This window comes from Actinomadura sp. DC4 (genome assembly GCF_030406325.1).
In the GTDB taxonomy this organism is placed as follows: domain Bacteria; phylum Actinomycetota; class Actinomycetes; order Streptosporangiales; family Streptosporangiaceae; genus Actinoallomurus.
Window position 1 is genome coordinate 229,478 of the sequence record NZ_JAUEQY010000011.1, and the last position, 57,381, is coordinate 286,858.

The 57,381-nt window shown below is 72.6% G+C and carries 50 protein-coding genes (2 of these 50 only partly in view); 29 read left to right on the plus strand and 21 right to left on the minus strand.

From position 1 onward, the window contains the following. The 5 genes in view from QWU11_RS20040 to QWU11_RS20060 are tightly spaced (at most 34 nt apart) and all read left to right on the plus strand, a layout consistent with a single transcriptional unit that may run on beyond the window. Positions 1-250 carry the 3' end of a hypothetical protein gene (locus tag QWU11_RS20040; protein ID WP_290115504.1) on the plus strand. The gene continues 1,067 nt to the left of window position 1, outside the view, so 250 of the gene's 1,317 nt are visible here — the last part of the coding sequence; the start codon falls outside the window, past its left edge; the stop codon is at positions 248-250. Then, a complete protein-coding gene (locus tag QWU11_RS20045) occupies positions 247-1,041 on the plus strand; it encodes a hypothetical protein (RefSeq protein ID WP_290115506.1) in 795 nt (264 codons plus the stop codon). The genes QWU11_RS20040 and QWU11_RS20045 overlap by 4 nt, the downstream gene beginning before the upstream one ends. Positions 1,042-1,075: 34 nt before the next feature. Beyond that, positions 1,076-2,710, plus strand: coding sequence for a tail fiber domain-containing protein (locus QWU11_RS20050; protein WP_290115508.1), 1,635 nt, complete (start codon positions 1,076-1,078; stop codon positions 2,708-2,710). Further along, entirely contained in the window at positions 2,707-2,922 is a 216-nt protein-coding gene (locus QWU11_RS20055; protein WP_290115510.1) for a hypothetical protein, read from the plus strand. Before QWU11_RS20050 ends, QWU11_RS20055 begins: the two co-directional genes overlap by 4 nt. A gap of 25 nt (positions 2,923-2,947) precedes the next feature. Continuing rightward, positions 2,948-4,447, plus strand: a complete 1,500-nt coding sequence (locus tag QWU11_RS20060) for a DUF4157 domain-containing protein (RefSeq protein ID WP_290115512.1) — start codon at positions 2,948-2,950, stop codon at positions 4,445-4,447. A 212-nt stretch (positions 4,448-4,659) separates the two neighbouring features. On the opposite strand, the gene QWU11_RS20065 is transcribed toward QWU11_RS20060, so the two are convergent. Further along, positions 4,660-4,830 carry a hypothetical protein gene (locus tag QWU11_RS20065; protein WP_290115514.1) on the minus strand — a complete coding sequence of 57 codons (171 nt, stop codon included), beginning with the start codon at positions 4,828-4,830 and terminating at the stop codon, positions 4,660-4,662. Positions 4,831-4,863: 33 nt separating this feature from the next. After that, a complete protein-coding gene (locus tag QWU11_RS20070; RefSeq protein ID WP_290115520.1) occupies positions 4,864-5,217 on the minus strand; it encodes a PRC-barrel domain-containing protein in 354 nt (117 codons plus the stop codon). A gap of 146 nt (positions 5,218-5,363) precedes the next feature. On the opposite strand from QWU11_RS20070, the gene QWU11_RS20075 reads away from it, so the two are divergent. Further along, positions 5,364-5,567: a hypothetical protein gene (locus QWU11_RS20075; protein WP_290115521.1), complete on the plus strand. Its 204-nt coding sequence runs from the start codon at positions 5,364-5,366 to the stop codon at positions 5,565-5,567. Next, complete coding sequence (locus tag QWU11_RS20080; protein ID WP_290115524.1) at positions 5,564-6,250, plus strand: DUF2064 domain-containing protein; 687 nt, start codon at positions 5,564-5,566, stop codon at positions 6,248-6,250. The genes QWU11_RS20075 and QWU11_RS20080 overlap by 4 nt, the downstream gene beginning before the upstream one ends. Before the next feature lie 12 nt (positions 6,251-6,262). Here QWU11_RS20080 and QWU11_RS20085 read toward each other — a convergent pair whose 3' ends face one another. After that, complete coding sequence (locus QWU11_RS20085) at positions 6,263-6,802, minus strand: sigma factor-like helix-turn-helix DNA-binding protein (RefSeq protein WP_290115525.1); 540 nt, start codon at positions 6,800-6,802, stop codon at positions 6,263-6,265. Positions 6,803-6,859: 57 nt separating this feature from the next. Then, positions 6,860-7,897, minus strand: coding sequence for a sulfotransferase (locus QWU11_RS20090; RefSeq protein ID WP_290115526.1), 1,038 nt, complete (start codon positions 7,895-7,897; stop codon positions 6,860-6,862). A gap of 148 nt (positions 7,898-8,045) precedes the next feature. Between QWU11_RS20090 and QWU11_RS20095 the strand changes: the two genes are divergently transcribed. From QWU11_RS20095 to QWU11_RS20135, 9 genes are all read left to right on the plus strand, one after another. Continuing rightward, positions 8,046-8,381 (plus strand): DUF5713 family protein, encoded by a 336-nt coding sequence (locus tag QWU11_RS20095; RefSeq protein ID WP_354670870.1) that lies wholly within the window; start codon positions 8,046-8,048, stop codon positions 8,379-8,381. Positions 8,382-8,444: 63 nt separating this feature from the next. After that, positions 8,445-8,897: a hypothetical protein gene (locus QWU11_RS20100; RefSeq protein ID WP_290115528.1), complete on the plus strand. Its 453-nt coding sequence runs from the start codon at positions 8,445-8,447 to the stop codon at positions 8,895-8,897. 66 nt (positions 8,898-8,963) lie between these two features. Further along, on the plus strand, positions 8,964-10,607 hold the full coding sequence (gene mdcA / locus QWU11_RS20105) for a malonate decarboxylase subunit alpha (protein WP_290115529.1): 1,644 nt from the start codon (positions 8,964-8,966) through the stop codon (positions 10,605-10,607). Then, entirely contained in the window at positions 10,607-11,491 is an 885-nt protein-coding gene (locus QWU11_RS20110; protein WP_290115530.1) for a triphosphoribosyl-dephospho-CoA synthase, read from the plus strand. Before mdcA ends, QWU11_RS20110 begins: the two co-directional genes overlap by 1 nt. After that, positions 11,479-11,772 carry a malonate decarboxylase subunit delta gene (locus QWU11_RS20115; protein WP_290115531.1) on the plus strand — a complete coding sequence of 98 codons (294 nt, stop codon included), beginning with the start codon at positions 11,479-11,481 and terminating at the stop codon, positions 11,770-11,772. The genes QWU11_RS20110 and QWU11_RS20115 overlap by 13 nt, the downstream gene beginning before the upstream one ends. Next, positions 11,769-12,626, plus strand: coding sequence for a biotin-independent malonate decarboxylase subunit beta (locus QWU11_RS20120; RefSeq protein WP_290115532.1), 858 nt, complete (start codon positions 11,769-11,771; stop codon positions 12,624-12,626). The genes QWU11_RS20115 and QWU11_RS20120 overlap by 4 nt, the downstream gene beginning before the upstream one ends. Beyond that, positions 12,623-13,411, plus strand: a complete 789-nt coding sequence (gene mdcE / locus QWU11_RS20125; RefSeq protein WP_290115533.1) for a biotin-independent malonate decarboxylase subunit gamma — start codon at positions 12,623-12,625, stop codon at positions 13,409-13,411. The genes QWU11_RS20120 and mdcE overlap by 4 nt, the downstream gene beginning before the upstream one ends. Further along, a complete protein-coding gene (locus QWU11_RS20130; RefSeq protein WP_290115534.1) occupies positions 13,408-13,998 on the plus strand; it encodes a malonate decarboxylase holo-ACP synthase in 591 nt (196 codons plus the stop codon). Before mdcE ends, QWU11_RS20130 begins: the two co-directional genes overlap by 4 nt. Then, positions 13,995-14,948 carry an acyltransferase domain-containing protein gene (locus QWU11_RS20135; RefSeq protein ID WP_290115535.1) on the plus strand — a complete coding sequence of 318 codons (954 nt, stop codon included), beginning with the start codon at positions 13,995-13,997 and terminating at the stop codon, positions 14,946-14,948. The genes QWU11_RS20130 and QWU11_RS20135 overlap by 4 nt, the downstream gene beginning before the upstream one ends. Here QWU11_RS20135 and QWU11_RS20140 read toward each other — a convergent pair. Beyond that, on the minus strand, positions 14,896-16,140 hold the full coding sequence (locus tag QWU11_RS20140) for a GAF domain-containing protein (RefSeq protein WP_290115536.1): 1,245 nt from the start codon (positions 16,138-16,140) through the stop codon (positions 14,896-14,898). The two genes, QWU11_RS20135 and QWU11_RS20140, sit on opposite strands and share 53 nt — an antisense overlap. Positions 16,141-16,324: 184 nt before the next feature. Between QWU11_RS20140 and QWU11_RS20145 the strand changes: the two genes are divergently transcribed. Then, a complete protein-coding gene (locus tag QWU11_RS20145) occupies positions 16,325-18,550 on the plus strand; it encodes a LuxR C-terminal-related transcriptional regulator (RefSeq protein ID WP_290115537.1) in 2,226 nt (741 codons plus the stop codon). A gap of 86 nt (positions 18,551-18,636) precedes the next feature. Here the strand turns inward: QWU11_RS20145 and ispG are convergent, their stop codons facing one another. Genes ispG through QWU11_RS20160 form a run of 3 tightly spaced genes read right to left on the minus strand, consistent with a single transcriptional unit; the run spans position 18,637 to position 22,698 of the window. After that, positions 18,637-19,794, minus strand: coding sequence for a flavodoxin-dependent (E)-4-hydroxy-3-methylbut-2-enyl-diphosphate synthase (gene ispG / locus QWU11_RS20150; protein ID WP_290115538.1), 1,158 nt, complete (start codon positions 19,792-19,794; stop codon positions 18,637-18,639). A gap of 46 nt (positions 19,795-19,840) precedes the next feature. After that, a complete protein-coding gene (gene ispH, locus QWU11_RS20155) occupies positions 19,841-21,898 on the minus strand; it encodes a 4-hydroxy-3-methylbut-2-enyl diphosphate reductase (protein ID WP_354670867.1) in 2,058 nt (685 codons plus the stop codon). 44 nt (positions 21,899-21,942) lie between these two features. Further along, entirely contained in the window at positions 21,943-22,698 is a 756-nt protein-coding gene (locus QWU11_RS20160) for an AfsR/SARP family transcriptional regulator (protein ID WP_290115570.1), read from the minus strand. A gap of 485 nt (positions 22,699-23,183) precedes the next feature. Between QWU11_RS20160 and dxs the strand changes: the two genes are divergently transcribed. Beyond that, positions 23,184-25,091, plus strand: a complete 1,908-nt coding sequence (dxs, locus tag QWU11_RS20165) for a 1-deoxy-D-xylulose-5-phosphate synthase (RefSeq protein WP_290115540.1) — start codon at positions 23,184-23,186, stop codon at positions 25,089-25,091. Positions 25,092-25,098: 7 nt separating this feature from the next. On the opposite strand, the gene QWU11_RS20170 is transcribed toward dxs, so the two are convergent. From QWU11_RS20170 to QWU11_RS20195, 6 genes are all read right to left on the minus strand, one after another. Further along, positions 25,099-25,980, minus strand: a complete 882-nt coding sequence (locus QWU11_RS20170) for a phosphorothioated DNA-binding restriction endonuclease (RefSeq protein ID WP_290115541.1) — start codon at positions 25,978-25,980, stop codon at positions 25,099-25,101. A gap of 28 nt (positions 25,981-26,008) precedes the next feature. Next, on the minus strand, positions 26,009-27,259 hold the full coding sequence (locus QWU11_RS20175) for an MFS transporter (protein WP_290115542.1): 1,251 nt from the start codon (positions 27,257-27,259) through the stop codon (positions 26,009-26,011). A 20-nt stretch (positions 27,260-27,279) separates the two neighbouring features. Beyond that, on the minus strand, positions 27,280-28,599 hold the full coding sequence (locus QWU11_RS20180; protein ID WP_290115543.1) for a pyridoxal phosphate-dependent aminotransferase: 1,320 nt from the start codon (positions 28,597-28,599) through the stop codon (positions 27,280-27,282). Between the two features lie 15 nt (positions 28,600-28,614). After that, entirely contained in the window at positions 28,615-34,275 is a 5,661-nt protein-coding gene (locus tag QWU11_RS20185) for a non-ribosomal peptide synthetase (protein ID WP_290115544.1), read from the minus strand. Then, positions 34,272-34,484 (minus strand): MbtH family protein, encoded by a 213-nt coding sequence (locus QWU11_RS20190; protein ID WP_290115545.1) that lies wholly within the window; start codon positions 34,482-34,484, stop codon positions 34,272-34,274. Before QWU11_RS20190 ends, QWU11_RS20185 begins: the two co-directional genes overlap by 4 nt. A gap of 103 nt (positions 34,485-34,587) precedes the next feature. Continuing rightward, complete coding sequence (locus QWU11_RS20195) at positions 34,588-35,490, minus strand: RNA polymerase sigma-70 factor (RefSeq protein ID WP_290115546.1); 903 nt, start codon at positions 35,488-35,490, stop codon at positions 34,588-34,590. Between the two features lie 134 nt (positions 35,491-35,624). Between QWU11_RS20195 and QWU11_RS20200 the strand changes: the two genes are divergently transcribed. The 3 genes from QWU11_RS20200 to QWU11_RS20210 are packed head-to-tail and all read left to right on the plus strand — an operon-like array spanning position 35,625 to position 37,013. After that, on the plus strand, positions 35,625-36,380 hold the full coding sequence (locus tag QWU11_RS20200; protein WP_290115547.1) for an SDR family oxidoreductase: 756 nt from the start codon (positions 35,625-35,627) through the stop codon (positions 36,378-36,380). Between the two features lie 19 nt (positions 36,381-36,399). Then, positions 36,400-36,819, plus strand: a complete 420-nt coding sequence (locus tag QWU11_RS20205; RefSeq protein ID WP_290115548.1) for a cupin domain-containing protein — start codon at positions 36,400-36,402, stop codon at positions 36,817-36,819. Beyond that, positions 36,816-37,013 carry a hypothetical protein gene (locus QWU11_RS20210; RefSeq protein WP_290115549.1) on the plus strand — a complete coding sequence of 66 codons (198 nt, stop codon included), beginning with the start codon at positions 36,816-36,818 and terminating at the stop codon, positions 37,011-37,013. The genes QWU11_RS20205 and QWU11_RS20210 overlap by 4 nt, the downstream gene beginning before the upstream one ends. Before the next feature lie 17 nt (positions 37,014-37,030). Here QWU11_RS20210 and QWU11_RS20215 read toward each other — a convergent pair whose 3' ends face one another. Further along, positions 37,031-38,446: an aldehyde dehydrogenase family protein gene (locus QWU11_RS20215; protein ID WP_290115550.1), complete on the minus strand. Its 1,416-nt coding sequence runs from the start codon at positions 38,444-38,446 to the stop codon at positions 37,031-37,033. Between the two features lie 123 nt (positions 38,447-38,569). Between QWU11_RS20215 and QWU11_RS20220 the strand changes: the two genes are divergently transcribed. Both QWU11_RS20220 and QWU11_RS20225 read left to right on the plus strand, forming a co-directional pair. Beyond that, on the plus strand, positions 38,570-39,403 hold the full coding sequence (locus QWU11_RS20220) for a helix-turn-helix transcriptional regulator (RefSeq protein ID WP_290115551.1): 834 nt from the start codon (positions 38,570-38,572) through the stop codon (positions 39,401-39,403). A gap of 51 nt (positions 39,404-39,454) precedes the next feature. After that, complete coding sequence (locus tag QWU11_RS20225) at positions 39,455-41,227, plus strand: hypothetical protein (RefSeq protein ID WP_290115552.1); 1,773 nt, start codon at positions 39,455-39,457, stop codon at positions 41,225-41,227. A gap of 3 nt (positions 41,228-41,230) precedes the next feature. On the opposite strand, the gene QWU11_RS20230 is transcribed toward QWU11_RS20225, so the two are convergent. Beyond that, on the minus strand, positions 41,231-44,551 hold the full coding sequence (locus QWU11_RS20230) for a hypothetical protein (RefSeq protein WP_290115553.1): 3,321 nt from the start codon (positions 44,549-44,551) through the stop codon (positions 41,231-41,233). Between the two features lie 139 nt (positions 44,552-44,690). Here QWU11_RS20230 and QWU11_RS20235 point away from each other — a divergent pair, with 139 nt between their 5' ends. Further along, positions 44,691-44,930, plus strand: coding sequence for a hypothetical protein (locus QWU11_RS20235; RefSeq protein ID WP_290115554.1), 240 nt, complete (start codon positions 44,691-44,693; stop codon positions 44,928-44,930). 1 nt (position 44,931) lies between these two features. Here QWU11_RS20235 and QWU11_RS20240 read toward each other — a convergent pair whose 3' ends face one another. Then, on the minus strand, positions 44,932-45,885 hold the full coding sequence (locus tag QWU11_RS20240; protein WP_290115555.1) for an NADP-dependent oxidoreductase: 954 nt from the start codon (positions 45,883-45,885) through the stop codon (positions 44,932-44,934). Between the two features lie 49 nt (positions 45,886-45,934). On the opposite strand from QWU11_RS20240, the gene QWU11_RS20245 reads away from it, so the two are divergent. Next, positions 45,935-46,597: a TetR/AcrR family transcriptional regulator gene (locus QWU11_RS20245; RefSeq protein ID WP_290115556.1), complete on the plus strand. Its 663-nt coding sequence runs from the start codon at positions 45,935-45,937 to the stop codon at positions 46,595-46,597. On the opposite strand, the gene QWU11_RS20250 is transcribed toward QWU11_RS20245, so the two are convergent. The 3 genes from QWU11_RS20250 to QWU11_RS20260 form a co-directional block, all read right to left on the minus strand. Then, positions 46,579-47,547: a DUF5954 family protein gene (locus tag QWU11_RS20250; protein ID WP_290115557.1), complete on the minus strand. Its 969-nt coding sequence runs from the start codon at positions 47,545-47,547 to the stop codon at positions 46,579-46,581. The two genes, QWU11_RS20245 and QWU11_RS20250, sit on opposite strands and share 19 nt — an antisense overlap. A gap of 90 nt (positions 47,548-47,637) precedes the next feature. Further along, a complete protein-coding gene (locus QWU11_RS20255) occupies positions 47,638-49,167 on the minus strand; it encodes an alpha/beta hydrolase (protein WP_290115558.1) in 1,530 nt (509 codons plus the stop codon). A 117-nt stretch (positions 49,168-49,284) separates the two neighbouring features. Beyond that, positions 49,285-52,056, minus strand: a complete 2,772-nt coding sequence (locus QWU11_RS20260; protein WP_290115559.1) for a LuxR family transcriptional regulator — start codon at positions 52,054-52,056, stop codon at positions 49,285-49,287. 446 nt (positions 52,057-52,502) lie between these two features. Between QWU11_RS20260 and QWU11_RS20265 the strand changes: the two genes are divergently transcribed. Genes QWU11_RS20265 through QWU11_RS20280 form a run of 4 tightly spaced genes read left to right on the plus strand, consistent with a single transcriptional unit; the run spans position 52,503 to position 57,268 of the window. Beyond that, the gene (locus QWU11_RS20265) at positions 52,503-52,856 is read left to right on the plus strand and encodes a WXG100 family type VII secretion target (RefSeq protein ID WP_290115560.1); all 354 of its coding nucleotides are present in this window, start codon (positions 52,503-52,505) and stop codon (positions 52,854-52,856) included. A 22-nt stretch (positions 52,857-52,878) separates the two neighbouring features. Then, positions 52,879-53,193, plus strand: a complete 315-nt coding sequence (locus QWU11_RS20270; protein WP_290115561.1) for a WXG100 family type VII secretion target — start codon at positions 52,879-52,881, stop codon at positions 53,191-53,193. A 36-nt stretch (positions 53,194-53,229) separates the two neighbouring features. Beyond that, entirely contained in the window at positions 53,230-54,570 is a 1,341-nt protein-coding gene (gene eccD, locus QWU11_RS20275) for a type VII secretion integral membrane protein EccD (protein WP_290115562.1), read from the plus strand. Positions 54,571-54,574: 4 nt separating this feature from the next. Further along, positions 54,575-57,268: a right-handed parallel beta-helix repeat-containing protein gene (locus QWU11_RS20280; protein WP_290115563.1), complete on the plus strand. Its 2,694-nt coding sequence runs from the start codon at positions 54,575-54,577 to the stop codon at positions 57,266-57,268. Between the two features lies 1 nt (position 57,269). On the opposite strand, the gene QWU11_RS20285 is transcribed toward QWU11_RS20280, so the two are convergent. Then, positions 57,270-57,381 carry the end of a hypothetical protein gene (locus QWU11_RS20285; protein WP_290115564.1) on the minus strand. It continues 515 nt past the right edge of the window, so 112 of the gene's 627 nt are visible here — the last part of the coding sequence; the start codon falls outside the window, past its right edge — the gene reads right to left on this strand; the stop codon is at positions 57,270-57,272.

The window sequence follows — 57,381 nt, forward strand, 5'->3', positions numbered from 1 at the left end:
TCTCAGCCCGCTGCGCGGCGGCGCGGCCGGGCAGGGCTGGGAGTTCGGCCGCGCCGTCTACCGCTCCGAGCTGTACGCGCTGCTCGAAGACGTCAGAGGAGTCGACCACGTCGTGACCCTGCTGCTCGACGGCGACGAGTCCCTGGCCGCGCTGCCGCTGGCCGCCGATCCGGCGGCGGCCGCGGAGACGCTGGCCGACCTCGACGACCTGACCGTGACCGTCCTTGACCCGGGCGCGGAGGCGTGGTGACCGAACCGTGGATCCTCCGCTACCTGCCGGAGGCGTACCGGACCGACGAGCTGCTCGGCGCGTTCCTCGGGCCGGTCCAGGCGGTCTTCGACGAGCTGCGCGCCTCGATCAGCGGCCCGGGCGACGGCACCGGAGGGCTGCCCGAGCTGTTCGACCCGGCCACGACGCCGCCGGCTGAGCTGCTGCATCACGGGGGAGACGACTTCGCCTTCCTCGACTACCTGGCCTCCTGGCAGGCGATCCCGCTGCGCCCGGAGAAACCGGTCGAGTGGAACCGCCGTTACCTCGCGCGCGCGATCGCGCTGGCCGGCGTACGCGGCACCCTCGCCGGCGTCGACGGGTTGCTCCGCGCGTGGCTGGAGGGCGACCTTCTCTCCTCGCCGGGCTCCGAGCCGCTCGTCATCACCGACCTCGCCTCGCCGGTGAACGGCGTCGACAGCCCCTTCCAGCTCGGCGTGCAGAGCCTGCTCGGAGTGCACACCGTGCTCGGGGAGCCGCCCGCGCACTTCTTCGTCGCGGACCTGATCGTCGCGCCCGACGTACGCGACCTGCGCGACCCGGTCGGGCTCGACGCGCTGCAGCGCTCGGCGCGGACCCTCCTCGACGCGGAGAAACCCGCGCACAGCCACTACGAGCTGCGCGTACGCGGCTCGTCGATGCAGCTCGCCCCCGCCGACCCGGCAGGGGACCGGCCCGGCGAGATCTACGCCCAGCTCGAGGACCGCGCCGCGGACCCGCCCGTCACCGGCACGGCCCTGCTGTGGGACGAGCCCTGGGTGTTCGGCGGATGAGTTCGGACAGTGATGGAATCTAGGAGGACACTGGATGGTCAGCAGGAACCGGAACCTGGACAAACGGGCGAACTGGTTCGACCGCCAGTTCATCCGCGCCCAGGATCTCGTGGACGCCGACGACTACGCGATCGACCGGCATCGCCGCCACGTCCGTACGATGCACACGCCGGGTGTGGCCGAGGGCCTGACGGTCGGCGGTGAGGTCGGCGCGAAGTCGGTGACGGTGGACGCGGGAACGGCCGTCGACGCGATCGGCCGGGAGATCGTCGCGCTGACGTCGATGCCCGCGGTCACGCTCCCCGAGGACGTGAGCAACGCGGAGATCTACCTGCTCTACGAGGAGGCCTTCGACGACCCCAGCACCGACCCCGGCGTGAGCGGGTTCACCCGGATCCGTGAGATCCCCTCGCTGGCGGTGCGCCGCCTCGGCGACGACGGGGACCCGGTGCCGGCCTCCGCCGGAGACCGCCCGGTCCCCGGCATCCTGCTGGCCGCCGTCAGCCTCGACGGCGGCGCGCTCACGGTCGTACCCGACAACAGCGTGCGGACCGCCGCCGGCTCGGTGATCGGCGTCGCGGCGTTCGACAAGGTCCTGCTGCGGAGGTCCGGCCATCCGGAGAGCGGCTACCCGGGGATCGGCGCCGATCCCGGCACGGGCGACATCCTGTTCACGGCGGGGTCGCCGCCGGCCGAACGCATGCGGATCTCCGCCACGGGCCGCGTCGGCATCGGCACCTCCGGCCCGCTGCCCGGAGCCCTCACCGTGGAGCACCCGCAGGTGCCGCTGGTGCTGCGCCAGACCGGCGCGCCGGCGTCGGGCGGCGTCTGGCGGGCCTCGGTGCAGAACTCCACCCTGAAGTGGGAGGCCAACACCGCCGCGGCGGGCGACTTCTCGACGGCCAAGACGATGGTCACGATGTCCCCGGGCGAGGACACGGTGACGCTGGGCAGCGGTTACAACGTCGCCCTGCGGACCCGGCACGTCAACGGCAAGTCCGCCGGCGACGACAGCCCGGACGTGCTCATCCTGAACTGGAACAACGACAAGATGGTGCAGATCGGGAGCGACGGGCACGAGACGTTGGTGAAGACGCACGGCGAGGTGATGGCCAGGAACTTCCCCGCCGACGACCAGACCCAGGCGCTCGCCGCGCTGAGCCTGGCGTCCCGAGGGCGCAACGGCATCGAGTTCACCTGGAAGACCTACACCGCTCCGATCGGTGGCGGGCACGGCGTGCAGCCCAACGCCTACGAGATCTGGAGTTACGACCAGCGAGGCGGCCTGCCGCGCGCGGCCATCCACGCGGACGGCAACACCTATGTTTGCATGAGCGGCGGCCAGCTGTACGTCGGCAACGCCTTGGTCACGACGTCGGATGTACGGCTCAAGTCCGACGTGACGACGGTGGCCGGAGCGATGGACCGCCTGGCCGGCCTGCGGGGCGTGTCGTACCTGCCCCGTACCGACCCTGACCGCCGGCGGCTGGGCGTCGTGGCGCAGGAGGTCCAGGAGACCTGCCCGGAGCTGGTGTTCACCTCTGGACGCGACGACTATCTGGGGGTGGACTACCAGGGGATCACCGCGGTGCTCGTCGAGGCGGTCAAGGAACTCGCGGCCGAGGTCGAGGACCTCCGCGGCCGGCTCTCCGAAGGACGGAACGCATGACGCAGACCGGCGAGACCCTCGACGACCGTACGAAGGCGGTCCTCGAACAGCGGCTCGAGGCGCTGCACGCTGAGTACGAGACGGCCCAGACGCGGCTGGTCGAGGTCGAGCGACAGGAGACCTACCTGCGCGAACGCCTCCTCATGCTCCGCGGCGCGATCCAGGCGATCGACGACCTCCGCTCCGAACTGACCCCCGTCGAACCGGACTGACCTCCTCGGAGAAAGGAGGACGCTCATGCTGAGAACCGCCGTGCGGTCCGCCACGGAGGTACGCCGTTCGCCGGGCGAGCGAGCGCCGTCACCGACGCCGCGGCCCCTCGGGCTCCTCCGCCAGGTCGCGAGCGGGCGCGGAGCGGTGGACCGTACGGCGGCGGCCCGCGCGCCGCGGCTCGTCGGCAACCGCGGCATGGGCCAGTTGCTCGCGCAGGAGGGCTTGCCGTCGGCCGTGGGCGGCGCCGGCGACCGCCGTGAGCAGGAGGCCGACCGTACGGCGGAGCGGGTGGCCGCCAAGATCGGCACCGTCGGCCCCGGCCCGGCGGTGCCCGGCCGGCTTCCCGACGACGTGCGGGCGCCGCTGGAGCAGGCCTTCGGCGCGGACTTCGGCGACGTGCGGATCCACCTCGGCGACCGGGCCGACCGGCTCGGCGGTGCTCTCCAGGCGAGCGCGTTCACCGCCGGGACGGACGTCCACTTCGCCCGGGACGCGTACGACCCGGGCAGCCCAGAGGGGCTGCGGACCCTTGCCCACGAACTGACCCACGTGACGCAGCAACGCACGTCGAGCCCTGTGATCCAGCGTCAGCTCGTCCGGGTCACGACCACCGATTCGGGGAACCGGGAGCTCTACCAGGACACCAGGACGACTTACTGGTGGTTCGAGCCGGTCAGCCAGGACTGGTATCGCCTGGAGGACGGGACCCTGGTGACGTACTATCCCCAGACGGCGCAGTACTCCCTGGCCGACTACCGCTGGTGGGACCCTGTCGCCGGCCGCACTTTCACCGTCGACAACGGCGCGTACCTCGCCGACGACGGCAGCGGCCACTATCTCTACGACGGAACCTTCTACCAGCGCACGGCTCCGCCCGTCACAGTCGAACACCAGGCCGCGGCCGCCTGGCTGGAGGCGAATTTCGCCACGTCGCGGAGCACCGCGTTCCGACTGATCCAAGCTGCCAGATACGTCAGCAAGGAGCACGGCTGGACGATGCTCGACAACTGGAACCTCGTGTATCCGGAGGAACGGATCGAACCCGTCGAGGCGGGGTTCGACCCGGCCAACAGAGAACGCGATCTCGCCGAGCAGGAACGCCCGTCATCGCCGATAAGGACTCAGACGAGGGTCACGAGCAGGTCGTACAAGCTAGGGAAGGCTCCGGCGCCGGGCACGAACATCGTGTTGCCGAGCGACCGGGAGATCAGGGCCAACGTCGACTTCTACTGGCGCGGCAAGGGTGACGAGATGGGCGGCGGCGCGGCCGACCGCAAGGCCGAGAAGCACGACATCGCGCCGGAGGAGGCGTACAAGTTCGCGCGGGCCAACAGCCGCCGGTGGTTCGTCGAGAAGCGGCAGCCGAACCACGTCATCTTCCACGACTACACGGGCGACCCTGAGAGGACCGTCACGATGGCCGTGTGGGACTGGACGAACGGGCAGATGGTGACCTTCTACTCGATCGACTCGAGCCGGGCCGGCAAGGTCGGGAAGTATCTCAGGGACAAAGGCATGCCCTAGACCGAGGCGCCGACGTCGGCGGCGGTGGGGTGCCGCGCGGGCCGGCGGCGTATCAGGAGGCGCGAGACGGCGCCGACCGCGCGCGCCGCGCCGGACCACCCCGGGAGCCGTCGCCGGCCGAGACCTGCAGCTCGAAGCCCAGCGCCTGGAAGAACTTCGCGGACCTGCCCAGTTTCAGGCCTCGGGAAACACGGCTTCGCCGCCGCGCCCGGTCAGCGGGCCGGGCGGGTGCCCTTGCGGCGGCCCATCCGGATTCCGCCGAGGACCAGGTCGGCGAGGAACAGGATGATGCCGATGATCAGCAGAAAGAACAACCCCTTCACCGCGACGCCGGTGATTCCCAGCGCGATCGCCACGATGATGAGGAACAGGAACAGTGCCATGGCGAGGACTCCTTGTCGGACCGGACGGCGTGATCAGCGGCGCGCGAGCCGTCGCTGGTTCGTGGTGGCCTGGTAGGGCAGCTCGTAGTGGGCGAAGACGGCCTCTTCGTCGCGCGCGATCAGCTCTCCGTCCGTCTCGATCGAGGGAGAATCCTTCACCTGCTTCTTCGGGTAGGCGACCCGTACGTGGCCGGGGCCGACCGTCGCGTCGGTCAGTGGTGTGAAGACCAGCCGGTAGCGGGTCGGCAGGCCGACCTTGACGGTGGCGAAGGACGGCTGGTCGGTCTCGGTGTCGACGTAGATGGCCTCCAGCTCGCCGATCTTGTTTCCGTCGACGTCGATCACGTCGTGGCCGCGCCACTCGCGGATGTCCTCGATCTTGAACATGCATTCTCCCCAGGGCGCTGCTTTCTCTCCTCAGCTCTACCCCCTGCCAGGGAACTACGCGTCGGCGGACACGGCGGGGTCATTGGAACGCGCCATTTCTTTCGGAGCGGGGCAATCCGCAGGTGGGGCGGCTTCGAACCACCTGCATGAGCATGTGCATTGACGTGGTCCTGCCGTGTCTGAACGAGGCCGACGCACTGCCCACGGCGATAGGTGCGCTTCCGGCCGGTTTCACCGCCCTGATGGCCGACAACGGCATCGCCCGGATCGCCATCCTGGACGCGGACGCCAATGCCGACGCGGCCGCGCTGCGCGCCGTACGCGACATGGCACGGGTGATCTGCCGGTGACGCAGGAAACCGCCCCCGCACTGGAACTGGTCGTCCTGATCCTGGCAAGGGCGCCGGTCGCCGGCCGGGTGAAGACCCGGCTGTGCCCACCGGCGACTCCGGCGCAGGCCGCCGACATCGCGGCGGCCGCGCTGCTGGACACCCTGGAGGTCGTCCGCCTGCTGCCCGGCGGCCGGCCCGTGGTCGCGCTGACCGGGGGCCTGGCGCACGCCGAGCGTGCGGCCGAGCTGGCGTCGGCACTCCGGGACGTACCGGTGATCGAACAGCGCGGCGAGAAGCTGGGTGAGCGGATCGCCGCGGCGTACGAGGACACGGCGGCGTTAGTCCCCGGCCTGCCGATTCTGCTGATGGGCATGGACACACCGCAGCTCAACCACTATCTGCTGGACATCTGCCGAAGCCGGCTGTGGCAGCCGGAGGTGGACGTCGTGCTGGGGCCGGCCAGCGACGGCGGCTGCTGGGCACTCGGGCTCCGCGACCCGTCGGCGGCGTACGCGATCGCCGCCGTGGAGACGTCACGGCCCGACACCTGCGTGCGCGTCGTCCAGGCGCTGCGCCACAAGGGGTTCCGGATCGCCACCCTGCCGGTGCTGTCCGACGTGGACACGATGGAGGACGCGATCCGCGTCGCGGCCCTCGCGCCCCGTACGAGGTTCGCCTCCGTGGTCAGCCGGCTGCTGTGACCGCCGGACGGCTCACGGCGCGGCCGAACGGAGGGAGTCCAGCGCGTCCGCCATGAGCGTCGCGACCTGCTCGGCCGGGAGGTTCAGCACCGCCGCGATCTGGCGGTAGGTGAACCCGTCCCAGTAGGCGAGGTCCATTGTGCGGCGCTGCGTCTCGCTCAGGCCGCCGGGCGCCTCGGCGGGCGGCCGTGGCCGCTCGGCGGGCGTACGGGTGGCGCGGACCATCCCCACGGCGTGGCGGTGTGCCCGTGCCACGATCCAGCAGAGCGGGTCGGTGCCCGGCGGGTAGTCGCCGGCGTCGTGCCAGAGCTGTGTGAAGACCTCGCCCGTCATCGCGTCGGCGAGCGCGGGGTCTCCGGCGATGCGGAGGACCAGTCCGTAGACGGGTGCGCTCACCCGCGTGTAGATCTGCTCGAACGCCCGCAGGTCTCTTCGCCGCGTACGGGCCAGCAGCTCTTCCAGCCCTGGGCCGTCCGCGCGGCGTGCGGCCTCGATCTCGGATGTGGGTTCGATGGCGAGCTCCGGAATCTCGGTTGCCGGGTGGGAGGACATCCGTTTCCCCGAGGGAAGGAAATCACACCCGGCCGAGATGACGCGGTGGCTTGCCGGTCAATAGTGGTTTTCCAGTGCGACAATGCCCGGCTTGCACGATTCGCGCAGTTCGGCCAGCTCATCCGGGGCCAGTTGCAGCGCGGCGCCCTGTTTGCTGTCGTCCAGCAGTGCGGCGCCGGCCCGGAGCCATTCCGGATCGGGATGAACGCCGATGAATTCCGCGAGGCGCGTGAGTTCGGAATGCCGCGAGGAAAGCAGCTCTTCGTACTTGACGGACATCTGGTATTCCGTCGGAATCCTGGCGAGATGCTCGACCCCTTCGACGATCATCTCCGACCACAGCGCGCCGAACCGCGCGACCGGGACGGCGCGGTCGCGTACCGCGTCGAAGTTGAAGCCGCCCAAGAGGGCCGCCAGGTCCGGCGGCAGGTTCTGGAGACGCTCGGGGGTCAGTTCGAGCACCGACTCGACTCCGGCGCTCTCCAGGATCTCGCGGACGAGCGCCGAGCTGCGAAAGCCGAGATGACGGCTCATGGACAGCGCGCAGTCGGGACCGTCGCGGAACATGTGCAAGAACCTGGCCTGCGGGAACGTCTCCCGTAGCTGCGGAACCCACTCGAGGGAGTGTCCCGAGCGTTCGACGGCCACCCGCCCGCCGAACCGGGCGGCGAGAAGGTCGAACAGCGCCTCGTAGTGCCGCGCGACCGGGCGCGCCGGCCACGAGGTGACCTCGGGTTCGAGGGCGTCGAGCAGTTCGTCCGGATCGTCGGTGAGATGGGGCAGCACCATGAGGCTGAGCGCCGGGATGCCGGTGCCGTCCGCCGTGAACCGCCGGCTGGGAACCCGTGGGTAGAGGAACTCGGGCAACGGGGTCCCGTTGGCGGTCATCGCATCGAAGATGACGTTGGGCGTGGCGAGGACGCGCCAGAAGCCGCCGCCGTCCAGTGGCTCTTTCGGAAGAGCGTTCGCCCCATCAACGGAGACGAAAAGTTCGTTGATGCTGAGAATATCCGGATGTAGGGAGAATATTCTCGACAGCGCGGTGGATCCGGTTCGTCCAGTGCCGACGACAAAGACCAGAGGCCGGGGGGACATCGCTCCTCCTGCGGTGCAAGGGTTCTGTCAAGTCGAGGTCGGCCCCGACCCCTGTGCCAGGTTCCCCCGCATATCCGGCATTTGCAATCTGCACGAGTGATAACACTTTTCCGGTAGGCTCGGTGGGAAAAGGGAGATTGTCTTGACTGTGACGAATCAGCAGGTCGTCGACCATGTGTTCTTGGAGGGGATGTACCAAGACGGGTACTTCCCGGATCGCGTCGTGGACAAGGGGAAGGCGATCCTGTTGAGACTGTGCGAGCGGATCGAGGCCGAGCGGCCGGGCGACCTGCCCGCGCTGTACGCGCTCACCGAGGCCGCGACGGAGGAGTTCAACGCGCTCCAAGCGGACTTCGAGGAGGCCGACAGCGAGATCGAGACCGTCGCCCGTGAGGTGATCGCGGAGGACTTCTCGTTCGTCGCCTCGGCGTACGGCTTCCCGGAGGCGGACCACGAGGACCTGGTCGGGACCCGGGACTGGTAGCGGAGCCGGCGCCCCGAGCGGGTCGATCGGACAGCCGCGCGGGGCGTGCTCGATGATATGCGCATGCGTCTCGTCACGATCATCTCTATCGCCGCGCTCGCGGCCACATCGGCCTGCGGTTCGTCAGGCGACCACTCGACGGGCTCGTCCGGCGCCGCCAAGTCGAAGGCTCCGGCAGCGACCGCGAGCACGCCGGCGGCGGCCAAGGCCGACATCCCGGGCTTCTCCGGCCCGGTCGCGCACCTGTACGGCCGGTGCCTGCACTCCTGGTACACCAAGTCGAGCTCGGGCACGAACGTGCACATCGAGTATCCGGGCCCGGCGGCCGTCAGCGTCGACCTGACCATCACCGACGAGTCGGAGCCGCCGCCGGAGGCGCACAAGCAGTTCACCCTGGCCCAGGGCCAGCGGGTCCGCAGCCTGCACTTCCCTGCGATCCCGCACGCCGGCTACCCGCAGATCACCGCGACCTCGGGGCAGCAGGCGAAGACCTGCGAGGCGGTGGCCAAACACTGACGCGATGCTGCGGCGCCGTTGAGTTAACCGTCGGGCTCTTCGGAGCATGAGTGTCGGGTGACGGCAATGCCGCCTGCGAAGGCCGCCTGGAACCGGCGGCGGACCGCGAAGCTCGAGCGGCTCGACGCGGTCCGGTCCTTCACCTCGGGCCGGGTGCTCGATGCCGGCCGGACGCGCGAGGCGCTGGAGGCCCTGCTGCGTCCGGGCGACCGGGTGGCGCTCGAAGGCGACAACCAGAAGCAGGCGGACTTCCTCGCCGAGGCACTGGCCGGCTGCGACCCGGACGTCGTGCACGACCTGCACCTGCTGATCTCCTCGATCAGCCTGCCCGAGCATCTGGACGTGTTCGAGCGCGGCGTGGCCCGCCGCCTCGACTTCGCCTACGCCGGTCCGCAGAGCGTGCGCATGGCGCAGCTGCTCGCCGACGGCAAGGTCGAGGTCGGGGCGATCCACACCTACGTCGAGCTGTACGCGCGGATGTTCGTCGACCTCACGCCCGACGTCGTCCTGCTGTGCGCCGAGCAGGCCGACCGCGACGGCAACCTGTACACCGGTCCCGGCACCGAGGACACCCCGACCATCGCCGAGGCGGCGGCGTTCCGCAGCGGGCTGGTGCTGGTCCAGGTCAACGAACTGGTGGACACGGTCCGCCGCGTGGACATCCCCGGCGACTGGGTGGACCTCGTCGTGGAGAGCCCCCGCCCGTTCCTGCTGGAGCCGCTGTTCACCCGGGACCCCCGCCACATCGGCCGGGTGGAGATCGCGATGGCCATGCTGGCGCTGCGCGGGGTCTACGAGCGGCACGGGGTGACGACGCTGAACCACGGGATCGGCTTCGACACCGCGGCGATCGAGCTCATCCTGCCCACGTACGGCGAGGAACTCGGCCTGCGCGGGAAGATCTGCAGGCACTGGACGCTCAACCCGCATCCGACCCTCATCCCGGCCATCGAGAGCGGCTGGGTCGAGTCGGTGCACTGCTTCGGGGGCGAACCCGGCACGGAGCGGTACGTCGCCGCCCGCCCGGACGTCTTCTTCACCGGCCACGACGGGTCGCTGCGGTCGAACCGGGTGCTGTGCCAGCTCGCCGGTCAGTACGCCGTCGACCTGTTCATCGGGTCGTCGCTGCAGATCGACGCCTGCGCGAACTCCTCGACGGTCACCGAGGGCCGGCTGACCGGTTTCGGCGGAGCGCCCAACATGGGACACGACCCCCACGGCCGGCGGCACGCCTCCCCGGCCTGGCTGAGCCTGCTGACCGGCGAGGCTCCCGCACTGCGGGGACGCAAGCTCGTCGTGCAGATCACGCAGACGTTCCGTACGGGGGGCACGCCCGCCTTCGTCGAGTCGCTCGACGCGATCCAGGTGGGCGAGGACGCCGGCATGCCCATCCCGCCGATCATGATCTACGGCGACGACGTCAGCCATGTGGTCACCGAGGAGGGCGTGGCCTACCTCTACAAGGCGACCGGCCTGGCCGACCGCCGCGAGGCGCTGGCCGCGGTCGCGGGGGCCACCCCGGTCGGCCGTGACATGGACGAGCGGCGTGTCGAAGGGCTGCGCCGCGACGGTCTGGTCGCGCTGCCCGAAGACCTCGGCGTGGACGTCCGCCGGGCGGAACGCTCCCTGCTGGCGGCGCGTTGCATCGAGGACCTCATCGCCTGGTCCGGAGGCCTGTACGACCCGCCGGCCCGGTTCCGGACGTGGTGATGGCCGGCGGCGGACCTCGGACGGGGCGGTGCACGTCGGCGTCGCTCGCCGACCTGGCCGTACGGGCGCTGCGCGAGGAGGCGCTCCTGGGACCCAAACCGGGCCTGGTCGACCCGCGGGGGAGCGGCGCGCACGACGACATGGACCTGCCGCTGCTCCTGGCCTCGGCCGAGGCGCTGCGCCCCGCCTTCTGTTCCATCGCCGACGCGGCGCGGCACACGGCCGTCGGGCTCGGCCTCCGGGAGGAGCTCGGCCGGCTCGGCCGCGCGGGCGATCACGCCATGCTGCGGGCGACGCGAGGGGTGAACACCCATCGCGGGGCACTGTGGGCGCTCGGGCTGCTGGTCGCCGGCGCGTCCGGCGCCGGAGACGAACGGCGGGCCGTCCGCCGCGCGGCCCGGCTGGCCGCCCTTCCCGACCGGCACGCCCCTGCGGGGGCGGCCTCCCACGGCGAGCGCGTACGGCGGAGGTACGGGGTGCGCGGCGCCCGGGGGGAGGCCGAGGCGGGCTTCCCCCACGCCGTCGAGATCGCCCTGCCGCGGCTGCGCCGGGCCCGGGCGGCCGGGCTCACCGAGGAGATCGCCCGCCTCGACGCGCTCATGGGGATCATGAGCCTCCTCGAGGACACCTGCGTACTGCACCGGGGCGGCACCGAGGGCCTGCGCACCGTACGGCTCGGCGCCACGCGGGTCCTGGCCGAGGGAGGGCCGGGCACGGAGCCCGGCCATGCCGCACTCCTCGACCTGGACGACCGGCTCCGCGTACGGCGGCTGTCGCCGGGCGGGAGCGGTGACCTGCTGGCCGCCGCGCTCTTCCTCGACATGGTCCGGTGGCGGGCGTCCGGTGCCGGGTCCGTACGGGAGGCCGTCGCGTGCGGACGCTGAACTATGAGTTCCCCGCCGGCGAGCCGCCGGCCCGGCGGGTCCATGTCGGGGTGGTCGGCTCGGGGGACCTGGAGATCCTGATGACCCCCGAGCCGGCCGGCGTCGCGCGGGTACGGGTGCGGACCAGCGTCGACGGGTTCGACACGGTGTGGCGCGTCGTGCTCGAACGCTTCTTCGCCCGCCACCGCGTGGCCGCGCGCTTCGAGCTGAACGACTTCGGCGCGACGCCCGGCGTGGTCACCCTGCGCCTGCGGCAGGCCATCGAGGAGAGTGCGTCGTGACTCCGGAAGAAGAGCACACCGACTGGGCCGCGCTGCTCGCCCGCAGGAGTTTCATCGAGCTGGACGCGCGGGCGCGTGCCGCCGGTCTGCTCGACGACGGCACCGGTCGTGAGCTGTGCGGGCCCTTCGACCGCATCGAGTCGCCCTGGCTGGAGCCGCAGGGCGTCGTCCCCGGGTCCGACGACGGCGTGGTCGTGGTCAAGGGGAGGCTCGGCGGACGGCCCACGGTCGTGATCGCCATCGAGCAGGCCTTCCAGGGCGGCGGCGTCGGCGAGGTCTCCGGCGTGAAGATCGCCACTGCCCTTTCCTTGGCCGCCCGTGACAGGGTCCCCGCCGCCGCGGTCCTGCTGCTGGAGACCGGAGGCGTACGCCTGCAGGAGGCCAACCTGGGCCTGGCGACGGTCGCCGAGGTGTGTTCCGCGCTGCTCGAACTGCGCGCCATCCAGCCCGTCGTCGGCGTCATCGCCGGGGCGCTGGGCTGTTTCGGCGGCATGAGCATCGCCGCGGGGCTCTGCACGACGTTGATCATGACCAGGGAGGGCCGTCTCGGCCTCGACGGGCCGCAGGTGATCGAGTCCGAGGCCGGGGCGGCGGAGTTCGACGCCTCCGACCACACGCTGATCTGGTCGATCAACGGGGGCACGCAACGTACGAGCACCGGTCTCGCGGACGCGTTGGTCCTGGACGACGTCACCGCCGTACGCTCCGCGGTGATCGAGGCGGTGGGACGCGGCGTGCCCCGCGAACACCGTTCCGGGCGGCTCGCCGAGCTGCGAGCCCGCCTGGAGGCCGTCGACCCGGCCGACCCGCCGGACCCGGCCGATCTCGCGGCCGTGTGGGCGCCGCCGCGATGAGCCGCGGCCTGGCCTGGACGCGGGCACTCGCCGACGGCGAGGTGGAACACGTGGTCCCGTCCGTGATCACGGCCGACGCCACCCTGGGCGACGACGTCGCCCGCCTGGTCGCCGTCGTACCGGACCCCCACAGCCCCTACCACCGGGCCCGCCGGGGCGAGGTCGGCCTCCTTGAGGGACTCGGTCTCGCGGAGGCGGTGACCGCGGTCGTCTCCGAGGACGCGATGCGGCCGATCGTCGCGGTCGTCGACGTCCCCAGCCAGGCGTACGGGCGCGTCGAGGAGCTGCTCGGCCTCCACCACGCCCTGGCCGCCGCCGTCGACGCCTACGCCTCCGCCCGTACGGCCGGGCATCCGGTGATCACGCTCATCGTCGGTACCGCGCTGTCCGGCGGTTTCCTCGCCCACGGCTGCCAGGCGAACCAGATCCTGGCGCTCGACGATCCCGGCGTGGTGGTGCACGCCATGCACAAGGCGGCCGCGGCGCGGGTGACCCGCCGGACCGTCGACGAGCTCGACGAACTGGCCCGGCGCGTTCCTCCGCTCTCGTACGACGTCGGCGACTGGGCGGAGCTCGGCCTGTGCGACGAGCTCCTGGCGGTCGAGAACGCCGGTGACCCGACCGCCGAGGACGTACGGAAGGTGAAGGGCGCGCTGACCGCCGCCGTCGAACGGGCCCGCCGCGGTCCCCGCGACCTGAGCAACCGCCTCACCTCACCCGGTGCCCGGCGGACGCGGGCCGCCTCCCGCCGGGTCCACGAGGCGCTGGCGGCCCAGTGGGAGTGACGGCGCGCCCCCACGACCTGTTGCGGATCGACGCGAGCGCCGCGCTCGGGACCGTGCCGCCCGGCTGGGCCTCCGCGTCGCTCGCCGCCTGCCCGTGGGGTGTCGTACGGCGGGCGCCCCACACGCCCGGGCTCATCTTGATCGGCGTACGGGGCCCGGAGCGGTGGCAGCGCCACGCGACCGTCGTCCACGCCGGCGCGGTCGGCCGTCCGGTGCCGCCCGAAGAGCTGCGGGAACTCCGGCCCGGCCGTTCACGCCTGGCCGTGACCCTGACGGCCGTCGCCGCCGAGCTGAGGGGCGTCGCCTGGGGGCCGACCGGGAGCGTCGGCTTCGAACTGGCCAGCGCGCACCCGGTCACCCATCCCGAAAGCGACCTGGACCTGCTGATACGGACTCCGCGCCGGCTGGAACGCGCGCGAGCGGCGCGGCTGGCGGCGGCCTTCGCCGGTCTTCCCGCCCGGGTCGACTGCCAGCTGGAGACGCCTCGCGGCGGGGTCGGCCTCACCGACTGGGCCGGCGGCGGCCCGGTCCTGGCCCGTACCGACCACGGCCCGGAACTCGTGGACGATCCGTGGGCCCCCGCGTGAGAGTCGCGTTCCTGTACCCCGGTCAGGGCGCCCAGCGTCCCCGGATGCTCCACGACCTGCCCGACCACCCCGCCGTCGCCGCGACGCTGGCCGAGGCCGAGCGGATCCTGCCCGGCTTGTCCCGGCAGGACGGCGCGGAGGAGCTGAGATCGACCGTCACCGCGCAGGTCGCGCTGTGCGTCGCCGGGGTCGCCGCCACCCGGGCCCTCGCCGCCGAGGGCGCGGCTCCCGACGCCGTCGCCGGGCAGTCCGCGGGAGCGTTCCCCGCCGCCGTCGCGGCCGGGGCACTGACCTTCGCCGAAGCGCTCGTGGCCGTACGCCGTCGAGGCGAGCTCATGCGCGACGCGTTCCCCTCGGGGTACGGCATGGCCGCCGTCCTCGGGCTGAGCGTCCCGCAGGTCCGGCGCGCGGTCGAGTCGATCACCACCGGCGAGGATCCGGCGTACCTGGCCGTCGTCGACGCCGACCAGCAGACCGTCGTCGCCGGCAGTGTCCGCGCCCTGGACCGCCTGACCCCGGCCGCCGCGCGTGCCGGGGCCCGCCGCGTACGGCGCCTGGACGTCGCCGTCCCCTCGCACTGCCCGCTGCTCGACGGCGTCGCCGGCGCGATGGCGGACCACCTCGCCGCGATCCCGCGACGGCGCCTCGGAGTCCCCTGCGTCGGCGGCACGGGCCGTCTCCTCCGGGACGCCGGCGCCGTCCTCGACGACCTCGCCCGGAGCGTCGCGACCACGCTGCGGTGGCGCGACTCCCTCGCCCTCCTGGCCGAGCTCGGCACGTCGGTGTTCGTCCAGACGCCGCCCGGCCATGTCCTCACCCACCTCGCCCGGGGCGCCTATCCGCACGCCCGCGTCATCACGCTGGCCGACGCCGGCGTCGCGGACACCGCGTTCCGGGTCACGGGTTTTCGGGAGCCGGGATGTCGACCGTCAGCGTCGTACCGCCGCTGACCGGGCTGGCCACCTCGATCGTGCCCCCGACGGCCTCCACGCGGTCCTTCAGACCGATCAGGCCCGAGCCGCGCCGCAGGTCGGCGCCGCCGACGCCGTCGTCGCGGACGGTGAGCCGGACGGAGTCCTTCTCCGTGGCGATGGTCAGCTCGATGTGCGCGGCGGAGGCGTGCGCGTGTTTGAGCACGTTCGCCAGCGCCTCGGAGACGACGTAGTAGACGGTGATCTCGATCGGCTCGGGCAGGCGGCGGTCGACGCCGAGGCACAGGTCGGTCCGTACGGGGCTCTGGCGGATGAGTGCCTTGATCGCCGATCTGAGCCCCTTCTGCGTCAGGATCGTGGGGTAGATCCCACGGGAGATCTGCTGGATCTGGGTGACGACGTCCGACTGGCACCGGGTGGCGTCCGACAGTGACCGTCGCAGCGCCTCGTTCTCGCCGGAGGCGTTCGCCTCCGCCTCGCGCAGGTAGAGCCCGAGCGCGACGAGGCGCTGCTGCGCGCCATCGTGCAGGTCGCGCTCGATGCGGCGCCGCGCCGTGTCGGCCTCGGTGACCAGGCGGGCGCGGGAGGCGATGAGCTCCGCGCGGTACTCCGCCTGCGCGATGGTGCAGGCGACGAGCTCGACGAAGTCCTGCATCCGCTCCTCGCAGTCCGGCGGCGGCGGCCGGGAGCCGAGGAACCGCAGTGCCATCTCACCCCAGAGCCGGCCGTGCACGATGACCGGGCAGGCAACCACCTGGCTGACGCCGTGCGCTCGTAGCCAGTCGCCGAGTTCGCTCGCGACGGACGTCGACATGCGCCGCGCCGACCGGCAGGTGTCGTACACCGCCGCGGCGGCCGTGTCTCCCATCGGCCAGCGCCCGCCGAAGGGCACGTCCATCGGGGGCACGTGCGGATCGTGCCACTCGGCCAGGTGACAGACCATTCGATCGTGCTCGAACCGGCCGATGGCGACATAGTCGGCGTCGAGGAGTCCGCCGGCCTCGCGGCAGACCGTCCAGAAGGTCTCCGACGGCGAGGCGCCGCGCGCGACGAGCGTCGCCACGCGCCGGAGCGCTTCCTGCTTCGTCAGGGCGGTACGGAGCCGGGTCCTGGCGGATACGGGGTGCCTCGCCCGTACGAGGGTCGCCGCGGCGTCCAGAACCCGCCGGAGTTCGCGCCGCACGCCGAGGCGCGGGGGCCGTGTTCCCATCAGAGGATCAAGGTGTCAGCCGAAATTGGGATTAGGGACACTGTCACATTACCTCCGGGTGACGGCCGGGCCTGGGGATGTTCCTCTTGAGGCTGATGAGCAAGCCGGTCTCCGGGTGCGTCGCCAAGTCCACGCCAAGCCGGCGAACAGTCCGGGCCAAGCCGCGTGGCCGAGCCTGGAGCGCGTGGGGTACGAGGATGCGCTGGACTTCATCTCCGGCCGGCTGATCGGCCCGGACGGCTACATGGGTACGACACCGACGGAACTCATCGGCCGCGCCCACGACCTGGAACGGCTCGACGCCGTGCTCGCGGCCCCCGACGCCCGGCTGGTGACGGTGACCGGCCCCGCCGGGGTGGGCAAGAGCCGCCTGGTGATGGAGTTCTTCCGCCGGTACGGGTCCGTGGCCGAGGTGTTCGACTTCGAGCGGATGGCGGACGTCGCCGCGTGCCGCCGGCTGCTGCGGCAGGCCGGCGAGCAGGTCGGCGAGGGCTCCCCGGCCGTACGGGCGGCCATCGAGCGGCTCGGGGCGGACCGGGAGATCGTCGTGCTCGACCACGTCGAGGACGTCGCCGCCGAGCTCGTGCCCCTGCTCGCCGAGTTCCGGCGGTGCTGCCCGCACGTACGGATCGTCTCCGTCGGAACCACCCGGCTCGGCATGTACGGGGAGCGGGTCCTCCGTCTCCGGCCGCTGGCGACCGGAGACGCGGCGGACGTCGCCCGTATCCCGTCGGTGGAGCTGTTCGTGCGGTGCGCGCGGTCGGTACGGCCGGAGTTCACGCTGACCGCGGAGAACTCCTCCGCGGTGCTGGCGCTGTGCCACCTCGCCGGCGGCCTGCCGCTCGCGATCGAGCTGGCCGCCTCACAGGTCGAGCTGGCCGAGCCCGCGCTGATCCTGGAACGCTTCAAGGGTGAGTTCGGCGACCTGCGCGGAGTGGGGCACCACCCCTATTCACGGCATTCCAGCATCGGCGACCTGGTCTCGTGGGTGTTCGCCCGCCTCCGCGCCGACGAGCGCACGCTGCTGGACCAGCTCGCGATCTTCGCCGGCCCGTTCACGATGCGTGCGGCGGCCGACGTGGTGGGCCGGTTCGACGGCGGCGTCCACCGGACCGTGGAACGCCTGATCGACAAGAGCGCGCTGGTCCCCGAGCCGGGGCCCGGCGGCGAGCCGAGCGTGAGCGTTCCGGCGGTCCTGCGGCTCGCCGCGGCCCGGTCGCTCGCCCGGCTCCCGTGCCGCCCGGCCCTCCGGCGGGCGCACGGCGACTACTTCCGTACGGTCGCGAGCCGGTCCTCCCCGGCCGTACGGCCGGACCTGCTGGCGGCCTTCGGCTACTGGCGGGAGGCCGGCGACGGCCCGGCCATGGCCGTGATCGCGAACGCCCTGCGGGAGCGGTGCGCCGGGACCGAACAGGCCCGGCAGTGCCTGCGGCTGACCGAGGAGGTGCTGCGGACCGGCGTCGCGGACCCGTCACTGCATGCTCAGGCGCTGGAGGCGGCGGGCGAGTTGGCGGTACGGCTGGGGTCTGCGGCGGCACGCGGCCACCTCGACGACGCGCGGGACGCCTACGCGGCGGCGCACGACGAGGACGGCGTGGCGCGGTGCCTGCGGCTGCTCGGCGACGAGGCGTACGCGGCCGGGGACCTCGGCCGGGCGCGGAGGCTTCTCGAGGAGGGCCTCACGGGGGCCGGCCGGGAGGAGGGCCTTCTCGAACGGCGGCTCGCGGTGGTGCTCCGGGACTCGGGCGAACCGAGCCGGGCCGGCGAACGGGCGCGGTCGGCCCTGGCGGTGTCGCTGGGCCGGGGGGACGCCGGCGGCGCGGTGCTCGCCAGGTACGTGCTCGCGACCGTCGGCTGGCTGGAGCAGGACACGGCGGAGGCGCGGGCGCTGTTCGCCGACGCCGCCACGCGGCTGGGCGGGCTTCCGGAGGCGGCGGAGTGCCTGGAGATGCTGGCGATCAGTTTGTGGAAGTGGCGCCGGATCACCGACTGGCCGGGGCTGACGGAGGTCTTGGGGCTGGCCGACCGGCTGCGCCGGCGGCTGGGGCCGCCACGGCCGAAGCCGCTGGACGCCTTGGTCACGCCGATCCTGGCCGCCGCGAGCGAGGCGCTCACGGCGGAGGAGTACGACGGTCACTGGCGGGCCGAGCCGTCCTGGGAGGCGGCGCTGCGGCTGGTGCCGGGCGCCGACCCGCCGGCGGACACCGACGCGCCGGCCGACGTCGCGGACCTGCTGACGAAGCGGGAGCTGGAGGTGGCCCTCCTGGTGTCCGAGGGGCTGACCAACCGGGTCATCGCACGCAGGCTCGGCATCGCCGAATGGACCGTGGTGAACCACCTCCGCAGGGTGATGCGCAAGCTCGACTGCCAGTCCCGCGTCCACGTGACCCGCCGCCTTGCCACCCGCTGACCGGGACCTGCCTGCGTTCGCGGCGGGGGCTGTTGCGGGGTGCCGGCCCACGGTGGCGAGCGTCGGCTGTCGTTCGGCGCTGCGGGTCAGGCCACGGTGACCTGTGGTTTTCCGGTGGCGGTCCCGGCGTCGGTCTGCTCGGCGAGGCGCATGGCCTCGTCGATGAGGGTTTCGACGATCTTGGACTCGGGGACGGTGGCGACGATCTCGCCCTTGACGAAGATCTGTCCCTTGCCGTTGCCCGAGGCGACGCCCAGGTCGGCCTCGCGAGCCTCGCCCGGCCCGTTGACGACGCAGCCCATGACCGCGACCCGCAGCGGCACCTCCAGGCCGTCCAGGCCCGCGGTGACCTCGTTCGCCAGCTTGTACACGTCCACCTGGGCCCGGCCGCACGACGGACACGAAACGATCTCCAGGCCCCGCTCCCGCAGTCCCAGGGCCTCCAGGATCGCGATCCCGACCTTGACCTCCTCGGCCGGTGGCGCCGACAGTGACACCCGGATCGTGTCCCCGATCCCCTCCGACAGCAGCGCGCCGAACGCGACCGCCGACTTCACGGTCCCCTGGAACTCCGGGCCCGCCTCGGTCACCCCCAGGTGCAGCGGATAGTCGCACGCCGCCGCCAGCTTCCGGTACGCGGCGATCATCACGACCGGGTCGTGGTGCTTGACCGAGATCTTCAGATCCTGGAAGCCGTGCTCCTCGAACAGCGAGCACTCCCACAGCGCCGACTCCACCAGCGCGTCCGGCGTCGCGCTGCCGTACTTGGCCAGCAACCGCTTGTCCAGGGACCCGGCGTTCACTCCGATCCGGATCGGCACCCCCGCCCCGGACGCGGCCTTCGCGATCTCGGCGACCTTGTCGTCGAACGCCTTGATGTTGCCCGGGTTCACCCGCACCGCCGCGCACCCCGCGTCGATCGCGGCGAACACGTACCGCGGCTGGAAGTGGATGTCCGCGATCACCGGGATCTGCGACTTACGGGCGATCTCGGGCAGCGCCTCCGCGTCATCGGCGGACGGCACCGCCACCCGTACGATCTGACATCCCGACGCCGTCAGCTGCGCGATCTGCTGCAACGTCGCGTTCACGTCCGCCGTCACCGTGGTCGTCATCGACTGGACGCTCACGGGCGCTCCACCGCCCGTCAGCACGGCCTTGTCACCCTGGCCCAGCCTCAGCTGCCGGCTCACCCGCCGCTTGGCGAGCGTCCGCGGAACCTTGGGCATGCCCAGATCCACCATCTGTGATCATCCTCTCCGGTCGGTGCCAAACGATCAGGGCGCCCCGTCAGCGGTCGCGATAGGCCACCTGGGCCGCCATCTCGCCCAGGCGCTCCCGCCAGCCGTCCGCCAGCGGCGCCGTGGCGAGCGCCGTACGCGCGTCCGCGACGAGCCGGTCGATCCGCTGCTCGATCTCCTCCCGTACGCCGGAGGCGAGCAGCGCGGCGTGCAGCCGGGCCGGGTCCCAGTTCCGGCCGTCCTCCACCAGGCGGGCCACCCGGGCGTCTTCGGCGGCCGCCAGGGCGAGCAGCAGGGTCATCTTGTGCTCGCTGACGTCCAGGCCGGCCGGCTTGCCGGTCGCCGCGGAGTCGCCGAAGGCGTCGAGCAGGTCGTCGCGCAGCTGGAACGCCTCGCCCGCCGCGATTCCGTACGCCTCGAACGCCGCCTGCAGGTCCGGGCGCCCGGCGATCGCCGCGCCGAGGGCGAGGGGCCGGTGGATGGTGTAGCGGCCGGACTTGGAGACGGCGACCCAGCGGCTGAGGTCCGGGTCCGGCACCAGCTCGGCGGCGAGGGCGATGTCGAGGTGCTGGCCGATGAGCATCTCGGTGCCCAGCTCCGTCCAGATCTCCATCGCGGCGCCGGTCAGCCCGCCGGCGAGGCGATTGGCGTAGCCGAAGGCCAGGTCGCCGACCAGGATGGCGACGCCCTCGCCGTACCGTCGCGGCTCACCGGCCCAGCCCCGCGCCGCGTGGATGCCGGCGTGCCTGGCGTGTACGGTCGGCGCTCCGCGCCGGGTGGGGGAGTTGTCCAGGATGTCGTCGTGGATGAGGGCGAAGGCGTGCAGCAGTTCGAGGCCGGCGGCCGCGGCGACGACCGCGTCCTGGTCAGCCGTGCCACCCGCGGCGAGGTAACCGCTGACGCAGAACGCCGGGCGCAGCCGCTTGCCCCCGGCCGCGACGAGCTCCTCGATCGCCTCGATGGGTACGGCCGCGCGGGCGTCGACGGCGGCCCAGCGTGCGCGCTCGGTGCCGAGCAGGTCCTCGATGCGGGCGCCGGCCTGGTCGAGTAACGCGGTCCGGGCGTCGCCGCGTGGCGGCAGGCCTAGTCCTGACGGCGGCGAGAACACGACGGTCTCGCTGGCGGCGACCTCGGTGTCGAGGCCGGTGTACCCGAGCGTCCCGAGCCGCTCGACGACCTGCTCGACCAGCTCCTCGGGCGCGCTCGCGCCGGCGCTCACCCCCACGGTGCGGACGCCGGTCAGCCAGCCGGGGTCCAGGTGGGCCGCGTCGGGCAGCAGCCGGGCCTGGGCCCCGCTGTCCCGCGCGACCTCCACCATCCGGATCGTGTTGCTGGAGTTGGCCGACCCGATGACCAGTACGAGCTCGCTGCGCCCGGCGACCGCCTTGACCGCGTTCTGGCGGTTTTGGCTGGCGTAGCAGATGTCCTCGCTGCCGGGGCCGCTCAGCCCGGGGAACCGCTCGCGGAGAACGGACACGATCTCGGCCGTCTCGTCCACCGACAGCGTGGTCTGCGTGAGGTAGGCGGCGGGCGCGTCCGGCGGGAGCTCGAGCCGCCCGGCCTCCTCGACGTTCTGCACGATGACCGTACGGTCCGGCGCCTCCCCGTACGTGCCCTCGATCTCCTCGTGGTCGGCATGGCCGATGAGGATCACGGTCCGCCCGTCGCGGGCGAACCGGCGGGCCTCCTGGTGCACCTTGGCGACGAGCGGGCAGGTTGCGTCGATGACCGCGAGGTGGCGCTCGGCGGCGTTGCGGCGCACCTGCGGCGACACTCCGTGCGCGGAGAAGATGCAGACGGCCCCGTCGGGTACCTCCGTCTCGGAGTCGACGAAAACGACGCCCCGCTCCTCGAACCCTCGCACCACGTGCTCGTTGTGCACGATCTCCTTGCGCACGTAGACCGGCGCGCCGTGGATCTCCAGTGCGCGTTCCACTATCTCGATGGCCCGGCGCACACCGGCACAGAAGCCGTGCGGTTCTGCCAGAACTATTCTCTTGCCACCCGATTGCTGGCTATTTTTCAGCGCGGTCGCCATATCGGGAATGGTGGCTAATCGAAGAGACAAGGTCAAGAGAGGGTAATGGGCAAGATATTGTCTACTCATCGCATGCCCGATTCCTGCTTTTTCGAGTACTTCGCGCCGGTAAATCAACCGCCGCGCGGAGGTGGCCGCCAGTCAAGTGCCGGAGCGTGGTTGAGAATTCTGCTCTCGAGCTGTTGAAGTGCGGGCCTGGGGTCGATTCCCAGCTCTTCCGCCAGCCGCTTCTGATTGGTCCGCAGGACCGCCAGCGCGTCGGCCTGCCGCCCGCCTCGGTACAAGGCCAGGCTCAACAGCTCGCAGCCGTACTCACGTAGTGGATGGACCTTCGTGAAGGCCTCGAGTTCGGCCGCGGCGAGCTCGTGGGCGCCCGTGTCCAGCAACGCCGCGCAGCGCCCCTCGACCACCGACAGGCGCAGCTCCTCCAGCCGCGCCACCTCCGGCGCCACGAGCGTGGCGTCGGCGACCTCCGCGTAGGCCGGGCCCCGCCACAGCGCCAGTCCCCTCTCGAACTCGGCCAGCGCGCGCTGCGTGTCGCCGCGCTCCATCGCCCGCCAGCCCGCCGTGGTGCGCTCGTCGAAGCGCTGGGTGTCGACCTCGACGACCCGGCGGTCCAGCAGGTAGCCGCGGCCGCTGGTACGCAGCACCTTCGCCGGCGTCCGCGGCGCCCGGCAGGGTTCGAGCACCCTCCGCAGATTGGCCACGTACGCCTGCAGTGACGTCCTCGCCGACGGTGGCGGACTCCCGGCCCACAGCCCTTCCACGATCACGTCGGCCGGCACCGGCCGGCCCGCCTGGCTGACCAGGAGCGCGAGCAGCGCACGCTGTTTGGGCGCTCCCAGGTCGAGGAGCCGGCCGCCGGCCACCGCCTCCAAGGGGCCCAGTGCCCGGAACTCCGCCGTGGGCCGCCGTCCGGCGGCGTCCGGGGGGTTTCGTTCTTTGACGAAATACAGTTTGAGTTCGTCGTTGGCGCGCCGGAGTTCCAGAACTTCACGTTCCAGTTCGGCGATGCGTCGCGCATCTGCGGTTCCCGGCCGGTGGATCCGGCGCCGTGCGGCTCGAAGGGCGGTTGGTCCGTCGACTGGTTCCATTTCGCAAAGCCCCGTTGAATGCCACTCGATCTCATCGGAGTTTCGGCCGTACGGGCGGACAGCTAGTTGCTATCTCGCGATTTGAACATCGTAGATGGATCTTGTCAATCGCTATCCCTTTAGCCTCGCTAATGTCTTGTACGCTGCGAGTCGGGACGCTCACGTGCGGTAGACGAGGCTGACAATCCATTTGACTATGGGCAATATTTTGTCCCCGGCGCCTACTTGCCCCATTCGGCCGGGACCAGGAGCGTTGCCGTATGACACTCCTTGATTCACTCCGTGGCCCGCAGGATCTGAAGAACCTGGCGCCGGGTGACCTGGTCGCCCTGGCGGCGGAGATCCGGGAGCGGCTGATCTCGACGGTGTCGGCGAACAGCGGCCACCTGGGGCCGAACCTCGGGGTGGTCGAGCTGACCATCGCCCTGCACCGTGTCTTCGACTCGCCACGCGATCCGTTCGTCTTCGACACGGGCCATCAGTCGTACGTGCACAAGCTCCTGACCGGCCGGCAGGCCGAGTTCGCCACGCTGCGCCGGCCGGGTGGCATGTCGGGATACCCGAGCCGCGCCGAGTCGCCGCACGACCACGTGGAGAACTCCCACGCGTCGACGTCGTTGTCCTACGCGGACGGGCTGGCGAAGGCGTTCCGGCTGCGGGGGGAGCGGGACCGTACGGCGGTGGCCGTCATCGGCGACGGCGGGCTGACCGGGGGGATGGCGTGGGAGGCGCTGAACAACATCGCGGCGTCCAGGACGAACCGCGTCGTGGTCGTCGTCAACGACAACGGCCGTTCGTACTCGCCGACTCACGGGGCGATCGCCACGCACCTGGCCCAGGTACGGACGACGCAGCGGTACGAGAGCGTCCTCGACGCCATCAGGACGACACTGTCACCGGCCCCGTTGATCGGCGCGCCGCTGTACGAGGCGCTGCACGGGATCAAGAAGGGGCTGAAGGACATGCTCGCGCCGCAGATGATGTTCGAGGACCTGGGCCTGAAGTACGTCGGCCCGATCGACGGCTGCGACGAGACCGCCGTGGAGCAGGCGCTCCGGCAGGCGCGGGGCTTCGGCGGCCCGGTGATCGTGCACGTACTGACCCGCAAGGGCCACGGGTACGCGCCGGCGGAGAACAATGACGAGGACCGCCTGCACCAGGTCGCGGCGGGTACGGACCCGCTGACCGGGGCCCCGGTGAAGGCGCCCGCACGTACCTGGTCCCACGTGTTCGCCGACGAGCTCCTGCGGCTCGGCGGCCTGCAGGAGAACGTGGTCGCGATCACCGCGGCGATGCTGCACCCGACCGGCCTCGCGCCGTTCGCCGCGGCCCATCCGGACCGGGTCTTCGACGTGGGCATCGCGGAGCAGCACGCGGTGACGAGCGCCGCCGGGATGGCGATGGGCGGCCTGCACCCGGTGGTGGCGCTGTACTCCACCTTCCTGAACCGCGCGTTCGACCAGATGCTGATGGACGTGGCCCTGCACCGGCTGCCGGTGACGTTCGTACTGGACCGCGCGGGAGTGACCGGCCCGGACGGCGCGAGCCACCACGGCATGTGGGACGGCTCGATCAGCCAGCTCGTCCCGGGCCTGCGGGTCGCCGCCCCGAGGGACGCCACGCGCCTGGCCGAGCTCCTCGCCGAGGCGCTGGCCGACTCCACCGGCCCGACGATGCTCCGCTACCCGAAGGCACCGGCCGGCGACGAGATCCCGGGCGTCGGGAGACTCGGCGAAATGGACGTGGTGGCCTCGCCCCGCGAGGACCTGCCGGTGGACGTACTCCTGGTCGGCGCGGGCGTGATGGCGGGTGTGTGCGTGGACGCGGCGTCCCGCCTGGCCGACCAGGGCATCGGCGCCCTCGCCGTCGACCCCAGGTGGGTGAAACCGGTGGACCCGGCGTTGGCCTCGGCGGCGAGCGGCGTACGGCTGGTGGTGACGGTCGAGGACAACGGCATCGCGGGCGGCTTCGGCGAGGCGGTCACCCGAGCGCTACGCGAGGCCGGAGTCCGTACCCCCGTACTGCCCTTCGGTCTCGCCCAGGAGTTCCTGACCCACGACACGAGGTCCGGCATCCTGGAAGACGCCGGACTGACCGGCCGGCACATCGCCAGATCGGTGACCGAAGCCGTCTCCGACCGAGGCCGCCAGAGCCCGGCGATCGCCTGACCCGTCGTCAGGCCGCGCGAGCGGGCGCACGAAACACCTCACGCGCGTGCCAGGCGATGTGCGCGTCGTCGAGCCCGGGGAACGCGGCCTGCGGCGAGAAGACCCGCCGACCGGCGAGCGTGTGAACCTGGTCGCGAGCGGCCGGCCCGCGGCCGACGTAGTGCGCCGAGACGTTCACCCGCCGGTCACCGGTCATCCCGAGTACACCCTTGTCGAAGAGCTTGTGGTGCAGCGCACACAGACAGATGCCGTTCGTGACCTCATCGGGCCCCTCGAACGCCCACCACCGCACGTGCGCGGCGTCGAGCCCGACCGCGCTCCCGTTCAGCCAGCCGTCGTACCCGCAGAACGCGCACTGGTACTCATAGGCGACCATCACCTGCGCACGGAAGGCGGGGTCGCGCCGACGCGGGAACCGCGCTCCGGCGAGCTCGACCGCCTCCAGATCGAGCCCGGCCGCCGTGCAGATGTCCTCATGCAGGGACGGTTCGAAGTTGACGTCGAGAATGGCGCGGCCGAGCTGCGACAACAGGTGTGGATCGTGGCGCAGCGCCGCGACCAGCTCAGTCGTCAGGCGGCCCCGCGCGGCCTGACTCCGCAGCGCCCCGACGCGAGGTCCGGGGCTCTCCCCTCCAGCGGCGGTGCGCACCTCCCACAGCCCGTCACTGGTGAGGTGGTGGAAGGGATAGGCGGGGCTGGTCGTACGGGGCGGCCCGAACTCTCGCAGCAGGCCGGCGAGATGTTCCTCGGCCTCGCTGTAGAGAATCGAAGAGTCGCCGTTCCGCTGGAAGTGCCCGAGCGCGTACAGCAGGAGGAGGGGCTTGTGCGACGCCCGCTCCCCACCACGCGACCATTGCCGGACGTGCGTGACGCGCTCGACCCACTCCACGCCGGCAGCGTACGGGAGCGGGCGATTGTCATCGACTGCTCGTCGCCTTCGCGTTCGGGGGATCGGCGGGCTCATAAGAAAGGTCGCGCTTCGCCTCTTTTCTCGGGATCAAGGCATATGTGGCCAACGCGGAGAGCAGGGACGTGGCGGCCGCCACCACGAAGGCGGCGGACAGGGACCAGCTGACGAGCAGGCCGCCGATGGCCGAGCCGATGGGCAGGCCGGCCATGTTCAGGCTGAACGACACGGCGAGGATGCGGCCCAGCCAGCCCGGGTCGGCGCGGCGTTGCCGCAGCGTGAGCACCCCCACGTCGAGAGGCCCTTCGAGAAGCCCGACCACCGCCAGCCCTGCCGCCAGACCGGCCACCCCGAACGCGGCGCTCACCGGAAAGATCACGACGCCGGTGGCCAGCGCGCTCGCGCCGATCACCAGGCGTTCGCGGCCCAGGGTCCGTACGCGGCCCGTCACCAGGGCGCCGACCACCCCGGCCAGTCCCGCAGAGGCCCACAGCAGGCCGGTGACCGCGTCGGTGGACGCCCCGCCGACCGGGTGCCTGACCACGTAGACCGGTACGGCGACGACCAGCACCCCCCAGCTCGCCTGGTACAGGGAGTACGCGACGGCCAGGCCGCGCAGCGTACGGTGGCGTACCAGGTACCCCAGCCCCGCCGCCGCCTCGCGCAGCAGCGTCCCGGACGGCGCGGAGACGGCGGGCCACGTCAGGCTCCCCACCGCGAGCAGGCTCAGCGCGCCGGCCCCGTACAGCGCGGCGATGACCACCATGGTCGGGTCCGCCCCGGTCAGCGCGAACAACGGGCCGACCAGGAACGGCCCCAGCACGTTGATCAGCGCGTAGCTGCCCGTGTCGAGGGCGTTGGCCTGGTCGAGGGCGTTGGCGGGCACCAGCCGCGGGATGAGCGCGCGGATGCCCGCGGCGCTCAGCGGGCTCGTCAGGGAGTACGCGACCGTCAGCGTCAGCAGCAGCGGCGCGCCCATCACTCCCATCCGGCTGAACACGACCAGCAAGGACAGCAGCATCGCGCTCGCCGCCAGGTCGATCGTGATCGCCACCGCCTCGCCCGTACGGTCGAGCAAGGCTCCCGCGATGGGGCTGATGGCGAAGCCCGGGGCGATCGAGGCGAACGCCACCCAGCCGGCCAGGACCGCCGAGTGAAAGTGGGCGAGGACGTACAGGACGATCGCCAGTCCGAACATCCGCCCGGCCAGCCGCGCGACGCAGGCCGACAGCAGCAGGCCGGGCAGACGTGGAACGGCCATGACCTCCCGGTACGTGAGGCTCACTCCGCGCCCCTCGTGAGCGCGGTGAACGCCTCCCGCAGGCGCGCGAGCTGCCCGGCGACATGCGGCAGCCCCGTCGGGTCCGCGGAACGCAGCGAGGCCCACTGCTCGTCCGCGGTGAGCCCGTAGAGCTGGCTGGTCGCGGCGCGAAACCGCAGGCCGCCGGGCTCGTCGCCGAAGTGGTGCCCGCCCAGGACCCCGATCCCCCAGCGGTCGAGAAGGTAGGACTGCAGGCCCGCCGCGTCGACGATGCCCTTGGCCGCCAGGACCGCGCGGACCGGCTCGAAGTCCGGATAGACGTAGAAACCACCCTGCGGCGGGTTGCAGCGGGCACCGGCCGCGACGACCGCGCGGTGTACGGCGGCGGCCACCGTTCCGTGCAGGCGGGCGCTCGCCTCCAGGTGCTCGACGATCTCCGGTGGCTCGGAGAACGCGTACGCCGCGACCTCCTGCATGGGCGCGGCGACCGTCGACCACACCTCGCTGCCGACCGCGAGCACCTTGGCGCGAAGATCATGACCCCACGCGCCCGGGGGGAACCGCGCCACCCCGATGCGCCAGCCGCCCAGCGCGAGGTTCTTGCTCAGCCCGGTCACGACGACCGTACGGGCGGGCAGCACCTCGGCCGCGCTGAGGTACGGGACCGCCGGGTCGTGCCTGATGTCGCGGTAGATCTCGTCGGACAGGACGACCAGGCCCTCGGCCTCGGCCACCGCGCAGACGCGGCGTACCGTCTCCGGCGCGGCCGTCGTACCGGTCGGGTTGTCCGGCACGGTCAGGATGACGATCCTCGGGTCTTCGCCGCGCCGGCGGGCCTCGGTGATCCTCTCGCGGAGAAGCGACGGGTCGGGGACGCCGCCGCAGTCGGCCGGTACGGGTACGCCGATCACCCGGCGCCCGGCGAAGAGCGTCTGTGCCGCGTAGCTCACCCAGCACGGCTGCGGCAGGACCACGTCACCGGGCAGGGCGGCGATCAGCGCGAACAGCGCGGCCTTGCTCCCGGGCGCGATCACGATCTGGTCCGGCGCGGTGGGCAGCCGGCGGCGGCCGAAGTATCCGGCGCCCGCCCGCAGCACGCTCTCCCCGCCCGCGACGGGCCCGTACGAATGGGCCTCCGCCGCGGTGGCCAGCCGGTCGACCAGCGCGGGGTGCACCGGAAGCCGCGACTCCCCGAGCCCGAGGTGCACGACGCGTTCCCCGGCGGCGATCCGGCGGGACAGCCGCTGGTCCAGTGCGAGGTTGGGCGACACCCCGCGCGGCAGGACCATCACGGGGGCACGCGAGAGGCTTTCCCGCAGGCAGATATCAACGATCGACATGAGTTTTCCCCTACGTCAGAGCCCGAGGCGCCGGGCGAGAACACGTCCGATTTCCCGCAGCGGACCGGGGTCCGTCATCGACGCGTGCCGAGCGTTGACGTCGTGCCGGACGACCTCTCCGGTGATGTACGGACGCGTCGCCGCGACCCGCGGCTCCTGTTCTTCTTCGAGCTCCGCGACGAACAGCAGAGCGTCGCCGTGGAAAGGCCGCGGAACATGGTCGAACGCCATACGCGACAAGTGGGTGTACGTATCGAGAATCGCCTCGGCGGTGGGCCGGTCGAAATGCGCCAGCGACCCGCCGGTCGCCTTGAGAATGGCGTCGCGGTCCGGTTCCGTACCGGACAGGCCGAATTGCTCGGCGAACTGCGCGAGGATCTCCTCTTCGCTCCTCGCCTGCCCCGGCCGGTGGCCGGGAAAGGCGTCGAGCAGACCGAGCAGAGAGACCTGCTCGCCGAGTTCCTGGAGTTCGGCCGCGATCTCATGGACGAGCAGCCCGCCGATCGACCAGCCGAGCAGGGCGTACGGGCCGGTCGGCTGGATCGCCCGGATCCGCTCCAGGTGCTCCGCCGCCAGCCGCCGTACCGACAGGTCCGGGCCGCCGTTCACGCTGGGCGCCTGCAGCCCGACGATGGGCTGGTCGGCGCCGAGGTGCTGGATGAGGCCCGCGTAGCCCCAGCTCAGGCCACCCGCCGGATGGACGCAGAAGAGCGGGGGGCGGGTGCCGCGCGACTGCAGCGGGAGGACGGCGCCCAGCGCCTCCTTGGACCCCGTGTCTGACAGGTTGCGGGCGAGGCCGGCGATGGTCGGGGTCTCGAACAGCGCGCGTATCGGGAGGTCGATGCCGAGAGTGGCGCGGATCCGGCTGATGAGGCGGGTGGCCAGGAGCGAGTGGCCGCCGAGGTCGAAGAAGTCGTCGTCGATGCCGATGCGGTCGAGGTGGAGCGCCTCGGCGAAGAGGTGGGCGAGGGTCTCCTCGTGCGGAGTGCGTGAGTGCCGGTCGGTGACCGCGAACTCCGGTGCGGGCAGCGCCGTGCGGTCGATCTTCCCGTTGGGGGTGAGCGGAAAGGCGTCGAGGACCACGACGGCGGCGGGCGTCATGTAGTCGGGGAGCAGCCGCGAGAGCTCTTGGCGCAGCCGTACCGGGTCGGCGGTGACGTTCTCGTCGGGGACGACGTACGCGGTGAGCCGCTGGTCGCCGGGCTGGTCCTCGCGGACGACCACCACGGCCTGGGCGACGCTCGGCTGGGCGGTGAGCGCGGTCTGGATCTCGCCGAGCTCGATACGGTAACCGCGGACCTTGACCTGGTGGTCCGTACGCCCGACGAACTCCAGGTTCGCCCCGGCGTTCCACCGGGCGAGGTCGCCCGTACGGTACATGCGCTCGCCGGGCCCGCCGTACGGGCAGGCGACGAACCGTTCCGCGGACAGCGCGGGGCGGCCGAAGTAGCCGCGGGCGAGCCCGGCACCGGCGATGTACAGCTCACCGGCCACGCCGGGCGGCACGGGCCGCAGACGATCGTCCAGTACGTAGACCCGCGTGTTGTCCAGCGGCCGCCCGATCGGCAGCGCGCCGCGCAGGTAGTCGGTGTGGCGTACGCGGTGGCGCGTGGCGAACGCCGTGATCTCCGTCGGCCCGTACACGTCGACGATCGTCGTGTCCGGGCACGCGTCCATCACCCGGCGCACGGTCGGGGGCGGCACGACGTCGCCGCCGATCCACGCCTCCCGTACGCCCGCGAGGCACTCGGGCCGCTCGGCCATGAGCATGAACAGCCCGGCGGTCAGCCACAGCGCCGTCACTCCGTGCCGCCGGACGACGCGCGCCAGCGTCGCCGGCTCCAGGTCGCCCGGCGGCGCGACGACGACCTGCCCGCCCGACAGCAGCGGCACCCACAGCTCGTACGTCGAGGCGTCGAAGTTGAGCGGGGAGTGCAGCAGGATCCGCTCGTGGGCTCCGTTGCGCCAGGACCGGTCGGCGGCCAGGGCGACCACGTCGGCGTGCGTCGCCGCGACCCCCTTCGGCGCGCCCGTCGACCCCGACGTGAACACCACGTAGGCCAGCTGGTCGCCGTGGACGGTGACGCCGGGGTCGGACTCCGCGCCCGCGCCGGGCTCGTCGACCAGAACCGCCTCGGCGCGGTCGGTCGGCACGCGCGCGATGGTGTCCCGGTCGGTCACCAGCAACCGCGCGTCGGTCTGCTCCATGACCAGCCGCATCCGGGCCTCCGGATACCGCAGGTCGATCGGGAGGTACGCGGCGCCGGTCTTGGTGATCGCGAGTACGGCGACGACGAGCTCGGCCGAGCGGGGAAGCGCGAGGGCGACGACCTTCTCGGGGCCCGCGCCGCGTTCGATCAGGTGGTGGGCGAGCCGGTTGGCGCGGGCGCTCAGCTCGGCGTACGTCAGGGTGACGTCGTCGGAGACGACGGCGGGGGCGTCCGGCGTACGAGCGGCCTGGGCTTCGAACAGGCGGGGAAGGGCGGCGTTCGCGACGGGCCGGGTGGTGTCGTTCCACTCGTGGAGGAGCCGGTGGCGCTCGGGCGGGGTGAGCACGTCGAGGTCGCCGATCGGGACGTCGGGGTCGGCGACGACCTGCTCCAGTATCCGTTCCAGCCGCTCGGCCACGGCCTCGACGGTGCTGCGGTCGAACAGGTCCGTGGCGTACTCGATCACGCCGCCGATCCCGGCCGGGGACCCGTCACGACGCGGCTCTTCGGTGAGGTTGAGGAACAGGTCGAACTTGGCGATGCCGAGGTCCACCCGCTCTTCGGCGACGCGGAGACCGGGCAGCTCGAAGCGCGCGGCCGCGTTGTTGTCCAGGGCGATCATCACCTGGAACAGCGGGTTGTAGGCGGCCGACCGGGCCGGGCCGACCGCCTCGACGAGCCGTTCGAAGGGAAGGTCCTGGTTCTGGTACGCGCGGAGCGTGGTCTCGCGGGTGCGGTGGACGAGCCGGGCGAAGGTGGGGTTTCCGGCGGTGCTGGTGCGCAGGACCAGGGTGTTGACGAAGAAGCCGACGAGGTGGTCGAGGGCCTCGTCGGTGCGCCCGGCGATGGGAGTGCCGACGGGGAGGTCGGTCCCCGCGCCGAGGCGGGTGAGCAGGGCCGCGTAGGCGGCGTGCAGGACCATGAACACGGTGGCGTTGCAGCCCCGGGCCAGCTTGAGGAGCCGGTCGTGCAGGTGCGGTGAGATGGCGAAGGGCACGGTCGCGCCGCGGTGGGTCGCGACGGCCGGGCGCGGGCGGTCGGCCGGCAGCTGGAGCTGGTCGGGGATGCCGTCGAGGGCGGCCGTCCAGTGGCCGAGCTGCTCGCTGAGAACGCTGGCCGGGTCGGCCCGGTAGCCGAGGAGGCGGCGCTGCCAGAGCGTGTAGTCGGCGTAGTGGACCGGGAGCGGGTCCCACCCGGGCGCGCGGCCCATGAGGCGTGCGCCGTACGCGGTGGTGAGATCGCGGGTGAGCGGGGTCATCGACCAGCCGTCGGCGGCGATGTGGTGGAGGACGAGCAGCAGGACGTACTCCGGTTCGCCTTCGGTGGTGAGCGTCAGCAGGTGTGCGCGCAGCGGCGGCTCGCGGGTCAGGTCGAACCCCTGCGCGGCGGCCTCGGCCAGCGCCGTGGACAGCTCGGCCTCGGCGACGCAGGCCCGGTGCAGCCGGGGGCGGGCCATCTCCGGAGGCAGGACGACCTGACGCGGGGCGCCGCCCGTCTCGGGGAACACCGTACGCAGGGTCTCGTGCCGTCCGGCCACGTCGGCCAGCGCCGCGGTGAGCGCGTCGACGTCGAGGTCGCCGCCGAGCCGCAGCGCGACGGGCATGTTGTACGTGGCGCCCGGCCCTTCCAGCCGGTTGAGGAACCATAGCCGTCGCTGCGCCGAGGACAGCGGGACGACGTCCGGCCGGTCACCGGCGGACAGTACGGGGCGGGCGGCGCCGTGGCGGCCGAGGTCGCGGGCGAGGCCGGCGACCGTGGGCGTCTCGAAGAGCGCGCGTATCGGGAGCTCGACGCCGAGGGTCGTACGGATCCGGCTGATGAGGCGGGTGGCCAGGAGCGAGTGGCCGCCGAGGTCGAAGAAGTCGTCGTCGATGCCGACGCGGCCGAGGTGGAGCGTCTCGGCGAACAGCCGGGCAAGGATCTCTTCGACCGGCGTACGCGAGGAGCGGTCGGTCGTGGCGAACTCGGGCTCGGGGAGCGCCGCGCGGTCGAGCTTGCCGTTCGGCGTCAGCGGAAAGGCGTCCAGGACCACGACGGCGGCGGGCGTCATGTGGTCGGGCAGCGTCTGGGCGAGGGCCTGCCGTAGCCGCGCCGGGTCGGCGTCTCTGTTGGCGACGGCATAGGCGACGAGCCGCCGGTCGCCGGGGTGGTCCTCGCGGACGACGACCGCGGCCCGGGCGACGCCAGGCTGGTCGGTCAGCGCGGTCTCGATCTCGCGGAGCTCGACCCGGTAGCCGCGGATCTTGACCTGGTGGTCGGTACGCCCGATGTATTCCAGGTTGCCGGCGGCGCTCCGCCGTACGAGGTCGCCCGTACGGTACATGCGTTCGCCGGGTCCTTCGCAGGGGCAGGCGACGAACCGCTCGGCGGTCAGGGCGGGGCGGTCGAGGTAGCCGCGGGCGAGCCCGGCGCCGGCGACGTACAGCTCGCCGGCCGCCCCGGGCCGCACCGGCCGCAGACGGTCGTCCAGCACGTACACGCGCGTGCCCCAGACGGGCCGGCCGATCGGCACACGAGGACCGTCGCCGGGCGTGCACCGCCACGACGTGACGTCCACCACCGTTTCGGTCAGGCCGTACAGGTGGTGGAGCTCGGCGTCCGACACGGCGCGGAACCGGTCCGCGAGCTCACCCGGCAGGGACTCGCCGCCGCACAGGACGCGGCGGAGGCTGCGGCATCCGGCGATCTCGGGCGTCCTGACGAAGACCTCCAGCATGGAGGGGACGAAGTGGGCCGTCGTCACGCGTTTCTCGCGGATGAGGGAGGCGAGGTAGACGGGGTCCTTGTGCCCTCCGGGTTCGGCGACCACGACGGCGGCGCCGGTCAGCAGTGGCCAGAAGATCTCCCAGACCGCGACGTCCACGCTGATGGAGGCCTTGTGCAGGACGCGATCACTGGGACGGAGCGCGTACTCGCCCTGCATCCACGACAGCCGGCTCACGATCGCGTCGTGCGGCACCATGACGCCCTTGGGCCGCCCTGTGGAGCCGGAGGTGTAGACGACGTACGCCGGGTGCTGGGGCGGCAGGTGCCGCCCGGCGACGTCCGCCTGCGGGCACGCGTCCAGCGTCCGGACGACGCGGGGATCGTCGAGGAGCAGCAACGGTGTCCCGGCCGGTGCCTCGACGGTACCTTCCACGCTGACCAGCAGCGCGCAGGCGCCGTCGATCATCTGCGCGACCCGGCCGGCAGGGTGGTCGAGGTCGACCGGGAGGTACGCCGCGCCGGTCTTGGCGACGGCGAGCACGGCGGTGACGAGCTCGATCGAACGGGGGAGCGCGAGGGCGACGATCTTCTCCGCGCCGACGCCGAGCCCGATGAGGTGGTGCGCGAGCCGGTTGGCGCGGACGTTGAGCTCGGCGTACGTCAGGATCGTGTCACCGGAGATGACGGCCTCGGCACCGGGCGTGGCGCCGGCCTGCCGCTCGAACAGCTCGGGCAGCGTGCCCTCGACTTCGCCGCTCACGCGCCACGCTCCATGGCCTCACGCAGGCTCTGCGGACGCATGTCGCCCCAGTGCCGGTCGATGTAGTCCAGACACGCCGCGCGCGTACTCTCATCGACCGCGATCGACCAGCCGTCGGGAACTTCTATCGAGGCGGGCCACAGCGAGTACTGGCGTTCGTCGTTGATGAGTACGCGGTAGGTGCTTTTCTCGTCCTCGAACGGATTCACCGCTGACCTGCCCCCTGGCTGAAGATCCGGCGCCGTTCTCGGTGACCGGCGCCTCACTCAGGAGGCGTTCCATGGCGTTCCACGGAGTGCCGCAGGCCCGGCCCTAGGAGAGGCCGCGTGAGCGGGCGAACGTCTGGAGTTTCGCCGGGTTCATGAACCACAGGAGCGTGCCGATGCCCTGGGCCGCGGCCTCGATGGTCAGCAGTGCGAGGTCGGTGCCGTCGCGGGAGATCAGTACGCCGGGGCGGCCGTTCGCCTCCACCCATTCGAGATGTGTGCCCGGCCAGAAGCGTGGTCCGAAGGCGACGATGAACTTCGCCACGCGCGTGTCGCCCTCGACGGGGATCCTCGCGGCGCCCCTGATGCCGTCGCCGTCGGTGTAGCTGACGACGTCCTCGGCGAAGAGGTCCTCCAGGGCGCCGACGTCGCCGGCGCGGGCGGCGGCGAGGAACACCTCCAGGAGCCGCCGGTGCTCGGCCACGTCCACGGCCTCGCGTCGCCCGGCGGACAGGCGTTTGCGGGCGCGGCTGACCATCTGGCGGGTGTTGACGGCGCTGACCTGCAGGATGTCGGCGATCTCGCCGTACGGATAGTCGAACGCCTCGCGGAGGACGTACGCGGCGCGTTCGGCCGGGCCGAGTTTCTCCAGCAGGAGCAGGACGGCGAGTTCCAGCGCCTCTCCGCGCTCGGCCCCCACCGCCGGGTCGGCGCCGGTGTCGACGGGCTCGGGCAGCCAGGGCCCGACGTACGTCTCGCGCCGGGCCCGGGCGGACCGGCTGACGTTGATGGCCAGGCGGGTGGTGGTCCGCGCGAGGAAGGCCGGGGGGTCGGTCACGACGCTGCGGTCGGTCTTCTGCCAGCGCAGCCAGACCTCCTGGAGGAGGTCCTCGGCCTCGGCCACGCTGCCGAGCATGCGGTAGCCGATGCCGAAGAGGCGGGGACGCAACGCCAGGAAGGCAGAGGCGGCCTGGTCCAGTCCGCCGTCTTTTCCCTGTTCCGCGTGCATACACCGCCGTCTCGTCGCTGGCCCTCTCAGCTTACCGAGGCCGTTTTCGGGGACTGTCACAGATCGGGGGGCTGCCTTGTCCTAGCTGGTGACCGGTGGCGAGCGAGGCCCCGGCGTCAACAGGAAGGCATGGCATGAAGTTCGTGGTCATCGGGGGTACCGGCCTCATCGGGTCCAAGCTCGTGGCGATTCTGTCCGCGCGCGGCCACGAGGCGGTGGCGGCGGCGCCGAGCACCGGCGTCGACACCCTCACCGGGGAAGGGCTGGCCGGCGTTCTGGCCGGCGCGTCCGTGGTGGTCGACGTGTCGAACTCCCCGTCGTTCGAGGACGGTCCGGTGCTGGAGTTCTTCGAGACCTCCACCCGCAATCTGCTGACCGCCGAGGCGGCGGCCGGCGTCGGGCACCACGTCGCGCTGTCGGTGGTGGGGGCCGAGCGGCTGCCCGACAGCGGCTACCTGCGGGCCAAGGTCGCGCAGGAGAAGCTGATCGAGGGCTCGTCGATCCCCTTCTCGATCGTGCACGCGACGCAGTTCTTCGAGTTCGTCCGCGGAATCGCCGACACGGGCACCGAGAACGGCACGTTCCGGGTGGCCCCGGTGGCCTTCCAGCCCATCGCGAGCGACGACGTTGCCGCGGAGGTCGGCAAGGTCGCCGTGGGGGCGCCGCTGAACGGCCGGGTGGAGATCGGCGGCCCGGACCGGTACCGGATGGACGAGTTCTTCCGGAACGCCCTGGCCGCCTGGAACGACCCGCGCGAGGTCGTCACCGACCCGCGCGCCCGCTACTTCGGCACCGAGCTGACCGAGCGCTCCCTGGTACCGGACGAGGGCGCGCTCCTCGGCACGATCTCGTACGGCGACTGGCCGGATCGTGTCCCCGCAGGCAGCTGACGTCACGGAGGGACCTCTCATGGCAGGCAGCGGATCGACCGCATGGCAGACGGCCCTCACCACACTGCAGGAGGTCGTGCCACCGTTCATCCCGGCAGGGGCGCACGCGATGACCGTGGTCATCGAGTACCCGCCCGGCGACCCCGGCACGCCGCCGCACCGCCACTCCGGCCCGGCCTTCGGGTACGTGCTGGAGGGCGAGATGCTGCTGGAACTCGAAGGCGAGCCGGAGCGGGTCGTACGCGCGGGTGAGGCGTTCTGGGAGACGGGCGGCGACGTCATCCACTACCAGGACGGCAACAACCGCGACGACGTCCCGCTCCGTTTCACCGTCACGATGCTGTGCGAGCCCGGAACGCCGATGCTCACCCTGGTGAGCGACGAGGAGCTCACCCGGCTCGCGGACCGCCGCGCTCCCCGGCCGGAGGGACGCCGGTGAAGGGCGAGGACGGATTCCTGTACGAGCTGGAGGTCGAGGTCAGGGAGGAGCTGACCCTGACCGAGTCCAGCGGCGTGGAGGAGGCCGCCGGCCTGCCGGTCGGAGAGTGGCTGTTCGACCCGGCGGACGCCGAGCGTGAGCGGACCGGGCTGCGGAGTCTGCTCGGTGCCGTGCGGCGGCTCGAGGACGACTGACGGCGGCTCGCGTGCCGTCAGCGCTGGATGGCCTTGGTCTCCAGGAACTCCTGGAGACCAAGGCGGCCGAACTCCCGGCCGTTGCCGGACTGCCGGTAGCCGCCGAACGGGGCGAGCGGGTTCCACTCGCCGCCGTTCACGTCGACCTGGCCGGCGCGCAGCCGCCGGGCGACCGCCAGCGCGTGCTCGGGCTCTCCGAAGACGCCGCCGGTGAGGCCGTAGATCGTTCCGTTGGCGAGGCGGACCGCCTCGTCCTCGTCCCCGTACGGGATGATCGTCAGGACCGGGCCGAAGATCTCCTCCTGCGCGATCGCGGAGTCCGGGTCGACCTCGGTGAAGATCGTCGGGCGGGCGTACGCGCCGATCTTCAGGCCCTCCGGCCGTCCCGGGCCGCCGGACACCGGTTTCGCGCCGTCGGCGATGCCGCGCCTGATGAAGCCGTCGACCCTCTGCCGGTGGGCCTCGGAGGCCAGCGGGCCGATCCGGGTGGTCGCGTCGCGCGGATCGCCCACGGTGTACGCGGCGGCGCCCGCGACCGCCATCTCCACGATCTCCTCGTGCCGCGCCGCCGGGACGAGCATCCGCGGCCACGCGCCGCAGACCTGCCCGCCGTTGATGAAGACCCGCGCCAACCCCGCCTCGACCGCCGAAGGCAGGTCGGCGTCGTCGAGGATCACGTTGGCGCCCTTGCCGCCGAGTTCGAGCGCCACGCGCTTCACCGTCCCGGCGGCGACCGCGAAGATCCGCCGGCCGGCCCGGGTGGAGCCGGTGAAGGAGATCATGTCGATGTCCGGATGGGCGGACATCGCCTCACCGGCGACCGGGCCGGTGCCGTACACGACGTTGAAGACGCCCGCCGGCAGGCCCGCCTCGGCGGTGACCTCGGCGAGGATCCGTGCCGTCAGCGGCGCTACCTCGGACGGCTTCAGCACCACGGCGTTGCCCGCGACGAGGGCGGGGGCCAGCTTCGACATGATCTGCTGAAGCGGGAAGTTCCACGGAGTGATCGCGCCGACCACTCCGATCGGTTCGTGGACGACCAGGGAGGGGCCGATCTCCTCGGTCCAGTCGACGGCGAGCCCCGCGAAGGACCGCGTGACGACGATCGGCAGTGTGGCCTGGGCGGCGCGGGACAGGGTGAGCGGGGCGCCCATCTCGGCGGTGATCACGTCGGCGATCTCCTCCACCCGGGCCTGCAGGCCGTCGGCGATGCGCCCCACGACGGCGGCGCGGTCGGCCGGCGGCGTCGCGGCCCAGCCGGGGAAGGCGGCCCGCGCGGCGGCGACGGCGCGGTCGACGTCCGCGGCGGTGCCCGCCGGCGTCGCGGCGACGACCTTCTCGTTCGCGGGGTTCACGACGGCGATGGTCTCGGGGGATTCGGCGGAAGCGACCTCGCCGTCGATCCAATGTCCAGAAGGTGTGTGTTCGGTCATGCTCTGAAGTCTTGGAGCCGCGGATCGGCGTAACCAGGGACGGTCGATCCGCGGATACGCCCGTCGGGAAGCAGCGCTGACCAGCGTGTTGTTCACCTCTATGCCCGAGATGAAAGGAATGTCATGGACCGCGCTCGTCTCGCCGCGTTCCTCCGGACCCGCCGGGAGGCACTGCAGCCCGAGGACGTCGGGCTGCCGCGGGGCCGCCGGCGGCGTACGGCGGGGCTGCGCCGCGAGGAGGTCGCCGCGATCAGCGACATGTCGACCGACTACTACAGCCGGATCGAGCAGCGGCGCGGGCCGCGCCCGTCCGAGCAGATGCTCGCCGCGATCGCCCGCGGCCTCCGGCTCACCCTCGAGGAACGGGACCACCTGTTCCGGCTGGGCGGGTACCCCACTCCGCGGAGGGCGGTACGTGCCGATCACCTCGACCCGGGTTTGATGCGCATCTTCGACGGCCTGGAGGAGGCGGCCGCCCAGGTCGTGAGCGACCTCGGCGAGACGCTGAGGCAGACCCGGCTCGCGAGCGCCCTGCTGGGCGACGAAACCGCCCACACCGGAATGGCGCGCAGCCTGCACTATCGCTGGTTCACCGATCCGGGCGCACGGCGCGTCTATCCCGAGGACGACCATCCCCGGCACAGCCGCCTCATCGCGGCGGACCTGCACCGGACGTACACCCGCGACGGAAGGGACTCCCGCGCCGGAACCATCGTCGACGCCCTCCTCGCCGGCAGTCCGGAGTTCGCCGGCATCTGGCGCGAACATCCCGTGACCGGGCCGTACTGCGCGCCGAAGCGCATTCAGCATCCGCACCTCGGGCTGCTCGAACTCCACTGCCAGGTCCTCCTCGACCCCGGCCGGTCCCAGTCGCTGCAGGTCTTCACCGCCGAGCCCGGCAGCGAGAGCGACGAGAAACTCCGGCTCCTCGCGGTGACCGCCGGCCAGAGGGTCTGACGCGGCGCTCCGGGCTACCCTCGACGGTGTTCGCGGACGGAGGCGGTCGGTGTGAGCGGAGCCCGTACGGTCCTGCCCGTCCCGATCGTACGGGCGAGCGTCGACCTGGGGCTCGGGTCGGGCATCGCGGCCGCCTACGGCATGTGGCGGCTCAGCTCGCCGGAGAGCAGGGCCTCGTGGCAGGCCCCGGCCGGGGTGGCGTTCATCGGGTCCGGGCTGACGGCGCTGATCATCGGCGCCGTCGGGGCGGTGCTGGTCCTGGCCGCGGCCGCCACCGCGGAAAAGAGCGTGTGGTGGCGGTCGGGGGCCGTCGTCGGCGTGATCGTCCTGCTGTTCGGGTTATTCGTCCCGGGGTCCTCGGCGATCGGCGCCCTCTTCGCGCGATATGTGCTGCCCGTCGTATCGGTGCTGCTGTTCGGCCTGTGGCTCTGCCTGCTGACGCGGTCGCGGGGGGAGATCGTCCGGTGGCCGCGCTACGCGGCCGACCTCCTCGTCGTCGGCGTGGTCGCGGCCGCGCTCGTCGTGGTCTTCCGGACCGAACGGCTCGCGGCGGCCGGCCTGCTGTTCCCGCCCGGCGTCGCGCCGGTCCTCCGGCTGTGGCGGGCGATGGGCCGTTCCACGCGCCTGACGGTACGCGCGGGAGCCGACGTCGTGTTCTCGGTCCTCTTGGGCACGGGTCTGCTGCTGCTGTTCGTCTGGGCGGCCGACCTGTTCCACCTGTCGCCACGCGAGGTGTCGGCGCTGCGCGGGGTCCTGGCGGCGGTGGGGTCGGCCTCCGGATTCCCGTGGTGGTCGTGGGCCGCGCTGTACGCGCTGCTGGCCGTGGCCGGTGTGGCGCTCGCCGTCTGGCCCGTACGGCCGGCCCGGCTCGGCCGGGTCGCGCACCGCCTGCGGGTCGTCCCGGTCGTGGGCGCGGCCCGCCGGCTGCTCACCGTCGCGCACCTCGCCCTGCTGATCGCCGTGCTCATCGGGCTGGCCGCACCCGCCGCGCTGCGCGCGACCATCGAGGGCCGGACACGGTCGGAGTACACGGTCGCCCTGCGGAACGAGCTGGAGGCGGCCGGCGAGCGGGCCGCGTACGAGCGGATCCACGACCTGCCCCCGCCACGGTCGAGCATCCGTCCACTGGCCGACATGCTCACCAAGATCCACACCGTCGGCCCGCCGCCGCGGGGCTCCGATGACGCCACGGAGACCGAACGACATCTCGCCGCGCGCCTCGGCGGCCTCCAGGCCCGTACGCAGTCGTTCGGCGACGCGCGGGGATGGCGGGCGAGCCGTCCGGCCGACCACATCCTGTTCGGCTTCAGCCGCGAGACCGGGCTGCGCCGGCGTCTGCGCGGGCTCGCCACGATGCGGCAGAACGCCGAGCGGGCCGGGCACCGCGCGAGCCGGGCCGGCGAACTGGCCGCGGTCGCGGTCGCGAACCTCCTGCAGGCACCGGACCTGGGTAGGACCGAGGTCGTCCAGCTCCTCACCGAGTACCTGGGCGGGCTCGTCGAGAACGGCCCGATCAAGGACTTCTTCACCTCCTGGGCCGAGCGGGCCGCCGGCGAGCCACCGGCCACCGAACGGCTGGTCGTACCCAACCCGCAGGGCCTGGAGCTGGCCGCGTCGCTCACCCTGAACGAAGAACGCAGGAAACAACTGCTGCCCATCACGTCCCCGCCGGAGGAATCGCCCATCGACGCGTCGGTGGACCTGGCCAACCAGGCGCGCTACCTCCAGGAGGGGACCGGCCCCTGCGCGGGCTGCCAGCGCCCCGTCCGCCCTCGCGACGACCCGCACGAGGTTCCCCCCGAACACCCGATCATCCGTCCCTGACCGTCAGTCCAGGTCGTCCCAGCCCCAGGGGGCGGCGGGAGTCCCGTCCCGCTCCCGCCCGAAACGGAACCGCTCCGGGTCCTCGACGACCTCGACGAAGTCGTAGAAGCGGCCCGCGGCGGGCAGGCGTTCGAGCAGCGCGGCGACCTGGTCGTTCGCCCCGGCCTTCGCGAGCCGGCGCAGCAGTCGCCGTACGCCGTCCGAGACGGGGTACGGGCGGTCATCCGGATCATCGTCGAACCGGTCGTCGAGATCGACGTGCGCGGCGGGGTCGCGGTCCAGGAGTACGGTGGCCGCCGCCCCCAGGCAGTCGAGGAGCTCGGCGACGGCACCGGAGTCGGTGAGCGGGAGGCTCGCGGCGGCCCGCCCGGCCAGTACGTCCGCCTGGTCATTCGCTCCGCCGCTCCACAGGAGCCGGAGGAGCCCGATGACCGGGCGAGGACTGTCGAGGGGGATGCGGGCGGCGGCCCGCCCGGCGAGCGCGGAGAACTGATCGCCTGCCCCGGCGGTCTCCAGCTCGGCCAGCAGGCGTGCCACGGCGCGGGGATCGGAGAACGTGACGTGGGCGGCGAGGTCGCGGTCCAGCAGCGCCGCCATCAGGCGCTCCTCCAACGTGCCTCTCCCTCGGAGCACCTCCAGCAGGTGTGCGACGGTGCCCGCGTCGGCCGAGGCGATGCGATCCAGCAGCACCGGAACCTGTTCACCCGCGCCCGGCACCCCCATCCGGCCCAGCAGATCGAGTTCGTGGAGCAGTTCGGACAGGTCGCGCCCGTCGCGGAGGCGGACGTGAGCGCCGGCCCGCCGGGCCAGGGCGGAGAGCTGAGCCTCCAGCGCGGCGGACAGCCCGGCCGGTGCCTTGACCTCCCGCAGGGCGAACAGCAGGCCGGCCACGTCGTAGGGCTTGTCGAGAGAGACGTGGGCGGCGGGGTCGCGGTCCAGCAGCGCCGTGAGCTGCTCATGCGCCTCCGCGGACCCCAGCTCGAACAGCAGCATCGTCACGCCGAACGCGTCGGCGGGCGGCGCGTCATGCGCGATCCGCGCAGCCGGATCGCGGCGCAGCAGCGCGGTGACCTGGTCGTCGGCTCCGGCCTGCCGCAGAGTCGCCAGAAGGTCCGCCACGGCCGCGAGGTCGCCGATGCCGGCGTGGGCCGCGGGGTCGCGGTCCAGCAGGGCACCGACCTGCTCGTGCGCCCCGGCTCTCCGTAGCTCGTTCAGCAGACGGACCACGGCCTTCGGGTCGTCGAGCGCGACGCGGGCGGCCGGATCGCGATCCAGCAGGGCGGCGACCTGGTCGTTCGCCCTGATCCTCGCCAGCTCGTACAGCAGGGTGGCCACCGCGTCCGGGTCGTCGAGGGCGACGTGGGCGGCGGGGCCGCGGTCCAGCAGGAGGCCGATCTCCTCCCGCCTTCCGGCCAGTTCCAGATCGCCCAGCAGCCTCGCCACGGCACGCGGATCGTCGAGAGGCAGGCGGATCGCGGCACGCTCGGCCACGACGCCGACCTGCTCGCGTGTGCCCGTCCCGTACTGCATCAGGAGAGTCAGGGCGGACACGTCGTGACGGGCGACGCGGTCCAGCAGTGTGGTGATGTGGTCCCGCCCGCCGATCTCCCACAGCTGCTTCAGCAGCCCGTCCAGGCCGAGCGAGACGTGGTCGAAGGGAAGGAAGGCGGCTCGCGCGGCGAATGCGGCGGCGTGCTCGTGCTCGCCGGCCTTCCGCAGCTGTTCGAGCAGCCTCGCCATCGCGACCGGCCAAGCCGAGGGATGCTCGGCGGCGGCATGGGCGGCGGCCCACAGAGCCGGGCGACGGTCGGCCGGGCGCAGTTCCCGCAGGTGCTCGACGAGAGACCCTGCGGCCCAGAGGTCCCCGTGGGCGGTGGCCTTCCTGTCGAGCCGGGCGGCGTCGCGGTACAGGCCGTACCTCCACGCGGCGCCGCCGAGCTCGCCCACGTCGTCGGGATGACCGTGGTCGGCGATCGCGGCCCAGAAGGAGGGCGGGGGGATCCGTTCCTTCCGGTGGGTACGGCCGTACTGGTCCAGGTAGTCGGTGAGGCGGTACCCGGCCACGCCGATGCCGCGCTCGGGCGGGACCGGCTCCAGCGCGCGGACCGCGCCCCTGAGGACGCGCGTGGCGTGGTCCCACGCACGCTCCATCGCCCGCCGCCACGCCTCGGCGGGCAGGGCCCGGTCGCGGTCGGCCAGGTAGCCCACGGCCGCGTCCTGCAGGAGTTCGCGGCCGAGCGGGTGGTCGTGGCCGAGCCGGACCGCGTCCATGGCCGCCGTGATCAGGGCATGCCCGTACGGGTCGGCGCCGGGCCCGTCGTACTGCGCGAGCAGCGCCGGAACGCCGGCGAGGTACTGCGCCACCTGCCCGGGAGACCCGGCGCGTTCGGCCGCCGCCATGGCCTCGTGCAGCAGCGGGTCGCCGTGGCGCCGGGCCCGGCCCAGGTCGTCGTAGGTGAACGCCTCGGGCACGTCGACGACCCCGCCCAGCGCCGGGTCCACGTCGATCCCGGTCAGCTCGGGCAGCGCGGTGAGCAGGGCGCGGGAGGCGCGGGCCGGGTCGGGGGCGCCCGGGCCGGAGTCCGGGTCGACGGTGTAGGCGGCCCAGTACTCCGGCCACACGCTGGTGATGACCACCTGGCGATCGCGGCCGGGCAGCAGCCCGGCCAGCTTCGCCAGCACCGCCTGCCCGCCGGAGTCGTCGGCGTAGTGCCGCAACTCGTTCAGCCACAGCACCGACCGGGCCGGTATCCCCTCGCCGAGCAGCGCGTCCAGGGCGGCGGCGGTCGGCGGGTAGAACACGGGTACGCGCGGCAGCCGCGCCCGTACCGCCTCATAGGCCGCGCGGGACTTGCCGGTCGAGGAGCCCCCGCGCAGCACGACCAGCCGGTTGGCCGCGACCTGCGGGTCCAGCACCGCGTACAGGAGATGGTCGTGCGCCCGGCGCGTGTACGCCGGGAGCGGTCCGCCCCTGACCACCTGGTGCACGCCGAGGCGCAGCGGCCCCCACTGCTCGATCGTCCGCGCGACCGGCCGCTCCGCCTCACCGTCACGGGTCTGCTTGGCCTCGGCCAGCAGCTCCAGCCATCCGTCCACGTCGCCCGGCGCGTCGCCCAGGTCGTCGCCGGCGCGTTCGAGGCACAGCTCCACCACCCGTACGAGAGGGCCGGTCTCGTTGGGCAGGTGCTCGCCGTTCTTCCAGTCGTAGAGCACGCTGCGGGCCACCAGGCCGGGCAGCGCCCGCCTTACGCCGTCGGGGTTCGTGCCGGCCGCGCGCAGCAGCGCGGTGAACGCCTTCCCGAAATCGCCGGGACCTCGCGCCACCCCGCCCCCTTCGCCGTCCGAACCCTCCCGATCCTTTCGTCTTCGGACACCACACGCGGCCGGCTGGCCAGAACCGGTACAAGTCCGATCTTGTCCGGCCCCGTACCGGACAGCGTTTCTCCTACGGCACCGTGCGGGCATGGCGCTCGAACCTCGTTACCACCGGACGGCCTGGACCACGGTCGGCCTGATGCACACCGGCATGTGGCTGACCGCCCCGACTCTGGCCGTAGTGATCACGCTGCTGGAGGCCGTCCTGACGGTCACCGTCGTCGTCACCGCGTTGTACGCCCCGCCCCGAGCCAGCACCCGCGCCTTCCGCCTGCTCCCCTGGACGGCGCCCGGCCGGTCCCGAGACCGCAGGGAGACACACCGGTAGATCAGTGCACCAGGACGATCTTTCCTCGGGCGTGGCGGGTCTCGCTCAGTTCGTGTGCGGCCGCGGCCTCGGCCAGGGGGAACGCCGCCGCGACCGGTATCCGCAGCCGTCCCTCGGCGGCCAGAGTGACCGCGGTCGCCAGGCCGTGCAGCGCCAGCGGATCGGCGGAGGCACCCACGGCCGCGCCCGTCTCGTCGGCCGGTGCTCCGTGCGACAGGTGCACGCCGAGGGCCGCCGCGGTGAGGTCGGGGGCGATCGTGACCACGCGCGCCGGGTCGCCGGCGAGGGCGACGAGGTCCGGCAGCGCGCCACCGGCGCAGTCGAACACCGCGTCCACGCCGGCCGGTGCCAGCGCGCGCACCCGTTCGGCCAGTCCGGGCCCGTATGTCGTCGGCTCCGCGCCGAGAGAACGCAGGAAGTCGTGGTTGCGCTCGCTCGCCGTGCCGATGACGGTGGCGCCGCGGGCGACCGCGAACTGGACCGCGATCGTGCCCGCCCCACCGGCCGCGCCCTGGAGGAGCACGGTCTGCCCGGCGCCGACCTTGAGCCGGTCGAGGACCCGGGTGGCCGTCTCGACGCCACCCGCGGCACCGCCGGCCTCCTCCCAGCTCCACGCGGCCGGCTTGGGCGCCCAGGCGGACAGGACCGCGAAGTCGGCGTTGGCGCCGCGCGCGTACATGTCGGTCATGCCGAACACCTCGTCACCCACGCCCACACCCGTGACGCCGTCGCCGACCTCGTCCACCACGCCCGCGGCGTCGAACCCGGTCCGGTACGGGAACGCGACGGGCACCACGTCCCGCATCCTCCCCGAGCGGATGTAGGTCTCGCCGGGCGACAGCCCGGAGGCGCGTACGGCGACGCGGATCCGGCCTGGGCCGGCGTGCGGGGCCTCGACCTCGGCGACGTGCAGGACGCCGGGCGGGCCGTACTCGGTGAACTCGATCGCTCTCATGCGCCGGACCGTAACGGAACACCCCGTCCGTTTGGTTAAAGTGAGAGTGGTGACGGCCGAAGTGGGAGCGAAGCTGCGTTCGGACGCCCGCGACAACCGCGGGCGCATCCTGGAGGTCGCCCGCGCGGCCTTCGCCGCCGAGGGTCTCGACGTGCCGATCCGGGAGATCGCGCGGCGCGCGGAGCTCGGCGTCGCGACCGTCTACCGCCACTTCCCGACCAAGGAAGCGCTGCTGGCCGACGCCTTCGCGGAGCAGATGGTCTCGTGCTCGGTGATCGTGGAGGAGGGACTGGCGGCGAGCGACCCGTGGCGCGGATTCCGGCTGGTGATCGAGAAGCTCATGGAGGTGCACGCCCTCGACAGGGGCTTCGCCCGCGCGTTCACCTCGCACCGTCCCCAGGTGGCCGCCTTCGCTGCGGAACGCGACCGTACGTTGCGCCTGCTGCTCGAACTCGTGCGACGCGCGAAGGTGACCGGCTCCCTGCGGAGAGACTTCGTGCTGGAGGACATCAGCCTGGTACTGATGGCGAACGAGGGCATCCGCGCCGAGTCGCCCGAGATGAGAGTGGCGGCGTCGCGCCGCTTCGCCGCCCTGCTGATCCAGTCGTTCGAGGCGAACCCCGTCCCGGCGCCGCTTCCGCCGGCCGTCCGGCTGCCGCTCTCCCGCGCGGAGCTCCGTGCGGCGGAGGACGGCTACGAGGGCCCCGGATAGCCGCAGATGTCCTGGTCGCACGGGCGCTGGCTCTCCGGTCCGTCCCGGCCGAGGCGCAGCATCCGGGAGAAGCGGACGATGCCGTACTTGTGCCCCAGCACCTCGAAGTCCGGCCCGGGGGAGGCCGTGACCTGCTCGGCGGCCCTGTTCCATTCGGCGAGTTCGGCGGCCGTGGCCGGGTCGTCCGCGAATTCGCGCATCCGAGGCAGGTACTCGGTGAAGTGAAACGCCAGATTGGCCTTGGCCTTACGAGGACCGTCCGCGCCCGTGATCGAGCGGAAGGACTCGCCGTCGAACTGCACCACCTCGAAGGTGGGCGGGAGCAGGGTCACTCCCGGGTGAGTGCGGACCGCGTGTTCGGCCTGCGTCACCGCCGCCTGCGGCACGGGCCGGTAGAACGGCGGGATCCAGCCGGCGAGGTTCAGCCGCATCTGCGTCTCCCACTGCCCCGCCGGCGCGAGCGGGTCGATGGGGTGGTCGCGCAGGAGAGCGGCGTCGAAGGAGGGCGGATCGGTGTCGGTGGGCCGGGGTGGTTCCATGACGCGGTCGCCGATGAGGACGAACTTCTCGACGCGGATGACCCGGTAGCGGTGGTCTCCGATCTCCCACTCGTCCTTGGTGAGCTGCTCGCCCTCTTCGGGGTCGAGGCGGGCGGCCGCCGCCACCAGCGCGCGCTGGAGCTCCGGCTCGGCGTCGTGGCCGCGCGCCTTTGTGCGTAAGTGACTGGCCAGGCTGATCCGGGTCGACCGGGGATCGCCTCGCCCCGCGACGCCGATCTTCCACGTGGACCCGGTCTGGATCGCGAACCCGAAGTCGGGCGTGCCGCCGGTGATGATCCGGGGATAGGCCCGCATCCGGTCGCCGAGATCCTTGTCCCGCAGTGCCGCGACCGGGTCCAGCTCGGCCGACAGATTGATGCGGTCGTACCCGCGCATCAAAGGAAAACCCATGCGGCCCATTCTGTCCGTGGTCGTACGGTTACACAGTGAAATCGCGGTGACTCGTCCAGGTCCGCGACGGGCCTGGACGAGTCTCGACGATCAGCGGCAGTGGACGTCCTGGCGCGGCATCGTCCCGTCGAGCAGGAAGGCGTCCGCCGCCTTGGTGGCGCACGCCTGCGGGCCCTGCATGCCGTAGACGCCGTGGCCGCCCGCGTCGACCGTGACGAGCGCCGACCGCGCGCCGAGGGCCTTGTGCATGCCCCGGCCCGAGTCCAGCGCGGTCGACGGGTCGCGCTCGTTCTGCAGGATCAAGATGTCGCGCGGGCCGTGGCCGGAGATCGTCACGGCGGGCTCGACGGGCGCGGTGGGCCAGAAGGCACAGGGCCAGATGTTCGCCGGGGCGCCGGCCGACAGCGGGAACGACGCGCGGTCCTCGGCCACATTGTGGGCGTATTCGCGCACGTCGCGCGGCCAGCGGACGTCGTCGCAGGCGATCGCGTACGCCGCCGCGACGGCGTTGTCCGCCGGGACGCCCGGCGAGGTACCGCCACTCGGATCGACCATGGCGAGGGTCTGCTGGAGCGCGCCCGCCTCCTCGGCCCTGGCGTGGCCTGCGGCCAGGTCGGCCACGGCGTGCCACGTCTGAGCCAGCTGCGGAAACGCCGCGTCCTGGCTGAGCAGGGCGGTGGTCAGGTAGCGGAACAGGTTGCCGGACAGCACGGTCGAGGTACCCGGGATGGTCGCGGGCCGGGCGTCGAGGCGTGCCGCCAGCGCGAGGTAGGACGTGGTGACGGCCTTGGGCGTGGATCCGAAACCGACCTCGCCGTCGCGGTCCGCGGCGTACCGCGCGGCGTCCGGGAAACGGATCGCGATGCCCTTGCTCTGCAGCCGGAACTCGCCGTACCAGACTCGTGCGGGATCGACGGCGCTGTCGAGCACCATCCGGTCGGTACGCCGCGGGAACAGCGAGGCGTACGCCGCGCCGAGGTACGTGCCGTAGGAACCGCCCCAGTACGAGATCCGCCGCTCGCCGAGCGCCTGCCGGATCCGGTCCATGTCGCGCGCCGTGTTGGCGGTCGTGATGAACGGCAGCACGTCACCGGAGGCGGCGGTGCAGCGGGCCGCGGCACTTCGCGCGAACGCGACGTCGCCCTCGATCGAACCGTCGGCCGCCGGGTACGGGTAGGGAGGCATGATCTCCGAGGCCGAGAGACCGCAGGTCACCGGGTTGCTCCGGCCGACACCGCGCGGGTCGACGCCGATCCTGTCGTACGCGGCGAGCACGGGTTCGCTCGCGAGACCGCCGAAGGCGCTCGGGGTGTTCAGCCCCTCGCCGCCCGGGCCGCCGGGGTTGAGCAGCATGACGCCGCGCCGCTTCGCCGGATCGGCCGCCGGGATACGCGACACGGCGAGCGTGATCTGCCGTCCGCCGGGATGCCGGTAGTCCAGCGGGACACTGAGCGTGCCACAGGTCTGCCGCGGATCGACCTGGGTACCGGCCGGCGGCGCGGGACAGGCGCCCCAGACGATCGCCCGCGTTCGGTCGGCCGCCGTCGCCATGTGGGGCAGCGCGCTCACCAGTCCGGCGCTCGCGGCGACCGCCGCGGCCGACCACAGCAGCTTCTTCATCGTTTCTCCTCGGTAGACCCGGTGCGTGGGAGAAACGCTAGAAAGAGCAGGCCCCGGGCACGATGAGGTACCCGGGAGGATTCAGGGTGTCACTGGCACCACCCCATCGGCGGGGGCTCAGTCCGGGCGGGTCGCCGGGTGGAAGTCCTCCGGGCGGTGGGGGCGCAGGTCGCGGAGTTGCCGGCGGGAGGTCAGTCCCAGCTTCTGGAAAATGTTGCGCAGGTGCGCGTCGACCGTACGCGGGCTCAGGAACAGCTGGGCGGCCGCCTCCTTCGACGTGGCCCCGTCCGCGACGAGCAGCGCGATCTGGCGTTCCTGCGCGGTGAGCAGGTCGAGTGGGGTCGACGCGGGCTTGCGGGCGCGTTCGCCGCAGGCCGACAGCTCTCGCGCCGCCCGGGCCGCGAACGCCTCGGCGCCGATCGCGGTCAGCTGCTCGTGGGCCGTGCGGAGATGGGTCCGTGCGTCGGCGCGCCGGGCCTCCCGGCGCAGCCATTCACCGTAGATGAGGTGCGCGCGGGCGACCTGGGCCACGGCCCGGGTGCGCTGCAGCCGGTCGATCGCCTCCCGGTAGAGGTCCTCGGTTCCGGGGCCTTCGCTCAGCAGGGCGCGGGAGCGCAGCTGGACGCCCAGGGCCCAGTCCGTGCCGCACGCCTCGGTCCGTTCGATGAGCTTTTCCAGCACCGGTTCGGCAAGCTCCGGCCGGCCGCTGCGGGCGGCCGCCTCCACCAGCTCCGGCGAGAGGACGGAGGAGGTGCCCGGTTCGTCGTGGTCGTACGCGGTACGGGCGGCGCGCAGGGCGACGTCGTAGCGGCCGGTGCCGTTGTGCAGGACGGCGTTCGCGTAGTCGACCATCGACAGCACCCGGCCGTGGTCGCGGTCGCGCGCCGTACGGGTGCTCATGGCGGTCAGCTCGGAGAGGCGTTCGGGCTCGCCGCGCCACGCGGCGAGCAGCGTGCCGGCCCACGCCGCGGGGCTTCCGAGGATCGCGGACGCGTCGTCGATCAGCATCTCCGCCTCGGCGAACTCACCGGTGTGGATCCGCGCGAGCGCGAGGTAGCACAGGGCGCTCGGCAGCGCGTCGAGCGCGCCCGACCGGCGGGCGCACCGCACGTGCCGCTGGGCGAGCGTGAGCCACCCGTCCTCGTCCCACGCGTCGGTCGCCGCGCCGCTGACGAGCCAGAGGCTCTGGCCGTCGTACTCGTCGTCGGTGCCGTCCAGGAAGGCGCGGATCGCCGTACGGATCAGCGGCACCGCCGCCGTGTGGCCGTCCGTGACCTGCGCGGTGAGCGCGTCCAGCAGCAGGTCGACGGGGCGCACCGGGGACACGGTCAGAGCGGCGCGTACGGTGCGGGCGGTCTCGGCGAGGAGTCCGCGGTCGCCGCACCGGCCGGCCCGCGCGGCCGCCGCGAACGCCTCGAGGTAGGTCGTGAGGGCGCGCGGCCGATCGTGCGGTTCGAGCCCCTTCGCCGCGGCGAGCAGCACCGACGGGGCCGCGCTGCCCGCCCCGGTACGCGCGGCGATCTGGGCGGACACCAGCTCGGCCAGCGCGCGCTGCCGCGCGTCCAGCGGACCCGCACGAGCGGTGGCCAGCAGGCCGGTCGCCGCCTCCGGCGCGCCCGCCCGATGCTTGAACTCCGCCGCCGCCAGGGCGCGTGCCGCCCGGCGCGCGGGGTCGGGGGTCAGGGCCGTGGCCCGTTCGAGAAAGACGGCGGCGGCGGCCATGCCGCCGCGCGCGCACACCCGGTCCGCCGAGCGTTCGAGCTCCTCCGCGACGGCCTCGTCCGGGACGAACACCGACTGGGCGCGATGCCAGGCGCGGCGGTCCGGGTCGACCTGCGGGTCGGTCACCTCCGCCAGCGCGCGGTGTACGGCGCGGCGCTCCTCCCGGGACGCGGCCTGGTAGACGGCGGACCGTACGAGCGGATGACGGAAGCGCACCCGGACGCCGAGGTCCAGCAGGCCCGCGGCCTCCGCCGGCGCCGCCGCCTCGGCCCCGATGCCGAGGCGCTCGGCCGCGCGCCACAGCAGCACCGGCTCGCCGAGTGGTTCGGCCGCCGCGACCAGGACCAGCCGCTGGGTCTGCGACGGAAGGCCGGCCAGCCGCTCGCGATAACCGGCCTCGATGCGTTCGGGCACCGGCGGCGAGTCCGGCAGGCCGAACCCGCCGGCGAGATCGGCCGGTCCGACGCGCCTCGGCAGTTCGAGCAGTGCCAGCGGGTTGCCGCGAGCCTCGGCGATGATCTGGTCACGGATCCGCTCGTCGAGGGGGGCACGGAACCGGGAGGACAGCAGCGCGAGCGCGTCCTCGTTGCGGAGGCCGGCGAGCGATTGTGCGGGCAGCCCGTCGAAGAGCCCGGGCTCGGCGGGCTCACGCAGCGCGAACAGGAACGCCACCGGCTCGCCCTCGACACGGCGCGCGACGAAGGCGAGGATCTGGGCCGAGGCGTCGTCCAGCCACTGCGCGTCGTCGACGACGCAGACGACCGGCCGCTGCCGGGCCGACCTGGTGAGCAGCCCGAGGACGGCGAGCCCCACGCGGAACCGGTCCGGCACCGTCCCCTCGCGTTGGGCGAAGACGACCTCGAGAGCGGCCCGCTGCGGATCCGGCAGCGACCGGAGGTCGCCCAGCATCGGCTCGCACAGCTCGTGCAGGGCCGTGAACGGGAGGCGGCTCTCGAACTCCTTGCCGATGGCGCGCCGTCGTTGCAGGTCCGGGACCCGGTCCAGCGCGTGCTCCAGCAGGTGGGTCTTGCCGATGCCGGCCTCACCGCGGACGACGATCGTTCCGCCCTGGCCGGTCAAGGTGGCGCGCAGCAGGTGCTCGACCGTCGCGAGATCGGCGGTCCTCAACAGGTGCTCGCGCCGGACCGGTGACGGACTGTCGGCCATGATCACCGCTCCCGGCGCCCTGTGCGGAGTGTCGATCATCGTACCGTGATCAACTGGTCGTCTCCAAACATGAAAGCGCGTGACTCGGGTGCGATGCCCACATGAACCAACATCATGCGAAGACGTCGAAATGGGAAAGATAGGTAATTCTCGCCGATACGGGCGGGGACAGAGGGACGTGAAACTCGGGCAGTGGGTGTGACCCGCCTCGTCAAAGCTTGCATTGACCAGGTGTCGGAAGGGCGGCAGTCGCCATCTTCCGGCGAACGCGGGTCATCCCGGCAGGTACGGCACCTGGCCCGGTCGCCGTCCTCGGTGGCGACTCGTGCGGAGTCGGCGGCCGATCGGCGGACCGCGAGACGCGACGCGTGTGGAGTGCCCGGCGTGACCGAGCGGCCGACCGCAGGCCGGCTCTGAGGACTGAACTTCTGAGAGAGGCGGCCGTCATGGCGAACGATCCGACCGTGACCGCGGGCGGCGTGACCTACCGGGTGACGCCTGAGTACCTGGCGGGCGCGGCGAGCGACACGACGAACACCGCGACCGAGATCGCGGACCAGCTGGCCGCGCTCAAGACGTACGTCACCAGCCTCGAGGCGAGCTGGCAGGGCGTGGCGCACAACCGCTTCGTGGCGCTGATGGCCGAGTACGACATTCTCGCCCGCATGCTGAACGACGCGCTGACGGGCATCGCCGGCGGACTGCACGGAAACTACGTCAACTACAAGCAGTCCGAAGAACAGAACCTCAGCAACCTCGCCAAGATCGAGGCGGGCATGCCGAGCGCCAACCTGACCTGAACCGCGACGTACGGGAGACACCATGGCTGACATCGACGGCACCCCGATCTACGTCGGCGAGGGGCTGGGCGCGGCCGGCGGCCGGATCAACGCGCAGGCCGGGGAGATCGCGGGCGAGCTGGAGACGCTGAAGGCCAAGCTCGCGCCGCTGCAGGAGGCGTGGACGCTGAGCCAGGCGGCCACCTACTACCAGGACATGCAGACCGAGTGGGACGTCGCCGCCGAGGGCCTGTTCGGGCCCGGCGGTGTGCTCGCCGAGATCGCCCAGGCGATGAACGTCAACTGGGGTAACTACTCCGACGCCGAGTGGTCGAACGTCTCCACCTGGAAGCACTGAGAATGGGCGTGCGCCCGAGGAAGCGAGGCCCCGCCGGTGTCCGATGAGCGGTGCCGGATCACGGTCGTGGGCGAGCGCGGGCGAGTCGATCTCGCCGTGCCCGCACGGGCCCCGATCGCCGAATACGTCCCCATGCTGGCCGGCATGTGCGGTCAGGCCGACTCCGACGCGATGCCCGCGGCATGGTCGCTGGCGCCCGCCGGCGGGCGGCCGTTCGAGCCCGAGACCTCACTCGAAGCCGTAGGCGTGCTCGACGGCGACACGCTGTACCTCCGTGACGTTCTCGAAGGTGGGTTCGACGGGCCGGTCGTCGCCGACGTCGACGAGCGGGTCGCCGAGATCGACGACGACGGAGTCACGTGGAACGCGCGTGCACGCGCGCGTACGACGCTCGGTCTCGGGCTGCTCATCGTCCTGGTCGGGGCCGTGGCCCTGAGCACCGGCGCGGACGGCGCCGCGGGGCCGGGCCCGCTGCTGTTCGCCACCGGCCTCGTCTTCGCGGTGGTCGCCTGGGTCGCGGGCGCCCAGAGCTGGCCGGTACCCGCGGTGCTGCGCCTGGCGCTGGCCATCGCGACCTGCCCGATCCTGGGTCTCGCGGCGCTTGCGCTGCCGCTGTCCGGTGTCACCGCCCAGCTCGTCGCGGTCTCGATCACCGCCTCGATCGGCGCGTTCGCCGCGTACCTCGCCGCCCCGGCCATCGCGACGATGGTGCTCCAGATCGCCTGCGGTCTCGCGATGGTGCTCGTCGTGCCGCTCGCCGCGCTGCGGGCCGACCCGGTCGAGGCGTCGGCGGTCGTCGGCGTGGTCCTCTTTCTGATCCTCACCGTACTGCCGAGGACCGCGGCGCAGGTCGCCGCCCTGCCGCCGGGCCCCGTCGAGGCGGATGACGTCGAGGCGGCGGTGGTGCGCGTCCGGCGCCTGCTGGGCTTCCTCACGGCCGTGTGCTGCGTCGTACTCGGGGCCTGCCTCGTGGTGCTGAGCACCTCGCGCGACTGGTTCGCGCTCGGCCTCGCGCTGTGCCTGAGCCTGGCCCTGCTGTGCCGCGCGGGCGCGTGGCGGCCGCGGACCGTCGTCGGAGCGCTCCTGCTGACCGGCGCCGCCGGCCTCGTGGCACTGGCACTCCGGGCACCCGGGCTGATCGAGGCCGTGGACGTGCCCGGCTGGGCCGGCCCGCTCGCGGTGCTCGTAGCCGGTGCCATCGTGGTCTGGAGCGGGCTGGTCATGTGTTTCCGCAGCTCTCTGCAGCAGGCCGACTTCGACGAGCGGTGGAGCTGGCCGGGTGGGGTCGCCACCTTCCTGAGCGCGGTCAGCGTGCCGCTGGCCGCGGGCGTCTTCGGAGTGTTCGGCGACCTGATGCGGGCCGGCGGAAAGCTGTGACGCCGTGCTGACCAAGAAGTCCCACCGCGAGCGCGTCGCGCCCGGGAGCTGGGGCGCGCACGCCACCATCGGCGACGCCGTACGGGCCGCCGGGCCCGGTGCCGTCGTGTCGGTGCAGCCCGGGGTCTACCGGGAGTCCCTGGTGATCGACCGGGACGTCACGATCGTGGCGGAGAAGGGCGCGGGCACGGTGCGCGTCGTCCCGGTACGCGGCCCGGCGCTGACCGTGCACGGCGGCGAGGCGACCGTACGGGAGCTCACCTTCGAGGCCGCCGAGCCGGCCGAGCCGGCCGTGCTCATCCGCGCGGGAAGCCCGGCGCTGCGGGACTGTGAGATCACGGACGGCGGCGTCGAGGTCACCGGTGACGCGGTCGCGGTCCTGGCGAACTGCTCGGTCACCGGCGCCCAGCGCGCGGCCTTCCGCCTGACGGGCACCAGCCGTACGGTGCTGAACGACTGCACGGCACGGTCCGCCGGCGAGGACGGGATCGTCGCGGACGACGAGGCGCGCGCCGAGTGCACCGGGACCGTCGTCCACGGCGCCGGCGCCCGTGGCGTCCACATCTCCGGCGCGGCGCGCGGGCGGTTCACGCGGTGCGAGATGCGCGACACCCGGGCCGCGGCCGTGCACGCCGAGGGCGGGTCCGGACTGGTGCTCACCGAGTGCCGCCTGCACGACGCCGGCGCCCAGGGCGTACGGCTCGGCGGCGGCGCCGGCCGCCGTACGGCCGAAGACCGCGAACGCCGTCGCGACGCCGCCTCCGCCGAGGAGCCCGAGACATCACGGTCGCACGCGATCCTGCTCGCCCGCTGCGAGATCTTCGACACCGGCGCGGCCGGCGTCCTCGCGGAGGAGCAGGCGGCCGCCGTCCTGGACGGATGCCACATCCACGACACCGGCCGCGCGGCGATCATCGCCGCCGGGTCGAGCGCGCTGGAGCTGGAGGGCGTGCGGGCCGTCGACATCGCCGACAGCGGCCTGGCCGTCTCCGGTACGGCCTCGGTGCGCGCGCGTGAGACCACGTTCGCCCGCGTCGCCGGGAACGGCGTGTACGTGGCGGGCGACGCGGAGATCGCGCTGACCGCCTGCGAGGTGCGGGACACCGTCTACACCGCGGTCCACCTGGCCGGGGGAGCCCGCCTGACGCTGACCGGCTGCCGCGTACACGACACGCCGGAGCACGGCGTCCGGGTGTGCGACCAGGCGGAGCTGACCGCGCGGGACACCCACGTGAACGACACCGCGATGACCGGGGTGTTCGTGGACGGCGGGGACGCGACCCTGCACGGCTGCCGGATCGCCCGCGCGCGGTGCGGGGTGGCGCTGCGCACGACGCACCGGCCGCTGCTGGCCGACTGTGAGATCTCCGACGTGAGCGGCGTCGGCCTGGAGGCCGGCCCGGACACCGGTGGTCTCGTCGAGAGCTGCCGCATCCGGCGTACCGGCTCGACCGGGATCTTCCTCGACACCGGCAGCACCGTACGCGTCGACGAGTGCGAGGTCAGCGAGGTCGAGGGCAGCGCGCTGTCCGTGGGCGCCGGGGCGCGGCCGCGCGTCCGCGGGCTGAGCGTGGACAAGGCGGGGCGCAACGGAGTGTTCGTCGCCGGCCGGGCGAAAGGCCTGTTCGAGGACTGCCGGATCTCCGGCTCCGGATTCCCTGGCATCTACGTCGAGGCGGAGGCCGCCCCGGTCCTGCGCCGCTGCGTCGTCTCCGGCACCGACCACGACGTCGTCGTCTGCGACGGCGCCGAGCCGGTCATCGAGGACTGCCGCTCGGAGGGCGTGCGCGAGAGCGTCCTCCCGGCCGAGGGCAAGGCCGCCGCGGCCTCCCGCGGCGCCGTACGCGGCCCGCGCGACGACGGCGCCGAGACGGTCGAGGACCGGCTCGCGGAACTGCGTGCCGAGCTCGACCGGCTGGTGGGCCTGGACAGCGTCAAACGCGACGTCGTCGGCCTGACGAAGCTGATGCGGATGGTGAAGGCCCGCGAGGAGGCGGGACTCGCGCCCCCGCCGCTGAACCGGCATCTGGTGTTCGCCGGCAATCCGGGCACCGGCAAGACCACCGTCGCCCGGCTCTACGGCGGCTTCCTGCACACGCTCGGCCTGCTGGAGCGCGGCCACCTCGTCGAGGCCGACCGGGGTGACCTGGTCGGGGAGTACGTCGGCCACACGGCGCCCAAGACCCAGGCGGTGTTCCGCCGCGCGCTCGGCGGCGTGCTGTTCATCGACGAGGCGTACGCCCTGGTGCCGCACGGCCAGAGCAACGACTTCGGCCAGGAGGCCATCTCCACGCTGATGAAGCTGATGGAGGACCACCGCGACGAGGTCGTGGTGATCGTCGCCGGCTATCCGGTCGAGATGCGGCGTTTCCTGGACTCCAACGCGGGGCTCGCTTCAAGGTTCAGCCGCACGCTGACCTTCGACGACTACGCGACCGAGGAGCTCGTGCGGATCGTGCGGCACCTCGGTGACCGGCACCAGTACGAGTGCCCTCCCGAGACCGTCGAGGAGCTGCGCCGGTTCTTCGACGAGCTGCCGAAGGGGGAGCGGTTCGGGAACGGCCGCACCGCCCGGCAGGTGTTCCAGCTGATGACCGAACGGCACGCGCAGCGGATCGCCGACCAGCTCGCGACGGCGGGCCCCGGCGATCTGACCGATCTTCTGCCTGGAGACCTGCCGTCGCCGGAGGCCATATGAGCTAACCGAGGACGCCCTTGGAAGGCGGCGCGGGGAAAATAGACTGCCGGTCGGTCTGCGCATATACCTGACCCGAATGGTTCACCAGAGCGATGTACTCACCGACACGCTCA

Bases quoted from the DNA above. Each gene is read 5' to 3' on its own strand.
- QWU11_RS20050 (WP_290115508.1), top strand. From the start codon at position 1,076: ATGGTCAGCAGGAACCGGAACCTGGACAAACGGGCGAACTGGTTCGAC.
- QWU11_RS20055 (WP_290115510.1), top strand. From the start codon at position 2,707: ATGACGCAGACCGGCGAGACCCTCGACGACCGTACGAAGGCGGTCCTC.
- QWU11_RS20060 (WP_290115512.1), top strand. From the start codon at position 2,948: ATGCTGAGAACCGCCGTGCGGTCCGCCACGGAGGTACGCCGTTCGCCG.
- QWU11_RS20065 (WP_290115514.1), bottom strand. From the start codon at position 4,830: ATGGCACTGTTCCTGTTCCTCATCATCGTGGCGATCGCGCTGGGAATC.
- QWU11_RS20070 (WP_290115520.1), bottom strand. From the start codon at position 5,217: ATGTTCAAGATCGAGGACATCCGCGAGTGGCGCGGCCACGACGTGATC.
- QWU11_RS20075 (WP_290115521.1), top strand. From the start codon at position 5,364: ATGAGCATGTGCATTGACGTGGTCCTGCCGTGTCTGAACGAGGCCGAC.
- QWU11_RS20085 (WP_290115525.1), bottom strand. From the start codon at position 6,802: ATGTCCTCCCACCCGGCAACCGAGATTCCGGAGCTCGCCATCGAACCC.
- QWU11_RS20090 (WP_290115526.1), bottom strand. From the start codon at position 7,897: ATGTCCCCCCGGCCTCTGGTCTTTGTCGTCGGCACTGGACGAACCGGA.
- QWU11_RS20100 (WP_290115528.1), top strand. From the start codon at position 8,445: ATGCGTCTCGTCACGATCATCTCTATCGCCGCGCTCGCGGCCACATCG.
- mdcA (WP_290115529.1), top strand. From the start codon at position 8,964: ATGCCGCCTGCGAAGGCCGCCTGGAACCGGCGGCGGACCGCGAAGCTC.
- QWU11_RS20110 (WP_290115530.1), top strand. From the start codon at position 10,607: ATGGCCGGCGGCGGACCTCGGACGGGGCGGTGCACGTCGGCGTCGCTC.
- mdcE (WP_290115533.1), top strand. From the start codon at position 12,623: ATGAGCCGCGGCCTGGCCTGGACGCGGGCACTCGCCGACGGCGAGGTG.
- QWU11_RS20140 (WP_290115536.1), bottom strand. From the start codon at position 16,140: ATGGGAACACGGCCCCCGCGCCTCGGCGTGCGGCGCGAACTCCGGCGG.
- ispG (WP_290115538.1), bottom strand. From the start codon at position 19,794: ATGGTGGATCTGGGCATGCCCAAGGTTCCGCGGACGCTCGCCAAGCGG.
- ispH (WP_354670867.1), bottom strand. From the start codon at position 21,898: ATGAGTAGACAATATCTTGCCCATTACCCTCTCTTGACCTTGTCTCTT.
- dxs (WP_290115540.1), top strand. From the start codon at position 23,184: ATGACACTCCTTGATTCACTCCGTGGCCCGCAGGATCTGAAGAACCTG.
- QWU11_RS20175 (WP_290115542.1), bottom strand. From the start codon at position 27,259: ATGGCCGTTCCACGTCTGCCCGGCCTGCTGCTGTCGGCCTGCGTCGCG.
- QWU11_RS20180 (WP_290115543.1), bottom strand. From the start codon at position 28,599: ATGTCGATCGTTGATATCTGCCTGCGGGAAAGCCTCTCGCGTGCCCCC.
- QWU11_RS20195 (WP_290115546.1), bottom strand. From the start codon at position 35,490: ATGCACGCGGAACAGGGAAAAGACGGCGGACTGGACCAGGCCGCCTCT.
- QWU11_RS20200 (WP_290115547.1), top strand. From the start codon at position 35,625: ATGAAGTTCGTGGTCATCGGGGGTACCGGCCTCATCGGGTCCAAGCTC.
- QWU11_RS20205 (WP_290115548.1), top strand. From the start codon at position 36,400: ATGGCAGGCAGCGGATCGACCGCATGGCAGACGGCCCTCACCACACTG.
- QWU11_RS20215 (WP_290115550.1), bottom strand. From the start codon at position 38,446: ATGACCGAACACACACCTTCTGGACATTGGATCGACGGCGAGGTCGCT.
- QWU11_RS20220 (WP_290115551.1), top strand. From the start codon at position 38,570: ATGGACCGCGCTCGTCTCGCCGCGTTCCTCCGGACCCGCCGGGAGGCA.
- QWU11_RS20235 (WP_290115554.1), top strand. From the start codon at position 44,691: ATGGCGCTCGAACCTCGTTACCACCGGACGGCCTGGACCACGGTCGGC.
- QWU11_RS20240 (WP_290115555.1), bottom strand. From the start codon at position 45,885: ATGAGAGCGATCGAGTTCACCGAGTACGGCCCGCCCGGCGTCCTGCAC.
- QWU11_RS20250 (WP_290115557.1), bottom strand. From the start codon at position 47,547: ATGGGTTTTCCTTTGATGCGCGGGTACGACCGCATCAATCTGTCGGCC.
- QWU11_RS20255 (WP_290115558.1), bottom strand. From the start codon at position 49,167: ATGAAGAAGCTGCTGTGGTCGGCCGCGGCGGTCGCCGCGAGCGCCGGA.
- QWU11_RS20260 (WP_290115559.1), bottom strand. From the start codon at position 52,056: ATGGCCGACAGTCCGTCACCGGTCCGGCGCGAGCACCTGTTGAGGACC.
- QWU11_RS20265 (WP_290115560.1), top strand. From the start codon at position 52,503: ATGGCGAACGATCCGACCGTGACCGCGGGCGGCGTGACCTACCGGGTG.
- QWU11_RS20270 (WP_290115561.1), top strand. From the start codon at position 52,879: ATGGCTGACATCGACGGCACCCCGATCTACGTCGGCGAGGGGCTGGGC.